The 57,671-nt window shown below is 49.9% G+C and carries 54 protein-coding genes and 2 pseudogenes (2 of these 56 only partly in view); 16 read left to right on the top strand and 40 right to left on the bottom strand.

The window, feature by feature from the left end; all coding sequences use genetic code 11:
* The 3 genes in view from sufB to IPG31_10925 are tightly spaced (at most 20 nt apart) and all read right to left on the bottom strand, a layout consistent with a single transcriptional unit that may run on beyond the window.
* Positions 1 to 865 carry the 5' portion of a Fe-S cluster assembly protein SufB gene (gene sufB, locus IPG31_10935; protein ID MBK6618840.1) on the bottom strand. 572 nt of this gene lie to the left of the window's left edge, so the window shows 865 of its 1,437 coding nt (coding positions 1–865); it begins with the start codon at positions 863 to 865; its stop codon lies beyond the left edge, outside the window.
* Between the two features lie 11 nt (positions 866 to 876).
* Positions 877 to 1,218, bottom strand: coding sequence for an iron-sulfur cluster assembly accessory protein (locus IPG31_10930; GenBank protein MBK6618839.1), 342 nt, complete (start codon positions 1,216 to 1,218; stop codon positions 877 to 879).
* 20 nt (positions 1,219 to 1,238) lie between these two features.
* Positions 1,239 to 1,706, bottom strand: coding sequence for an Rrf2 family transcriptional regulator (locus tag IPG31_10925; protein ID MBK6618838.1), 468 nt, complete (start codon positions 1,704 to 1,706; stop codon positions 1,239 to 1,241).
* 222 nt (positions 1,707 to 1,928) lie between these two features.
* On the opposite strand from IPG31_10925, the gene IPG31_10920 reads away from it, so the two are divergent.
* On the top strand, positions 1,929 to 3,026 hold the full coding sequence (locus tag IPG31_10920) for an efflux RND transporter periplasmic adaptor subunit (protein MBK6618837.1): 1,098 nt from the start codon (positions 1,929 to 1,931) through the stop codon (positions 3,024 to 3,026).
* A gap of 22 nt (positions 3,027 to 3,048) precedes the next feature.
* The gene (locus tag IPG31_10915; protein MBK6618836.1) at positions 3,049 to 6,129 is read left to right on the top strand and encodes a multidrug efflux RND transporter permease subunit; all 3,081 of its coding nucleotides are present in this window, start codon (positions 3,049 to 3,051) and stop codon (positions 6,127 to 6,129) included.
* A 19-nt stretch (positions 6,130 to 6,148) separates the two neighbouring features.
* On the opposite strand, the gene IPG31_10910 is transcribed toward IPG31_10915, so the two are convergent.
* From IPG31_10910 to xth, 6 genes are all read right to left on the bottom strand, one after another.
* Complete coding sequence (locus IPG31_10910) at positions 6,149 to 6,844, bottom strand: hypothetical protein (GenBank protein ID MBK6618835.1); 696 nt, start codon at positions 6,842 to 6,844, stop codon at positions 6,149 to 6,151.
* A 4-nt stretch (positions 6,845 to 6,848) separates the two neighbouring features.
* The gene (locus IPG31_10905; protein ID MBK6618834.1) at positions 6,849 to 7,286 is read right to left on the bottom strand and encodes a copper resistance protein CopC; all 438 of its coding nucleotides are present in this window, start codon (positions 7,284 to 7,286) and stop codon (positions 6,849 to 6,851) included.
* A gap of 72 nt (positions 7,287 to 7,358) precedes the next feature.
* On the bottom strand, positions 7,359 to 8,678 hold the full coding sequence (locus tag IPG31_10900) for an exo-alpha-sialidase (GenBank protein MBK6618833.1): 1,320 nt from the start codon (positions 8,676 to 8,678) through the stop codon (positions 7,359 to 7,361).
* A gap of 25 nt (positions 8,679 to 8,703) precedes the next feature.
* Positions 8,704 to 9,198 carry a hypothetical protein gene (locus IPG31_10895; protein MBK6618832.1) on the bottom strand — a complete coding sequence of 165 codons (495 nt, stop codon included), beginning with the start codon at positions 9,196 to 9,198 and terminating at the stop codon, positions 8,704 to 8,706.
* A 217-nt stretch (positions 9,199 to 9,415) separates the two neighbouring features.
* Positions 9,416 to 10,261 (bottom strand): RNA polymerase sigma factor RpoH, encoded by an 846-nt coding sequence (rpoH, locus tag IPG31_10890; GenBank protein MBK6618831.1) that lies wholly within the window; start codon positions 10,259 to 10,261, stop codon positions 9,416 to 9,418.
* A 131-nt stretch (positions 10,262 to 10,392) separates the two neighbouring features.
* A complete protein-coding gene (xth, locus tag IPG31_10885; GenBank protein ID MBK6618830.1) occupies positions 10,393 to 11,163 on the bottom strand; it encodes an exodeoxyribonuclease III in 771 nt (256 codons plus the stop codon).
* 194 nt (positions 11,164 to 11,357) lie between these two features.
* Between xth and IPG31_10880 the strand changes: the two genes are divergently transcribed.
* Positions 11,358 to 11,681, top strand: coding sequence for a ferredoxin family protein (locus IPG31_10880; protein ID MBK6618829.1), 324 nt, complete (start codon positions 11,358 to 11,360; stop codon positions 11,679 to 11,681).
* A 223-nt stretch (positions 11,682 to 11,904) separates the two neighbouring features.
* Here the strand turns inward: IPG31_10880 and IPG31_10875 are convergent, their stop codons facing one another.
* Positions 11,905 to 12,681 (bottom strand): MEDS domain-containing protein, encoded by a 777-nt coding sequence (locus tag IPG31_10875; protein MBK6618828.1) that lies wholly within the window; start codon positions 12,679 to 12,681, stop codon positions 11,905 to 11,907.
* A 254-nt stretch (positions 12,682 to 12,935) separates the two neighbouring features.
* On the opposite strand from IPG31_10875, the gene IPG31_10870 reads away from it, so the two are divergent.
* The 3 genes from IPG31_10870 (at position 12,936) to IPG31_10860 (ending at position 15,937) form a co-directional block, all read left to right on the top strand.
* Positions 12,936 to 14,201: an alpha/beta hydrolase gene (locus tag IPG31_10870; GenBank protein MBK6618827.1), complete on the top strand. Its 1,266-nt coding sequence runs from the start codon at positions 12,936 to 12,938 to the stop codon at positions 14,199 to 14,201.
* A gap of 290 nt (positions 14,202 to 14,491) precedes the next feature.
* Entirely contained in the window at positions 14,492 to 15,061 is a 570-nt protein-coding gene (locus IPG31_10865; protein ID MBK6618826.1) for a sigma-70 family RNA polymerase sigma factor, read from the top strand.
* Positions 15,062 to 15,415: 354 nt separating this feature from the next.
* The gene (locus IPG31_10860) at positions 15,416 to 15,937 is read left to right on the top strand and encodes a peroxidase-related enzyme (GenBank protein MBK6618825.1); all 522 of its coding nucleotides are present in this window, start codon (positions 15,416 to 15,418) and stop codon (positions 15,935 to 15,937) included.
* A 513-nt stretch (positions 15,938 to 16,450) separates the two neighbouring features.
* Here IPG31_10860 and IPG31_10855 read toward each other — a convergent pair.
* From IPG31_10855 to IPG31_10840, 4 genes are all read right to left on the bottom strand, one after another.
* Positions 16,451 to 17,539, bottom strand: a complete 1,089-nt coding sequence (locus IPG31_10855) for an IS66 family transposase (protein MBK6618824.1) — start codon at positions 17,537 to 17,539, stop codon at positions 16,451 to 16,453.
* A gap of 63 nt (positions 17,540 to 17,602) precedes the next feature.
* Positions 17,603 to 17,953, bottom strand: coding sequence for an IS66 family insertion sequence element accessory protein TnpB (tnpB, locus tag IPG31_10850; protein ID MBK6618823.1), 351 nt, complete (start codon positions 17,951 to 17,953; stop codon positions 17,603 to 17,605).
* The gene (locus IPG31_10845) at positions 17,941 to 18,237 is read right to left on the bottom strand and encodes an IS66 family insertion sequence element accessory protein TnpB (GenBank protein ID MBK6618822.1); all 297 of its coding nucleotides are present in this window, start codon (positions 18,235 to 18,237) and stop codon (positions 17,941 to 17,943) included. Before IPG31_10845 ends, tnpB begins: the two co-directional genes overlap by 13 nt.
* A gap of 224 nt (positions 18,238 to 18,461) precedes the next feature.
* A complete protein-coding gene (locus IPG31_10840; protein MBK6618821.1) occupies positions 18,462 to 18,860 on the bottom strand; it encodes a hypothetical protein in 399 nt (132 codons plus the stop codon).
* Positions 18,861 to 18,888: 28 nt separating this feature from the next.
* Here IPG31_10840 and IPG31_10835 point away from each other — a divergent pair, with 28 nt between their 5' ends.
* Complete coding sequence (locus IPG31_10835; GenBank protein ID MBK6618820.1) at positions 18,889 to 19,125, top strand: hypothetical protein; 237 nt, start codon at positions 18,889 to 18,891, stop codon at positions 19,123 to 19,125.
* A 106-nt stretch (positions 19,126 to 19,231) separates the two neighbouring features.
* Here the strand turns inward: IPG31_10835 and IPG31_10830 are convergent.
* Positions 19,232 to 19,369, bottom strand: a pseudogene (locus tag IPG31_10830) (thioredoxin family protein).
* A gap of 419 nt (positions 19,370 to 19,788) precedes the next feature.
* Between IPG31_10830 and IPG31_10825 the strand changes: the two are divergent.
* Positions 19,789 to 20,205: pseudogene (locus IPG31_10825) on the top strand (transposase).
* 237 nt (positions 20,206 to 20,442) lie between these two features.
* Here IPG31_10825 and IPG31_10820 read toward each other — a convergent pair.
* From IPG31_10820 to IPG31_10775, 10 genes are all read right to left on the bottom strand, one after another.
* Positions 20,443 to 23,601, bottom strand: a complete 3,159-nt coding sequence (locus tag IPG31_10820; GenBank protein MBK6618819.1) for an efflux RND transporter permease subunit — start codon at positions 23,599 to 23,601, stop codon at positions 20,443 to 20,445.
* Position 23,602: 1 nt separating this feature from the next.
* On the bottom strand, positions 23,603 to 25,183 hold the full coding sequence (locus tag IPG31_10815; GenBank protein ID MBK6618818.1) for an efflux RND transporter periplasmic adaptor subunit: 1,581 nt from the start codon (positions 25,181 to 25,183) through the stop codon (positions 23,603 to 23,605).
* Positions 25,184 to 25,196: 13 nt separating this feature from the next.
* Positions 25,197 to 26,519 carry a TolC family protein gene (locus IPG31_10810; GenBank protein ID MBK6618817.1) on the bottom strand — a complete coding sequence of 441 codons (1,323 nt, stop codon included), beginning with the start codon at positions 26,517 to 26,519 and terminating at the stop codon, positions 25,197 to 25,199.
* A gap of 386 nt (positions 26,520 to 26,905) precedes the next feature.
* A complete protein-coding gene (locus tag IPG31_10805; protein ID MBK6618816.1) occupies positions 26,906 to 27,298 on the bottom strand; it encodes a hypothetical protein in 393 nt (130 codons plus the stop codon).
* A gap of 187 nt (positions 27,299 to 27,485) precedes the next feature.
* On the bottom strand, positions 27,486 to 28,406 hold the full coding sequence (locus IPG31_10800) for a fatty acid desaturase (GenBank protein ID MBK6618815.1): 921 nt from the start codon (positions 28,404 to 28,406) through the stop codon (positions 27,486 to 27,488).
* A gap of 162 nt (positions 28,407 to 28,568) precedes the next feature.
* Positions 28,569 to 29,423 carry a lipase family protein gene (locus IPG31_10795; protein ID MBK6618814.1) on the bottom strand — a complete coding sequence of 285 codons (855 nt, stop codon included), beginning with the start codon at positions 29,421 to 29,423 and terminating at the stop codon, positions 28,569 to 28,571.
* Between the two features lie 72 nt (positions 29,424 to 29,495).
* On the bottom strand, positions 29,496 to 31,001 hold the full coding sequence (locus tag IPG31_10790) for a YifB family Mg chelatase-like AAA ATPase (GenBank protein ID MBK6618813.1): 1,506 nt from the start codon (positions 30,999 to 31,001) through the stop codon (positions 29,496 to 29,498).
* Positions 31,002 to 31,068: 67 nt separating this feature from the next.
* Positions 31,069 to 31,353, bottom strand: coding sequence for an accessory factor UbiK family protein (locus tag IPG31_10785; protein ID MBK6618812.1), 285 nt, complete (start codon positions 31,351 to 31,353; stop codon positions 31,069 to 31,071).
* A gap of 110 nt (positions 31,354 to 31,463) precedes the next feature.
* Positions 31,464 to 32,156 (bottom strand): DUF2325 domain-containing protein, encoded by a 693-nt coding sequence (locus IPG31_10780; GenBank protein MBK6618811.1) that lies wholly within the window; start codon positions 32,154 to 32,156, stop codon positions 31,464 to 31,466.
* Positions 32,157 to 32,328: 172 nt separating this feature from the next.
* Positions 32,329 to 32,526, bottom strand: coding sequence for a hemin uptake protein HemP (locus tag IPG31_10775; GenBank protein ID MBK6618810.1), 198 nt, complete (start codon positions 32,524 to 32,526; stop codon positions 32,329 to 32,331).
* 285 nt (positions 32,527 to 32,811) lie between these two features.
* On the opposite strand from IPG31_10775, the gene IPG31_10770 reads away from it, so the two are divergent.
* Genes IPG31_10770 through IPG31_10760 form a run of 3 tightly spaced genes read left to right on the top strand, consistent with a single transcriptional unit; the run spans position 32,812 to position 34,838 of the window.
* Positions 32,812 to 33,810 carry a phosphotransferase gene (locus tag IPG31_10770; protein MBK6618809.1) on the top strand — a complete coding sequence of 333 codons (999 nt, stop codon included), beginning with the start codon at positions 32,812 to 32,814 and terminating at the stop codon, positions 33,808 to 33,810.
* Between the two features lie 24 nt (positions 33,811 to 33,834).
* Positions 33,835 to 34,557, top strand: a complete 723-nt coding sequence (locus IPG31_10765) for a nucleotidyltransferase family protein (GenBank protein MBK6618808.1) — start codon at positions 33,835 to 33,837, stop codon at positions 34,555 to 34,557.
* A gap of 17 nt (positions 34,558 to 34,574) precedes the next feature.
* Positions 34,575 to 34,838 (top strand): Rho-binding antiterminator, encoded by a 264-nt coding sequence (locus IPG31_10760; GenBank protein ID MBK6618807.1) that lies wholly within the window; start codon positions 34,575 to 34,577, stop codon positions 34,836 to 34,838.
* Here the strand turns inward: IPG31_10760 and IPG31_10755 are convergent.
* Positions 34,835 to 36,358, bottom strand: a complete 1,524-nt coding sequence (locus IPG31_10755) for a DEAD/DEAH box helicase (GenBank protein MBK6618806.1) — start codon at positions 36,356 to 36,358, stop codon at positions 34,835 to 34,837. The genes IPG31_10760 and IPG31_10755 overlap by 4 nt on opposite strands.
* Before the next feature lie 366 nt (positions 36,359 to 36,724).
* Entirely contained in the window at positions 36,725 to 37,789 is a 1,065-nt protein-coding gene (locus tag IPG31_10750; protein ID MBK6618805.1) for an AI-2E family transporter, read from the bottom strand.
* Between the two features lie 60 nt (positions 37,790 to 37,849).
* On the opposite strand from IPG31_10750, the gene purM reads away from it, so the two are divergent.
* The 5 genes from purM to IPG31_10725 all read left to right on the top strand — a co-directional run bounded on the left by purM (position 37,850) and on the right by IPG31_10725 (position 41,950).
* Entirely contained in the window at positions 37,850 to 38,908 is a 1,059-nt protein-coding gene (purM, locus tag IPG31_10745; protein MBK6618804.1) for a phosphoribosylformylglycinamidine cyclo-ligase, read from the top strand.
* A gap of 13 nt (positions 38,909 to 38,921) precedes the next feature.
* Positions 38,922 to 39,563 carry a phosphoribosylglycinamide formyltransferase gene (locus IPG31_10740; GenBank protein ID MBK6618803.1) on the top strand — a complete coding sequence of 214 codons (642 nt, stop codon included), beginning with the start codon at positions 38,922 to 38,924 and terminating at the stop codon, positions 39,561 to 39,563.
* A 4-nt stretch (positions 39,564 to 39,567) separates the two neighbouring features.
* Entirely contained in the window at positions 39,568 to 40,311 is a 744-nt protein-coding gene (locus IPG31_10735) for a DUF3108 domain-containing protein (GenBank protein ID MBK6618802.1), read from the top strand.
* Positions 40,295 to 41,584, top strand: a complete 1,290-nt coding sequence (locus tag IPG31_10730; protein ID MBK6618801.1) for an RsmB/NOP family class I SAM-dependent RNA methyltransferase — start codon at positions 40,295 to 40,297, stop codon at positions 41,582 to 41,584. Before IPG31_10735 ends, IPG31_10730 begins: the two co-directional genes overlap by 17 nt.
* 78 nt (positions 41,585 to 41,662) lie before the next feature.
* Positions 41,663 to 41,950: a hypothetical protein gene (locus IPG31_10725; GenBank protein MBK6618800.1), complete on the top strand. Its 288-nt coding sequence runs from the start codon at positions 41,663 to 41,665 to the stop codon at positions 41,948 to 41,950.
* Between the two features lie 121 nt (positions 41,951 to 42,071).
* Here IPG31_10725 and ftsZ read toward each other — a convergent pair whose 3' ends face one another.
* The 13 genes from ftsZ to IPG31_10660 form a co-directional block, all read right to left on the bottom strand.
* The gene (gene ftsZ / locus IPG31_10720) at positions 42,072 to 43,220 is read right to left on the bottom strand and encodes a cell division protein FtsZ (GenBank protein MBK6618799.1); all 1,149 of its coding nucleotides are present in this window, start codon (positions 43,218 to 43,220) and stop codon (positions 42,072 to 42,074) included.
* 67 nt (positions 43,221 to 43,287) lie between these two features.
* On the bottom strand, positions 43,288 to 44,526 hold the full coding sequence (gene ftsA / locus IPG31_10715) for a cell division protein FtsA (protein ID MBK6618798.1): 1,239 nt from the start codon (positions 44,524 to 44,526) through the stop codon (positions 43,288 to 43,290).
* Between the two features lie 2 nt (positions 44,527 to 44,528).
* On the bottom strand, positions 44,529 to 45,332 hold the full coding sequence (locus tag IPG31_10710) for a cell division protein FtsQ/DivIB (GenBank protein MBK6618797.1): 804 nt from the start codon (positions 45,330 to 45,332) through the stop codon (positions 44,529 to 44,531).
* Between the two features lie 7 nt (positions 45,333 to 45,339).
* Positions 45,340 to 46,263 (bottom strand): D-alanine--D-alanine ligase, encoded by a 924-nt coding sequence (locus IPG31_10705; GenBank protein ID MBK6618796.1) that lies wholly within the window; start codon positions 46,261 to 46,263, stop codon positions 45,340 to 45,342.
* Entirely contained in the window at positions 46,260 to 47,204 is a 945-nt protein-coding gene (murB, locus tag IPG31_10700; protein ID MBK6618795.1) for a UDP-N-acetylmuramate dehydrogenase, read from the bottom strand. The genes IPG31_10705 and murB overlap by 4 nt, the downstream gene beginning before the upstream one ends.
* A 50-nt stretch (positions 47,205 to 47,254) precedes the next feature.
* A complete protein-coding gene (locus tag IPG31_10695) occupies positions 47,255 to 48,673 on the bottom strand; it encodes a UDP-N-acetylmuramate--L-alanine ligase (GenBank protein ID MBK6618794.1) in 1,419 nt (472 codons plus the stop codon).
* The gene (murG, locus tag IPG31_10690) at positions 48,670 to 49,752 is read right to left on the bottom strand and encodes an undecaprenyldiphospho-muramoylpentapeptide beta-N-acetylglucosaminyltransferase (GenBank protein MBK6618793.1); all 1,083 of its coding nucleotides are present in this window, start codon (positions 49,750 to 49,752) and stop codon (positions 48,670 to 48,672) included. Before murG ends, IPG31_10695 begins: the two co-directional genes overlap by 4 nt.
* Positions 49,753 to 49,772: 20 nt before the next feature.
* Positions 49,773 to 50,942: a putative lipid II flippase FtsW gene (gene ftsW, locus IPG31_10685; protein MBK6618792.1), complete on the bottom strand. Its 1,170-nt coding sequence runs from the start codon at positions 50,940 to 50,942 to the stop codon at positions 49,773 to 49,775.
* Positions 50,943 to 50,945: 3 nt separating this feature from the next.
* Positions 50,946 to 52,358, bottom strand: coding sequence for a UDP-N-acetylmuramoyl-L-alanine--D-glutamate ligase (gene murD, locus IPG31_10680; GenBank protein MBK6618791.1), 1,413 nt, complete (start codon positions 52,356 to 52,358; stop codon positions 50,946 to 50,948).
* Complete coding sequence (locus IPG31_10675; protein MBK6618790.1) at positions 52,355 to 53,440, bottom strand: phospho-N-acetylmuramoyl-pentapeptide-transferase; 1,086 nt, start codon at positions 53,438 to 53,440, stop codon at positions 52,355 to 52,357. Before IPG31_10675 ends, murD begins: the two co-directional genes overlap by 4 nt.
* A gap of 18 nt (positions 53,441 to 53,458) precedes the next feature.
* On the bottom strand, positions 53,459 to 54,880 hold the full coding sequence (locus tag IPG31_10670) for a UDP-N-acetylmuramoyl-tripeptide--D-alanyl-D-alanine ligase (protein MBK6618789.1): 1,422 nt from the start codon (positions 54,878 to 54,880) through the stop codon (positions 53,459 to 53,461).
* Positions 54,881 to 54,903: 23 nt separating this feature from the next.
* Positions 54,904 to 56,472, bottom strand: coding sequence for a UDP-N-acetylmuramoyl-L-alanyl-D-glutamate--2,6-diaminopimelate ligase (locus tag IPG31_10665; GenBank protein MBK6618788.1), 1,569 nt, complete (start codon positions 56,470 to 56,472; stop codon positions 54,904 to 54,906).
* Positions 56,472 to 57,671, bottom strand: partial view of a penicillin-binding protein 2 gene (locus tag IPG31_10660; GenBank protein MBK6618787.1) — the 3' portion only. 546 nt of this gene lie beyond the right edge of the window; 1,200 of the gene's 1,746 nt are visible here — the last part of the coding sequence; the start codon falls outside the window, past its right edge; its stop codon occupies positions 56,472 to 56,474. Before IPG31_10660 ends, IPG31_10665 begins: the two co-directional genes overlap by 1 nt.

Genomic DNA, 57,671 nt, shown 5'->3' with positions numbered 1-57,671 from the left:
GACCACGTTTGGTCACAAAGTTGTAGATACCTCCTATTCCATTTTCGTCGCCAGCGTACCAATTTTGTACGGTTGAGTATTTGATATCAGCGTCATCCAGGGCGACCAGTTCGACTACAGCGGCATGCAGCTGATTGGTGTCAAAGCGTGGCGCGGTGCAGCCTTCCAGATAGGAAACAGACGCACCTTCTTCCGCAATGATCAGGGTGCGTTCGAACTGTCCGGATTCTTCGGTATTGATACGAAAATAGGTGGATAAATCCATCGGACACTTCACGCCCCTGGGAATGAAACAGAACGAGCCATCCGTAAAGACCGCCGAATTAAGAGCCGCATAAAAGTTATCGCCTGGTGGAACAACAGTGCCTAGATACTGTTTGATTAACTCCGGATGATTGTGTACCGCTTCCGAAATTGAGCAAAAAATGATACCTACTTCTGCCAGTTTTTCCTTGTAGGTGGTGGCGACCGATACGCTATCAAAAATGACATCCACAGCTACGCCAGCCAGTGCGGCACGCTCATGCATCGGCACCCCCAATTTCTCAAAGGTGCGGAGTAATTCTGGATCAACCTCATCCATGCTGGCCAGTTTCTGCTTTGGTTTGGGTGCAGAATAATAGCTGATTGCCTGAAAATCGATTTCCGGGTGATTGACATTCTGCCAGGTGGGGGCTGTCATGTTCAGCCATTTGCGGTAAGCCTCCAACCGGAAATCAAGCAGCCACTCAGGTTCATTTTTTTTGGAAGAGATTAATCGAATAGTGTCTTCGCTTAATCCTTTAGGTGCGACATCGGATTCGATTTTTGTGACGAAGCCGTGTTTGTATGGTTGATTAACCAAATGTTGTAGCGCAACACTCATTTTTATATTTCCTAAATTTTTTCCTGCTTTTTAAGACTGAAACTTTCTCCGCAGCCGCATGTGCTATCAATATTCGGGTTGCGAAACTTAAATGTGCTGTTCAAACCCTCCTGAACAAAATCAATTTCGGCGCCTTCAAAAATAGATAAATCAGCCCGATTGACGACGATTTTGGCATCGTTCGATTCGAACAATTCATCTGTTTCCAGAATTTCATCTGCGAAGTCAAATAGATAAGAAAATCCAGAGCATCCTGATTTTTTAACCCCGAGCCGTAAAGCAAGCCCTTTATCACGCTTGATCAGCTGTCGCCGGATTTGATCAGCTGCGCGTTCAGTTAGTGTAATGGTCATAAGCCCTCGTTACTCTATTTTTAGAAGGCGGCTTCCCGCATATCGTAAAGTTTGACAACAGCCTGTTCACGCTGTAATTCACGCTGACTTTGCTCATCTACCAGTCGTTTCAATGTGACGTGGCTAAGATAGTCGAATATGATTTCATTAAGTTTTACCCATAAATCGTGCGTCATACATTTACTGTCGCCAAGGCAATTTTCCTTGCCGCCGCATTGGGTGCTATCGATGGGCTCGTCGACCGCCAGAATGATGTCGGCCACGGATACCTCATCCAGTCCTTTTGCCAGGCAATAACCGCCACCCGGCCCGCGCACGCTGTCTACCAATCTCCGCTGGCGCAATTTAGAAAATAACTGCTCCAGATAAGATAATGAGATTTTTTGCCGCTCACTGATGTCTGCCAGGGAGACGGGGCCACTGCCGTGTCGTATCGCAATATCCAGAAGCGCGGTTACCGCAAATCTTCCTTTTGTTGTCAGTCGCATTGTAATTCCTTAGTACAATAGAACAGTTGAAAATATACCCGATGATTTTTGTCAACTATATAATACCAGACAAATTTAGTCAACTATATTTGCTGTAAATGTTGGCTATAAATCATGACACTCACTTACCGGATAATTATGAAATTAATCATAAGATTCATAAATATAAAACAGCGATGTATCACATGCACTTATAGTTTTTTGTTGGTTGATTTTCTGCTTATGTCGATCTTGTTGTTGGGCGGCTGCTCTGGTACGTATTCTGATGAGAATCAAACTGCCGCAGAACAGGATCTCCTTGTGGTAACGGTCATGAAAGTCTTGTCAGTTAATGCCCCCAGAATCTTTGAGACTATCGGTCAGATAGAAGGTGCAAAAGAAGTGGAGGTGCGACCACGGGTAGGGGGGATTCTGCTTAAGCATCTGTATGAAGAAGGCGTGGATGTTGAAATCAATCAGCCACTTTTTCTAATTGATCCGGTTCCATATGAGATCGCACTGCAGCGTGCCCGGGCGCAGTTCGCCGAACAGCAGGCTATGGTGACTGACGCCGAGCGTGAAGTTCAGCGGATGAAGCGTCTGCTTGCTGAGAAATTTGTCAGTCAGCGTATGTTCGACTCAGCTGCAACTACGCTTGCCATTAATACAGCCACATTAAAAAATGCACTGGAAGTCGTCAAACAGGCGCAGCTTAATCTGTCTTATACCCGGGTGACTGCTCCAGTCTCAGGTGTATCTGGTCGTGCTCGACTTTCCGAAGGCTCGCTGGTGGAGGCGCAAAATAGTCTTTTGACAAGCATTCAGCAGATTGCACCAATCTGGGCGCGCTTTAGCCTGTCCGATCATGAGCTGCTCAGGCTTGGTGGTCAGTTGACTGAGCAAACAGTCACTTCCGTCAGATTGATTTTGCCAGATGGCAGCACTTATCCGCTTCCCGGTAAAATCAATTTTGCCGCGAGCAGCATTGACCCCACGCTGGGAACACAACAATTACGCGCGGAGTTTGCCAATCCAGATAGAAGACTTCTGCCTGGCCAGTTTGTACGTGTGCATATCCAGAGCGGAGAATACCAAGATGTTTTTCTCGTCCCACAGCCTGCCGTACTGGCCGGAGATACCGGTAAACACGTTTATTTGGTTAACGAACGCAATGAAGTCATTATGCAACCGGTACAGGCGGGTGATTGGGCAGACAAGGACTGGATTATCCTTGATGGTCTCAAGAATGGTGATCGTGTGATTATCGATAATCTGATTAAATTACGCTCTGGAATGACGGTGGTGCCACAATTGGCCGACCATGCAGCAACAGCTGGCTAGCCAAATTAATCGACAATCAATCATGACCCGTTTCTTCATTACCCGCCCAATTTTTGCTTCCGTGCTGTCAATCTTGATTGTGCTCGCGGGCTTGGCTGCTGCCTTGCAGTTACCGATTGCGCAATATCCGCAGATTACTCCACCAACCGTAATTATTACCACCACTTTTCCGGGGGCCAATGCCGAAACTCTGGCGAAGACTGTTGCTGCACCCATTGAACAGGAATTGAGCGGAATTGAAGGCTTGCTTTACTTTGAATCAAGTGCGGACTCGAGTGGTTCCCTGACTATAACGGTTACCTTTGAAATTGGCACAGATCTTGATCAAGCAACATTTAATGTAAGTAACCGCATGAACATCGCTCTGGCGCGACTGCCTGAGCAGGTGCGACGGACCGGTGTGGTGGTCAGTAAACGTTCCAACGACATCTTGCTGGTTCTCATGCTGACATCCACTAATGCAAGCCATACGCCACTTTTTTTAAGCAACTACGCCACTATTTATTTGCTGGATGAATTGCGGCGAACGCCAGGTGTGGGTGAAGCAAGGATTTTTGGTGCACAGGACTATTCCATGCGTATCTGGAGTAAACCGGACCGTATGGCGCAACTGGGAGTGACCACGAGCGATATTGTTGCCGCTATCCAGGCGCAGAATTCACAGTACGCAGTTGGCAAAATCGGTCAGGAACCTGCCTTGCCAGGTCAGCAACTGGTTTACACCGTTACTGCCAAGGGGAGACTGCTGGAACCGGAAGAATTTGGCAACATTATCATCCGTGCAGAGGGACCAGCGGGGACGCTTAGGCTTAAGGATGTTGCCCGTATTGAGCTGGGACCGCAAGACTACAATATTCAGACCTTTCTGAATGGTGTACCCGGTGTCGGAATTCCTATCTTTCTGCGCCCCGGCGCGAATGCGCTGGAAACTGCGAAAGCGATCAAAGCTAAGATCGAGCAGCTGAAGAAACGCTTTCCACCCGGCATTAGCTACAGCATTCCTTATGATACCAGCGACTTCGTTAAGCAATCGATCTGGGAGGTATTCAAAACCCTGGGTGAAGCGATGTTCCTGGTTATTGCCGTGGTTTATCTCTTTCTGCAAAGCTGGCGTGCGGCACTGATACCCATCATCGCCGTACCCATTTCACTGATCGGCACATTCGCCGGCTTGTGGTTACTGGGATTTTCCATCAATACCATGACCTTGTTCGCGATGGTGCTTTCCATCGGCATTGTTGTTGATGATGCCATTGTGGTACTGGAAAACGTTGAACGGCTGATCTCTCAGGAAAGAATGTCGCCACCTGAAGCGGCAATCAAAGCGATGCAACAGGTTTCCGGTGCGGTGGTTGCTATGACGCTGGTACTGGTTGCGGTTTTCCTGCCCGTTGCTTTCATTGGCGGAATTGCCGGCGAGCTATATCGGCAGTTTGCGGTTACTGTTGCTGTAGCCGGGGTGTTATCCGGCGTGGTCGCGCTGACCTTATCTCCGGCGCTGTGTGCAATCCTGCTGAAAAATACGCACAATCAGAGCCGTTTTTTTCAGCGATTCAATCGTGGTTTTGATTCAATCCGGAATGTTTATGTCAGTCTGGTCAACGGTAGTTTGCATCACGCTTTCCAAAGCACGCTGATTTTTGCCCTGTTTGTTGGCATCGTATTTTATCTGATCCAGATCATTCCCAAAAGCTTCGTGCCACCGGAAGACCAGGGCTACGTCATTACCGAAATCATCTTGCCGGATAGCGCGACACTGTCACGCACCATCGATACGACCGAAGCGGTGCGCGCGCAAATGGCACAGGATCCGGTGGTTGCTCATCAGTTTGCCGTCAATGGTTTTGATCTGATTGGTGGCGGGAATAAAGCCAATGTTGCTACCATGTTTGTCAGATTGACGGAATGGTCAGAGCGCAGTAAGGCTGCCGATGCTGTTGTTCAGCAGTTGTTCGAAATCGGCGGGCAGCGTAGCGACAGTATCGTCATCGCTTTTAACCCCCCTGCAATTCGCGGCCTTGGCAGTACCGGTGGGTTTGAGGCCTATGTGCAAACGCTGACCGAATCCAGCCCGCTGGTTATGTCTGAAGTTCTCAATGGGTTCATGGACAGACTGGTGAGCGATCCACTGTTGGCCTCAGCCAACACCTTTTTTCGTCCCAATGTCACTCAGCTCTTTGTGGAAGTTGATGAGGCCAAAGCTATTTCACAAGGAATCGCCATCGAAGACGTTTATGCCACGCTGCAAAGTACGATGGGATCGTTCTACATCAATGATTTCAACCGGTCGGGTAGAACCTACCGCGTGCAGCTGCAGGCAGACATGCCTTACCGGATGAAGCCTGAAGATCTCGGCAAGGCCTATGTGCGCAATGCCAGCGGCAACATGGTGCCTCTCTCTACAATTAGTCAGGTGCACCATATCGTTGGTGCGGAGCAGCTGGAGCGGTTTAACGGATTACTGTCAGTTAAAATACTGGGGGAGGGTGTGGCAGGATCCAGTTCAGGGAAGATCATCGAACGCGTCGAGCAACTCGCAGCCGAATATCTGCCAGATGGATACCAGCTCGCGTGGACCGGCAAGGCGTTTCAGGAAAAGCAAACGGGTGCGGCGGCCATGGTTGCCTTCAGTCTTGCTATCATCATGGTTTTTCTGATCCTTGCTGCCCAGTATGAAACCTGGGCACTTCCGCTTGCGGTCATTATGGCGGTACCGTTCGCTGTTGCTGGCGCCTTGTTCGCGGTATTGCTTCGCGACATGCCCAATGATATCTACTTTCAGATCGGCCTGGTAACCCTCATCGGTCTTGCTGCTAAGAATGCCATTTTGCTGGTGGAGTTTGCCAAACAGAGAATGCTGGCGGGCGAATCTGCATTTGATGCTGCGATCCAGTCTGCCCAACTGCGTTTCCGCCCCATCGTGATGACTTCGATGGCCTTTATTCTCGGTGTCGTGCCACTTGTCATCGCCACGGGTGCCGGCTCCGCTGCACGGCAATCCATGGGGACAGGCGTATTCGGCGGCATGATCATGGCCGCCTTTGTTGCCCCCATCTTTGTGCCATTATTTTTTTCGTGGCTGGTTAATCTGCATCGCCGATAACTTCTGGATTTTATGAAATTTACTCTGTATCAATATCAGTTTGCTTATTTTCTCGACGCTTTGATCGTGCCAGCGGTGCGGCAATCATGTAAAAGAATCCAAAAGGCAAAATAATCATGACGGCATAGGTAATACCTTTGAAAATTTTGACCTCCATGGAAGTAGATGTGGCAGGCGTGCCACCTACAACAAGCGGGATTCTTAATTTATCTTCGTCCATGATGGCGTCTTCCCCACCGATGAGCAAATACATGGCGTAATAGCCATTTTTCTCTAGCGTGGTGTTCATAGCAACTACGCCCCGATCGAAAATTTGTGCGGGTGTCTGGTCGATAGTGCGGATATCTCTGAAATTTTCTGGTAACAGGGGGTCATCCCCGATGAGTTCCTGTTCAACAATTTTGACAGAAATGGGTATTTGTCTAAGATCCTCATCAATTAAATCTGCTGTTAGATAGGCTTCTCCAGTTCGGGGGATGTCGGTGCAATAGGGAGTGAATAACTCCGCTTGTGTAAGGTCTTCGCTGGGATCTGTTGGTTTTATGTAGATGCTGAAATACACTGCATAAAAGTCATTGACGGCGAGACAGCCAACGCTGGCTTTATAGGGGAATTGCTGGGGCGCGGCTTTATCGTCAACCCAGCAGCTGGTTAACAACAAGGTACATACTGCCAATAATAGTGTGGTAAAAATATTGAGTTGAGGTTTTTTCATGGTATCAGGGTTTCTGTTTTTGAGTATGTTGTGAAGTATCGATATTTCCTTCCGCTGGCTGGATAGTAAAGTTGAATCGACCGGTGATAATGTGAGTATCGGCTGACATAACTCGATAGCGCACGGTATAGGTATCAGGTGATAATGGCGTGGTGGTGACGTAAATGTGTGAAGGATCAAGCTTGGCCTGCCTGAAATCCTTGTTGTCTACTCGCTCTCCCTTGCTGTTGATGACTGCCAGCGACAGATATGCACTCCCAATCTTTTCATTGAACCAGATATCAACCTGTGTTGGATTGTCAGAGAGATGGCTGTCTACCTCCGGTGAGGACTTTACCATGATGGCATGGGCAAAAACAGCGGTTGGCCAAGAAAACAGGATAAAAAGTAGTGTGAGAAAATAAAATATTTTATTCAGCGGCCTGCTATTAGTAAGGGGCATTTTGAGTTCCTTGGGTGTAAAGAGGATAGTCAAGAAAGTAACTGAAAATATAGCGTCACAGCTTGTTTGTACCTATTCAATGATATGCCACCCGATCTGACTGGTTTTTCCAGTAGGATTTTCCGTCCACAAAACAATAAAGCCTGTTTGGGTGGCAATAATTTTGGGGTGAACGGTTGCGCGAGTCGCTTCTGCTATAAGCTCTGGCTGTGACCAGGTTAAACCTCCATCACCAGATTTGGCAACATAAACACTTAAGCCTTCTGCTTCCATCTGGTTCCAGACTGCAGCAACATTGTTCTCACGTCCGGCAATATCGCCATTAAGTGTGGTTTCCCCAAAGGTTCTGATTTTTGTCCAGCTGTGTCCATTATCAGTTGAACCAAGATAGCGCAGTCCGGATGAGCTTTCCTGGCCGGTCCAGACAATAGCGTGTAGTCCAGGTGAATTTTTCTGGCCATTATGACTCAATCCGCCACCGATATGCGGACAGCCGCTAAACTCCCACTGAAATTTTCCAACATGACCTCTGTGCTGCCAGCTATTGCCGTAGTCATGCGATTGAATTAATGCCATGTCGCGTGGTTGAGAGTCACGGTAGAGTACAAACAGCTGGTCGTCAGGGGTGCGAATTAATCTGTTCCAGCAGCATGCACAGGTCGAATTATCTAGCAGGACAGGCTCAATCCAGGATTTGCCATAATCACGCGAGTGACTGTAATAGAGGCTCTGATAGCCGTTTTCCAGCGGGTCGGACAACCATGCGACATGAAAATGGCCTTTTGTGTCAGCTGCCAAGTCAATATAAGCTTCATTAATATCTTCCGCATGCTTCCCGGGATTTCCACCTCGCTGCCAGGTTTTGCCTGCATCAGTGGAATAAGCGCTTATCATTGATCCGACGCCGGGCAGCTCCCCTTTTGTTTGCCACAGTGCCACGAGTCGATCATCATGCGCGGCAATCTGAACGTCGTTACCTCGGCTGGCAATGGTTTCAGGAAGTTTCTCATTAAGCGTTGCGACGAGATGCCATTGCTTGTCATCATGGTTGTATTGTAGGTAGCGCAGGGTAAGCCGCTTGCTGTCAACGGATTTCTTTCCACCAACCAATAGATGAAGCTTGCCAGCTTGTTCGGTAATATCAAATGTCAAGATATCGTGCAATCCAAACGTCGATGTGAGATTTCCTTTCTTGTTGCTATTTGCCGATGCAGATGTATTTGATAAAAACTTGCCGCTATCTGGTGTGGCAGAAACGATTGCAAATCCACTTGCTCCTGCCAGGTATGGTGCCAATATCAGCAGCAACAGAATCACTTTTCTGCGGATGTTCAGTTGTCTTTCATACGACCGAAAAATTGGGTCGAGTGGAGAAGTATTTGCAGAGCACATCGGTTACTTTGTGAGTTTGATTGCTTTAATTAAGCAACTCTATGAAAACAGACTCATATTGTTCGCGAGTCAATCCTCCGCTGATGCCTTTGCGTTGGCGGGTTTTGTCAATAAAATAGGTACGCGGGAGCTCGCCAAACCACTTTGGATCAATTGTATAACGAAGTTTCTGTGCATTACTATCTGCAAAAATCCAGTTTTCAGCTGTATCGAGGTTGAATTCCGTAAGAATCTCCCTGATCTGGTTGCCATCAGCAATATCGTCGGTAGAAAGCGTGATCATATAAATATCTGGCCAGGCTTTTTTTAGCTCGCTGAGTAGCGGCATTTTTTGCATGCAGATCGTGCAGGTTTTTGACCAGATGGTTAGCATTAGCGGTTGACCAGACCGACTATCGAGGATTTGCTGGAAACTCGTTGGAAGGAACTGCTTAAGCTCATTCTGGTTATCCTGGGTTGCCTGCGCTTGTTGTGCAATCAGCAGCAAGCTGCATGCCAGCAGTAAGGTTTTTCCAATCATGTTAGCTAATACGGCTTAATGCCTTTCTCCGTTTGTGAAATAGTGTACCGGTGCTATATACAGTGACAGGTATCAGAACTAAAGGTTTAATAGGGGCGCGACAGGGGTGTGGCATGTAGTTGTGGTTTGTTGAACTAATTACGGAGGGGCAAGAATGCGGTCTGGTAACCCGCATTCTTGCCGCTACCCCGATTTTGCCCGAGTGTGTAAATGTACTTTATATCGCTGGAGTGATTATATTCCGCATTTTGGCCATTGCCTTACTCTCAAGCTGGCGAACACGCTCGGCAGATATTCCCAGTTCACTTGCCAGTTCATGCAGTGTTTTTGTGTCATCCTGCAGCCAGCGCGCCTCTAAAATGCGACGACTACGCGCATCCAGGCTCTCAAGTGATTGTTGCAGTAGTTTGTGATTAACTCCTTCGAACTCGGAGTTTTCCAGCGTTTGAGAGGGATCATCGCCATCAGTCAGGTAATGAATAGGGCTGGTGAACTCATCTTCATCTTCCGACAAGGGTTCCAGGGAGATATCGCGGCCACTGAAACGGGTTTCCATCTCAACTACTTCTTTGATTGTGACGCCCAGTTCTTTTGCCATGGCAGAGATCTCCGTATGATTCATGGCGTCTAGTCCTTTTTTCATGCTGCGCAGATTGAAGAAAAGCTTGCGTTGATGCTTGGTCGTGGCAATTTTGACCAAGCGCCAGTTACGTATGATGAATTCATGGATTTCGGCCTTAATCCAATGTGTGGCAAACGTGATCAATCGAACGCCGCGTTCAGGATCGAAACGCCGAACAGCTTTCATCAGACCAATCGTGCCTTCCTGGATAAGATCGGCCTGTGGTAGTCCATAACCCAGATAGCCGCGCGCAACAGCGATTACTGCGCGCAAGTGTGATAGTACCAACTGATGGGCGGCGGTTACATCCCCTTCATCACGCAGGCGTTTTGCTAGTGAACACTCGTCCTCTCGAGACAAAATTGGATAAGCATTCGCTGCCTGAATGTAATTTTCCAGGCTTCCATTAACCGCAATCGGCATTGCATAAGCTTCATTCATGGTTTATCTCCCATCTCTGAATTAAAGTCCCAGTGCAAATTTTAGCACTCCTTGCACTGGAGTGCTAATAAAGATGTTCTTACAAAAAACTAACAGAGTTAATGCGTTAACGTCTTTCGGATAGCTTGAATCTAGAATGAAAGTTCCACTGTAATCGGTGCGTGATCAGATGGTCTTTCTAGCTTTCTAGGTGCGATATCTACCCAACAACCTGTGCAGGCTGGCACCATTGCGGTGCTGATTAGTATGTGATCGATGCGTAACCCATGGTTGCGACGAAAACCCATCATGCGGTAATCCCACCAGGTATAGGTTCCGGGAGGCTGCGTGAAAAGGCGGAAACTGTCGCTCAGCCCCGTTGCCAATAATTGTTGGAAGGCTTCCCGTTCGGGCATGCTGCACAACACTTTTTCCTCCCATGCCGGTGGATCATAAACATCGCTGTCTGCCGGTGCGATATTGAAATCTCCCAACAAGACGATATTTGAGTGATGTTTTCGCTCCTCTTGCAAAAAACTGGTGAGTGCCTTCAACCATTTCATTTTGTAGAGGTATTTATCAGAGTCCACACGCTCGCCATTGGGTACGTAAACACAAATTACACGAATATCATTGTAAGTTGCTGCAATTATTCGTTTCTGTGGATCATCCAGTCCGGGTAATACGGTACAAAAATCAGTGCAAGTATTGTCCTTGCTCAATAACGCGACACCATTGTAGGTTTTTTGTCCGCTGAAGATTGCGTGATAGCCAGCCTCTGCAATTTCATCTGCTGGAAAATACTCATCCTGCAATTTGGTTTCCTGCAGACACAGTACATCTGGTTGATTTAGTCTGAGCCAATCGATCACTTGCGGTAAACGAACCTTGAGTGAGTTGACATTCCATGAGGAGAGTTTCATTGTCTGTATCCTGTTCGCCCAAAAAAGATAAATTCCAGGCATCTAATTAAAAAATCTGAATCACCAATACCTTTATCCCTTTGTAAGTTGATTGGTTTTGTGCGCGACCGGTGATCTAGGCAGTGACAGGCATTGCCGGGTTCTGATAGAATCGGTGATTCTTTTAAGAATGACGCCAGACGAGGAATATCATCATGACTTATGTAGTGACTGAAAGTTGTATCAAATGCAAATACACTGATTGCGTCGATGTTTGCCCAGTCGATTGCTTCCATGAAGGCCCTAATTTCCTGGCGATTGATCCTGATGAATGCATTGATTGTACCTTATGCGTAGCAGAGTGTCCGGTTGAGGCGATCTACGCCGAAGATGACGTTCCAGATAATCAACGCCATTTTGTCGCACTTAATGCGGAATTATCTAAAATCTGGAATACGCTTACCGAAAAAATTGACGCTTTGCCAGATGCCGATGAGTGGGCAAAGGTTACTGATAAGTTTAGCAAGTTGGAAAGATGACCGCAGCTCAGTTGTGATTCTTTTCCGCGCGCAGAGGTTGCCAGGGTCGGCGCGGTAACCTCAAGCCGATATTAATTGTTTTCTCGCCATCTGAGTCTGTTTATGTTTTGTCAGTCTCAACTGACTGTAATAATACAGATAATTAATAAAAACTACAGCACATGCTGATCTGAATTTCTACAGGGGTGCGGCAATTAAGAGGATAGTTGACAGTCATTCAGACTCAATTACCCAGAAAATGAGTCAAAGGATAACGGAAGGTATCGTCATGACACTTGAGAGCCCCCAATATTGCAGTACCAGAAAATAATCTGGCATCATACTGACATAAACTGACAACAGGAAATCGGTGTCCAAGTCCCTGATTGTATCGATTTTCAAAATTGTTTAACTCTATAATCCCCATGCCTTTCTGTAAAGTCCACGCCATATCACCAAGTACTCGCAAGCCTTGAATACCCTGTTTGTTTGCATCTAGAAAAGCATTCTCAAGAAAAGTATATAGCTCCGTACCATTCGACATGCCATCCGTTATAACAAGATGGGCATCTTGAATATCTTGATCAATGCAGGGCCTGACATCACGCAGTTCATTAATGATAATGGCCTGAATTTCCTTGGTGGCAACCAGAAAACAACGATTGCCGGATTGAACACCACCGAGCAAAAATGGCAACGCTAATTTAAGCCTCCCCAAGTCTGTATCATAAAACGCGCATAAATGACTGCCATAATTAATTGCGATACCTTCAAGATCAATGTGAGCGATTCGATTGACAGCGCGCCCAAATGCAGCAATATTTACCGATGCTTGATCCTGCTCAAGATAAGCCAGGAGATCAGTTAAGCGATATCTCCTCTCACGCTTGACTCCTAAGCGCAAGCAAGGCAGCTTGCCCGCATCACTCCAGCGTCTTAACGATATTTCACTGGCGTTTAAAATTTTAGCTGCCTGCTTAATGTTTAGAAACGACTCAGCTGCACTTTCATTGTTGCTCACGTACATGCCCTCCCCAAACGATTTCTATTTATCTCAATAGAATCTTCAGGTCTGCGACCTTTTTTATGATTCTCAATTCCATCCTCCATAGTTATTTCAAGCAGTTTGCTTGTATTGATAAGACTATTGACTTTTATTGTAGCATGAGTCAAATTGTAGGCAAGGGTATCAATGATCATTATTGATAATCAATGATGATATGCATCATCAGACACCCTCAGTGCCAATCGAATCAATTAATAGAGGATAACAAGATGAATTCAGTTTCCGGAAGTTCAGAAGATTACAGTTTTTATAGTGCACTAAGCCGACCACCTTTGCGGGCAGCAGGTACTACCCCCGATTTGTCTATCTACCGTCCTAAAGCAATTCCTAAGTATGGTGTATTCCGTTTCAAGGCGCCGATTGAGGGTTTGCTACAAATGGGTGACGCACATAGTGCTGAAACTGATTGGTCGGATGATTTCGAAATTGCATGGACTAAAATGGGCAGTAAAGGCCCGTTGGTTCTATTTTTGCATGGTGTTCCAACCAATCGCTCCCAATGGGAGGAAGTACAGGGACAGGTGTCGCGTTTTTGCGAAACGATTTCTATCGACATGCTGGGAATGGGTGAAAGTTCCAAACCACGCCTATATGGCCGCAAAGATAATTCATCCCCTAATACGATGTGGCATTGGATTAATGATGTCGATTACATTGAGAAATTGATGCAGCAAGAATATCCGGGGCGACAATTTATTTTCATTGCCGATGACTGGGGAAGTGGTATTGCTTCGCACTATGCCGCCAAGCATAACGATCGTTTGAATGCGCTGGTACAGATGGATCCTATCGCCTTCGATGGTTACCCGGTGAATGAAATACAGGCTATCGGCAGAGCCTCAGAAATTCCCAATACACCCGAAGGTGATGCGCAATTTGCAATGCTATTCGCAGCATTTGATCAGACATTAGTACAGATTCTAAAGTCGATGGTGTACGATCCTTCCAAATACAATCAATATAATCTGCGTTACCTGACTTTTCCTTATGTTGATGTGGACTACGAACGCAATGGAAAGAATGATGGTGTTACCGATGTCGCCAGATCAACAACCATGCGACTAAAAATCCATAATTTGCGCGTGCTGTCAGATCGCGCAGCTATTCTAAGTCCATCTCTGCTACTGCCATATCATTCGCAATCCAATCCCCATGGTGTGCAATACCAGAACATTACCGTTCCGACACTGATCATGTGGGGTGAGTATGACAACATGATGCCAGCAGCACAAACGCAGCGGTTTGCTCATGTATTAGGGACAGATGATGTACAAATTACTTACATTCCAAGAGCGGGGCATTTTCCAGCTACGGATAATCCAGACTGCGTCACAGACACTATCCTTAATTTTATTCGCCGCGTTATGGGGCGCAGTGTATTAGCAGATATCTATATTGGAAATCATGGCATCTGGAAAGGCGATGAACGCCAGATGATTCAAGAATTACGTGTGCTGCATGGTATTGCCGATTGATTAAAGTGGCAAATATCTATGGCGGTGATTGTTGAGCATCCCATATTTTATGAGCAATTTATGAAAACAATCATACTTGAATCAGATTTGGCTTGCCCGTATTGCGGTTTCATTAAACAAGAAACTATGCCCACTGATGCCTGTTTATATTTTTATGAATGCACAAGCTGCAACACACTATTAAAACCGAAGCTGGGTGACTGCTGCGTCTTCTGTTCCTATGGAACCGTGGTATGTCCACCCAGGCAAGCTGAAGCTAGCTGCTGCAACTTTTCTTGATAAGTTTCTTTATGATTGAAGGGAATAATGACTTAAATATTCAAACATGGCTAGAGGAGCATGGTGATTATCTATTCAGCTATGCACTTTTAAGAGTAAAGGATACACATCTTGCAGAAGACCTGGTTCAAGAGACGCTGCTTGCAGCGATAACTGCCAAAAATACTTTTTCCAATCAATCAACGATTCGGACCTGGCTGATCGGCATACTTAAACACAAACTGGTTGATCAATTTCGAAGACAGGGGCGTGAAGTCGGCATTGGCGATCTGATCGATCAGGATGAGGGAGACAATCTGGATAATTTTTTTAGAGTCAATGGCCGATGGATTGAAAAACCAGATGCTTTTCCTAACCCGGAGTCAGCTTTTCAACAAAAAGAATTCTGGAAAATTTTTCAGCAATGTTTATCCGGATTAAAACCCAGGCAAGCGGAAGTATTTCTTGCTAAAGAAATTCATGGAATGAGTAATGAGGATATCTGTAAGGATTTTGCACTCAGCCCGACCAATGTTTGGGTAATTATGCATCGTGCCCGGTTGTCCTTGATTAAGTGTTTAAAGATTAACTGGATAGACTAATAGTGGATAAATTAAATGTTGAATTGTAAACAAGCCAGCCAGTTGGCCTCTCGATCAATGGATGAGAAATTACCCGTGTGGAAAAACATGGTGCTAAAGATGCACCTGATTTTATGCCGGAGCTGCACTAATTTTGCGCGGCAACTTCACTTTTTACGTAAAGCCTCAAATCGATCTAAACCTAATCTTGACTTTCAGTTAGCGGATGAAGCAAGGCAACGAATCGCCAGCGCTCTGAAGAATAAGCAAAATGGTTAGTGATTTCATTAAGAAAATATCGGACTGAAGTGAAGGTTGGATCAGTGCATACAAAGATAGTGGCCAGAAATGATAATGAATGGGGAGAATTAATAAATGCTACAGACTGCCACAGAAAAAACACTCAATTCTTCAGCTATATTGATTGAAATTGGAAAAACTTTTGGAGGTCATGTTCCCAACGTTTTCAAAGCCTACGCCGAACACCCTTCATTACTTGCAGCCAATTGGGAGAAATTCAAAGCAATAATGCTTCAAGGCAAATTGCGACGCAAAGTAAAGGAGGCTATTGCATCAGTAATTTCCTATGATAATAAGTGCAATTACTGTGTCGCAGCGCATAGTGCAGCACTACGCGGCATGAAAACAAGTGAACCGGAAATTACCGCGATGTTTCAAGGTGTATTCTCTGATGATTTTACCGATAAGGAAGCCGCGCTGGTGAAGTTTGCCCGTAAAGCCAATCTTGATTGGCACAGTATGGGCAATGCTGATCACAAAGAATTAGTTGATCTCGGGATCGAAGAATCTGAAATACTGGAGGCATTAGGAACGATGGAGCTATTCATCGCATTTAACCGATTCGCTGATGTAATGGGGGTTGAAATAGATTTCTAATTATTACTGTTTCTATCTGGAAATTATGAAAATTACAAATTACCAAATTCAAATTACAAATTAAAATTAGAAATTATGGTGGCAGTTTACTAAACATACTTAACCCCCTCTGCTTTTCTGGGGACCGTATTTCTTCACCTTAAGTTCACGACCAGTTATTGCCGTTAACTTTTCGATTCAATCCTCTGAACCCAAAAGTTGTCCGGTTGTTTTCGACTGGTGAAGTCTTTTGAATGCCTCGGTATCCTCTTCCTGCGCAAAAAAGGTTACAAAGTCACGATAACCGGGTTCAACCAAACCGCCCTTGCCATAAATGCCCTGTCACTCACAGGTGGGCATTTGTATTTGGGTCCTTCGGACTGCTTCTCCCAGCACTACCTCATAAAGCTCGTAGTCACCATCCTCAGAGAATGTTCAAGCGTAACAACTGCCACGTTGTGTCACATGATGCGGATAGCCGGGAATTACAATACGAGATAAACGTGCCATGCTGTAACCGTCCAGCGCTCCCATCTATCTTTCCTGCTGTTTAAGTGATTGAATGAACGCTGGTGTAAGTGGCAGCAATTCATCGATGCGGTTATTGGGCCAGGTGGGTAGTCTGGCGAGGGTGTCTGCAAGCCATGCGGCGGGATCGAGTTTGTTGAGTTGCGCGGTACCGAACAAGGTTTGAATGGCAGCGGCGCGTTGACCGGCACGTTCCGATCCGGTGAATAGCCAATTCTTTTTACCGATTGCGATCGGGCGGATGGTGTTCTCCACCGGGTTGTTGTCGATCGGAAGAAAGCCGGTTTGTGCGTAGCGGATGAGGCTTGGCCAGCGTCTGAGGGTATAGTCGAGTGCTTTGGCGGAGCCGCCGCCATTTGCGGTCTGGCTACGGGTTTGCATCAGCCAGTCATGCAATGCATGCAGTGCGGGCAGGCTTCTGTCTGCCCGCAGTTGCAGGCGATCTTCGATGCTCAGGTCTTTGCCTTCTGCTTCGATTGCGTATAAGACGCTGATGCGCTGTATCGCTGCCAATGCCATCGTGCTGGCATTGGCCTGGTGCAGGTCAAAGAATTTGCGTCGCGCATGCGCCCAGCACGCCAATTCGACGCAAGGCGATGTGGCTGTGGAAAAAAGTGCTTTATACCCAGCATAGTCATCGACCATCAGGTGTCCTTGCCAATTTTGCAGAAAGTGCCGCGCATGCTGACCGCTACGGCCGGCTTGATAGTCGAAGACGATGATGCGCGGCAGGTGATCTGGCAGCGGCTGACGACCGGCGCGGGTACGCGGCACTTTGGTGGTATTGGGGGGTGGTGTGCTGTTGATCTGTTCGATTTCAGCCTCAATGGCCGTGATATCGGTCAGCGCCGATTCTTCAAACAAAGAAAGCTGCCTGGGTGACAAGGCAGACAACGCTTCATTTTTCCTGCCAAATCGGATACGGCGCAGATGCGCCAATTCCAGGGTGAGCGCCTGAATCTTGAGTTCCAGCGCATAAACCATCTGCTGTGTTTGCTGGGTCAGATCAAACTGAAATGCCTGAACCAGGTTGACCACCTGTTGTTTGGTGGCCGTATCGAGGTTAAGTTGATCTAGTTGCGCCAGTGAATTCATGAGGTGAATTATACCATGAATTCGCAATCAACCGACTGTTAATAAACAACTATTACATATTTTCTACACCTGAAAATGCCATTGTGGCAGCGCCGATAAACGCTGCCAGTCTACGCCGGCAATCAGCCATTCCCACTGCGATAGCGCTAACTCGACACACGCCGCATCCTGCCTCGGCCAGACAAACCGCCCCTGATGCAGGCGGCGCTGACATAACCACACCCCCGTGCCATCCCACAGCAAGACCTTGATGCGATTGCCCGCGCGATTGCAGAATATGAACGCCGAACCCGCGCAGGGCGGGTGACCCAATACCTGCCGCACAATCATCGATAAGCCATCCATGCCGCGACGCATATCCACCGGATCGACCGCCAGCCAGATCTTACCCGCGTGCGCAATCAACCCAGACATGACAGCAACTCTCCCAACCATCGCGGGGAAACGCTCAGTGGTAATTCCAGAACATGCGTACCGCGACAGCGAAGCTGCAATACTTCCACTGACGCCGCTGTCGGCTTGATCGTAACCGGAATCAAGGCTGGCAGCTTGATATCATCGCGCCCACGCCGGTGAGCGCGCAACCAATTCCCAAACGTCTTCGCATTCAACCCCCGCGCCCGACAATAGGCTGCCTGCGACAAACCGCTCGCCTGCCAGTTGCTGATATGCTTTTGCTTATCATCCTGTAATGCCATGGCTTATCCTCCTGTAAGGTAATGCAGAGGAGAATAATCCAGAAAATTGTGATTGCGTAGATGGGAGCGTTGGACGGTTACACATGATGCGGATAGCCGGGAATTACAATACGAGATAAACGTGCCATGCTGGCGATATGGCATCGTTAGTATGTTTAGTAAACTGTCGCCGTAATGCCTGTCGCCGTAATGCACCGTAATGTAACCCCCCCCTGGCATGTTAGCTAATAGGATCTGACAGCACACGGATTTCTCATGCTGCATGGGTTTTTTGGCGCACAAGGATTCCTGGCGGCGCATGGGTTAACTGCGTTACCTACCGGTTTGAATTCTTTCTGCAACATTGCTGTATATGCCGTTAATGCGGCAAGTTGCCGTGAATCCCAGGCAAATGGCTTACTCTGCATGGGTTTGATCATACAAAACTGAACCATTTCTTCCAGCGTAATTGATTTCATACCGTTGTTGTCTGCAACCATTTGCACAAAGTGTGGGTAAGGTTTGGCAAAATCGGGTTGCAGCATTGTTGTGCCATTTTGGTGGCAACTTGAACAGGACACGGAATTATTGCGGCTGATTGCTTTACTGTTCCACAGCGCTTTGCCTTCACTTAATAAAGCCACCTGTTCTCCTTGATAGGGCTTTGTTCCCTTGGGTCGGGTTACCGTATTAGGATCTACTCTGTCACCCGCAGCACAGGGATTACTGGCTGCGCATGGATTCATGGCTGCACAGGGATTTCTTGCCGCGCAAGGGTTGCATGGATTACGTTTGCCAGCGCGTGGCGCACACGGTTTGCAGGTTGCCATGACACAGCCACTTAATGTTAAAGGTAACCCGATTACGGTGCCAAACAAAGCAGAAATAACGGTTGCTCTTAAGGGTTGAATTTTAGTTTTCATCATTTTCCTTGCGTTATAGTGAAGTTCTTATATTGCGACCCATGTATTAAATGCAACACCCCGCTACAAGCGCGGGGAATTGTTTGCAAAAATTAATATTTTTTTGCTGCACATGGATTTTTAGCGGCGCAGGGATTCTTGGCTGCACAAGGATTCTTGGCGCTACACGGGTTCATGGCCGCACATGGATTTTTACCAGCACAAGGATTTTTGCCGGCGCAGGGATTTTTCATATCACGCTGATGCTGTGCTTTCGCTTTTGGCGCGCACGGATTACTCTCGGCAAATGTTGGTGTACTCATGGAAATTGCCATCAAACTGGCTAGTACGGAAGAGGTCAAAAGTTTTTGACGTTTTTTCATTATCAGTTTTCCTAAAGTTAAGTTACGGGATGAAACAAACAGCCAGCAATACCGACTCAAACAAACAAGAATTCGGCTCAAAAATATCCTCATTCCTGCAAGTTGGTCGAAGGTAAATGGGTTTCCTTACAACGCAACGTAACTTTTTAAAATAAGGCTGATCTTTCTTTAGGACCCTCTGAAAAACAAACGTTCCTTAAGCGTTAAGGATTAACTCCTGCTACAGCAATAAGTATCGCAGCCGTTTGCGGCCCGACTCCAAATTGATTCCGAAGACGTTTGGCTACCTGCGGGCAGACAAAAGCCTGCCCGCACTGCATGCCTGGCTGATGCAAACCCGTAGCCAGACCGCAAATGGCGGCGGCTCCGCCAAAGCACTCGACTATACCCTCAGACGCTGGCCAAGCCTCATCCGCTACGCACAAACCGGCTTTCTTCCGATCGACAACAACCCGGTGGAGAACACCATCCGCCCGATCGCAATCGGCAAAAAGAATTGGCTATTCACCGGATCGGAACGTGCCGGTCAATGCGCCGCTGCCATTCAAACCTTGTTCGGTACCGCGCAACTCAACAAACTCGATCCCGCCGCATGGCTTGCAGACACCCTCGCCAAACTACCCACCTGGCCCAATAACCGCATCGATGAATTGCTGCCGCTTACACCAGCGTTCATTCAATCACTTAAACAGCAGGAAAGATAGATGGGAGCGCTGGACGGTTACCAATGAATAGAGAATGATTAGTTTTCATGGTGTTTCTCCTTTTTCAAGTTAGACGACAGAAAAAAGTTTCTGTCTTGGCAACCAATATAGCGAAAGCAAACTGAATAGAAGCTGAACGAATAGAAAAAGTAACTACGTATCTTTTCTGTCCGGCAATCGGAATTAAATTTTGCGTGTTATTGGGGTAAAGCGGAATGGCATCCAGCACCAGCCTTATCACCACCAACGGGTAGTTGCTGCGTTTTTCTTTTGAGTGGTGTCAATCGAAATCTCTTTCACCAGCACATAAATAGCCGGAAAAATAATCAACGTCAGTATCGTGGTCGAGACCATGCCACCGACCATCGGAGCCGCAATACGTCGCGTGATCTCTGAACCCGTACCCGTACTCAGCATAACCGGCAGCAAGCCCAGGATGCTGCCCGCAATAGTCATCATCACTGCGCGTATCCGCGTTACTGCGCCTTGTGCCACTGCGGCATACAGATCGTCTACCGTGACTTTCTCGCCAGCGGCATGACGTTTACTGGTAACGGATTTGAACGCTTGATCGAGAAAGGCCAGCATCACCATGCCGGTTTCCGCTGCGATTCCGGTTAAACCGATGAAACCCACGGCTGCCGCGATACTCATGTTGTAACCGAGCCAATACATCAGCCAGATACCGCCGACTACAGAGAAAGGCACCGACAGCATCACGATCAAAGTTTCGGTCAGACGGTTGAAGTTTAAATAGATCAGCACAAATACAATCAGCAGCGTAAGCGGCACCACCACTTTCAATTTTTCGGTTGCGCGCTGCATATACTCAAACTGGCCACTCCAGGCGACATAGTAGCCGGGTGGAAACTGCACCTGCTCAAGAACGGCCTGCTGTGCGTCCGCGATATAGCCGCCAATATCACGCTCACGGATATCAACGAAAATATAGGCGGACAACAGCGCATTTTCGGTACGAATGGCTGGTGCGCCCTGCACCAGTTTGATTTGCGCAAGCTGGCCGAGGGGAATCATCGCCCCGCCCATGGTAGAGACCAGTACCTGCGTGGCAATGGCTTGCGGGTCGCTGCGCAGTTCGCGCGGATAGCGCACAGTCACCCCATAGCGCTCGCGGCCTTCCACTGTGGTGGTAATCGTCTCCGCACCCAGCGCGGCCGAAATGACTTCCAGCAAATCACCAACTGCCAGCCCATAACGGGCCAGCGCCATGCGATCGGGCTCAATATCGAGGTAATAGCCGCCAGTGGTTCGTTCCGCGTAAATGCTGCTGGTACCTGGCACGGTTTTGACAGCCATCTCGATCTGTTTACCTAATTTTTCTATTTCATTCAGATCGTTGCCGAATACCTTGATACCGACTGGTGTCCGAATGCCGGTTGCCAGCATGTCAGTCCTGTTCTTGATCGGCATAGTCCAGGCGTTACTGAAACCGGGTATTTGCAGCGCCTGATCCAGTTCAGCGATCAGTTTGTCGAGGGTCATCCCCGGGCGCCATTCGCTTTCCGGTTTCAGGTTGATGATGGTTTCGGTCATTTCCAGCGGCGCCGGGTCGGTAGCGGTATTGGCGCGCCCAGCCTTGCCGAATACCGAGGCTACCTCCGGAAAGCTCTTGATGATTTTGTTCTGCGTCTGCAGGGTTTCTGCGGCTTTGGTGACCGAAATACCCGGCAAGGTGACGGGCATATAAAGCAACGTGCCTTCATTGAGTGGTGGCATGAATTCGGTGCCGAGTCTGAGAGCCGGATAAACGGTCAATCCCAACACCGCGATAGCAACCACCAGAATGCTTTTTTTCCATTTGATCACCCACGGGATAATGGGCTGGTAGATTCTGATCAAGAGTCGGCCTAGCGGATTATCTTGCTCACGCGGAATACGTCCGCGGATCAGCAGCAACATCAGCGCCGGCACCAAGGTAATGGAAAGCAACGCAGCGCCGGCCATGGCAAAGGTCTTGGTTAAGGCGAGCGGCTGAAACAGACGCCCTTCCTGGTCCTCCAGCGTGAAAATCGGCAAAAATGATGCCGTGATGATCAGCAGGCTGAAGAACAGCGTTGGGCCGACTTCCTGGCAGGCAGTAATAATGGCGTTCATACGCGCTGCGGCAGGTGCCTGCGGATCAAGCCGCGCAAGATGTTTATGCGCATTTTCCATCATGACGACAGTGGCATCGGTCATTTCGGCAATGGCGAGCGCAATGCCCGCCAGGCTCATGATATTGGAATTGATACCCAGATGAAACATGACGATGAAAGCGATGAGCACACCGATCGGCAGCATAATGATCGCCACCAGGGCGCTGCGCACATGCATGAGGAAAATAGCACTCACCAGCGCCACGATGATCACTTGCTCGATCAACACTTCGCTCAGCGTTGCGATGGCGCGCTCGATCAGTTCGGAACGGTCATAGATCGGCTCAATCGTGATGCCTTCTGGCAGACCTGGTTTAAGTTCATCGATTTTTGTCTCGATGTTACGAATAACGTCGAGCGCATTCTCGCCATAACGCGCAATGGCAATTCCCGACACAGCCTCACCTTCACCATTGAGTTCAGTGATGCCCCGGCGCTCAGCAGGTGCCAGCTCAACGCGGGCGACATCGCGCAGCAACACCGGTTTGCCTTCATGCGCCTTGACGACCAGGTGCTGCAGGTCGCTGATACTGCGCAGATAGCCTCTACCGCGCACCATGTACTCAGTTTCGGTCAGCTCGATTACCCGTCCGCCTACATCGCGATTACTCTGAGCGACCACATCGATCACCGTTTTGAGAGGGATGCCATAGGCTTGTAACCGGCGGGGATCAACTGTGATCTGGTAGGTTTTCTCGAACCCACCCACACTGGCCACTTCCGAGACACCCTCCGCCGCAACCAATTGATAGCGTAAGAACCAGTCCTGAAGGCTGCGTAACTCATCCAGCGTATGCTCTTTGGCGGTAACGGCATATTGATAAACCCAGCCAACTCCGGTCGCGTCGGGACCGAGCGCAGGTCTCACATCCTTGGGCAACTGGTTGGCGGCAAAGCTCAGGTATTCCAGCACCCTGGAACGCGCCCAATAGATGTCGGTGCCCTCTTCAAAAATAACATAGATAAACGACACCCCAAAAACCGATAAACCGCGCACGACTTTCGATTTTGGCACACTCAGCATGGCCGTGGTCAGTGGATAGGTAATCTGATCCTCCACTACCTGCGGCGCTTGTCCGGGATATTCGGTATAGACGATAACCTGCACATCAGATAAATCAGGAATGGCATCGACCGGTGTTTTCCACACTGCATAAGCACCCCAGGCAGCAATAGTGAACGTCGCCAGTAATATCAGAAAAACGTGACGCACCGACCACTCGATGATATTGCCAACCATCTCAGTGTGCTCCGTGTTGGCTGGTGACAGCATTGGCATCCACAGGCTGAATGGCGACAATGACATATTCCCCGACTGTTTGCTCGATGACTTCAAAAGCCACCTGCTGGCCAGGCTTCAATGAACGAAGCAATGCGGGATCATTTACCCGAAAATCCATCAACATCGCAGGCCAATTGAGACTGGCGATCGGACCATGCGCCAGCGTGAGCATTGCATGGGTAAAATCAATCGCCTCAATATTGCCCTCGCCTTGATGCCTTTGGAATTGCGCTTCCTCGTTCTCCGTAACGGCTTCAGTGCGTGGTTTCTCACCTGAAGGGTAATGACCAAAACCACTCAGCGCGGCCTTGAGGTTGCTTTCCGCATCGATCAGGAAATTTGCTTTGACTACTACTGCCTCCCCTGCTTCCAGCCCTCCCAGCACCTCGACATAGCCATCAGCATGCATGCCGAGTTTGACCGTACGCGGCTCATATCGGCCTTCGCCAAGATCAACCAACACTAATTGCCGCACGCCTGAATCAAGCACTGCCGAATCGGAAATGGTCAGCACCTTATCATTAGTATGAAAAGAGGCAAGCTCAACGCGCGCGTACATGGCGGGCTTGAGTAACCCCTGCTCGTTGGATAGTTTGATGCGCACGATGGCGGTACGGGTTTCGGGCGTAATCATAGGGTAAATGAAATCAACCTCACCGTTGAATACGGTGTCAGGATAGGCATCAATCCGGATAGTTGCTTTCTGACCAGAATGAATCATACCCAGATCCTGTTCGAATACATCCGCCAACACCCATACGCTGGATAAATCGGCAATCTGATAGAGCACATCTCCCGGCGCGAAACGTTTTCCTTCCAAGGATGGTTTCTCCAGCACGACACCATTTGCCTTGGAGCGCAGCGTTATATAGTCTCTGGCAGCACCTTCACGTTGCAACTGCTGCAATTCTATTTTCGAAATATCCCAGTTGCGCAATCGCTGCAAAGTACTTTCAACCAGTCTTTGCATTTCCAGCTGAACATTCCAGTCACTGTCGAAAACCATACGCAGGCCTTTCATGGCAATAAGATATTCATGCTGTGCCGCGATCAGCTCCGGGCTGTAAACATCCATCAGTGCCTGTCCCTTTTCAACTGTCTGGCCAGTGGCATTCACATGGAGTTTTTGAATCCACCCTTCGAATCTGGTCGCCAGGGTATGCAACCTGCGCTCATCTGGCTGGATAGTTGCTACTGCCCTGACAGTACGAACAAGCTGGCGCAATGCGGCTGTTTCGGTGCGTACTCCCAGCTTCTGGATTTTTTCGGTACTGATCGTTATCGTGGAATCATCGGACGACAGTTCCTCACCCTCATAGACAGGGATATAGTCCATCCCCATCGGATCTTTCCTGGGCACGGATGAGGTATCCGGCATTCCCATCGGGTTGCGGTAATAAAGTATCTTCCTTTCTTTTGCCGCTGTTACGCCGAGCGCATTATGCACTGCCGGGCCAGATTGCTTACTGCCCCACCAATAGCCTGCTGCGAGTGACAATATGATCAGCGCAATCATGGCGATCATGTTAACGGGCTTCATAGCAGACTCCTGGTCAGGGTTGATAGGAAGATTCATGAGCAGATTTACCGGTAAGCAGATCGATTTCCGCGAGTGCCTTGTTGTAATTGGCGATTGCCGTCATTCGCTTGATTTCGAAATTGAATACTGCCATCTGGCTATCAAGCAGTGTCAGAAAATCAACCCGATTCACCTTGTAGGCAGCCAGTGCCGATTCAACCGTCAGCCTGGCCTGGGGCAGAATAGTTGTCCGATACAACCGAACCGATTTGAGATTTTGCTCAGCCGTAGCCACCTGTTGACGCAATTGCGCGGCAATCTCGTTACTTTGCGCCTGATATAAATCCAATGCCTGGTAGTGCCGCGCCTGTGATTCCGCAATATGGGGTTCTATTTTATTGCTGCGCCATACGGGTAAATTAATCGCCACAGTCATCGTGACCATGTCGGGGCGGCGACTACCGTCCAGCATGTTGTCACGTTGCCCATACGACAAACGCACGTCGAAATCGGGGTAGTATTCTTTATGCGCCAATTCCAGCACTTTTTTGTTGCGCGCCACCAGGCTTTGCAATGCCAGTAATTGCGGACGCTGCATCAGCGCCTTCTCCCGCAATGACTCCAGGTTCAGGGAAGCTTCGCGCATGTACAACGGTTCCAGGATCAGCACCCCAGTGTTATTGTAAGTGCTGCGGCCAAGCGTGCGAATGATCCCGGCTTCGAGCACAGGCCGTTCGCGTGCCAGCCGGAAAAGGTCATCCTGAATTCTGGATACTTCAGTCTGCGCCCTGAAGGCATCAACCTGATTACCCATTCCCGCTGCGTAGTGATCCACCGCCAGGTGGGTAAAATCTTCCAGAATCAATTTGTTCTTCTCGACCAGTCTGGTTATTTCGAGTGTCAGCCCCAGGTCGAAATAAGCTACCTTGAGATCGCGCACTACGCGATTTATTGTTTCCTGATAACCGTAATCGATCGCTTCCGCATCCTTGCTGGCAACCCCCTTGCGCAGCCCCAATTTTCCCGGAAAAGGAAAACGCTGCGACAGGCCAATCATTTTCATGGTCATATCCTCGCGATTGAATGGTGAGGATGCCAAGGGGGCGTTGATCACCCCTGCCTCCAGTATGGGATCGTCGAGTGCCGCCGCAGGCGCGATGCGTTGGCGGGCGGCGGCATATTCCCGCTGTGCGGCAAGAATTTCGGGATTGTTTTCAAGTGCCTCGGTGATCAATGCCGCCAGGCCACGGTAACCATAACTACCTTCATCAGCCAGGGAAATAGTCATTTCTGATTCAGACGCTGCCCATGCCGAAGTTATGGCATCTCGCCTATCGCTTTCACCATACGCGCACATCGGAACAAGTATCGCGGTTAATGCCGCCAGAGCAGTAGCGCGAGCAATCATGGCAGCTCCTGTTTGACATGGCCAGGATTGATCTTATCTGCGATAACAATGCACTCAATGAAACCGAGTGCGTTATTTTGTATTTTCCTGCGACAGACCAGAAAGTGAAATTGCAGATAGATTCCAGAAAAAATAAAATTATTTATGATGCTGCAGGAGAATACGAACACAGCGACCTCCGAAGAAAATATACGGAATGATATTTTGCGTATTATCGGGATAAAACGAAGCGCGATCCAAAGGTTAAACGCCAGGAAACTGGGCATCCGGTTTAACAGCAGGCATTCATCTCATCCGGCAAACCGGGGCTGAATTGAATATCCGGCCAAAAATTGTCAGACTATTGGCGGGCGGTATGACTGCTTAGGAACGTGTGAGGTAAATTCTGTAGCCGGGAATACAATATTGGCCTGATCGTTTTGCGATACGGAAACAACACTGCTGAATACCAGTGCCACGTAGCTGATTTTGCAAAGCAGGTCATTGCATTGAAAATTTGACGATTCGTCATTGATTGCAGTGTGCTGCGGTGGATTGTGGCTATCCTGAACGTGCAGCATTACATCGACATCTGTAGTCAGATCAGCTCTCCCGGAGGAAGATCCATCCTGGCCACATTTTAATAAAGAGTACTGGTTATTGACCGAAACCGTTATACCCTGCTTGAGCAATCGTTCTGCTGATTCCAGCGCCCTCAGATTTGCGCATAATGAAATAACCGCAGCCATGGTTCCCTCCACCGGGAGCCAGAGCATTATCAACAGTAACAGTATCTGCTTGCGATTGAACATTATCGGGGCAGTATTAATCAGAACACCCGGCCAGTCAAGCCATAGCCTTTTCCACTTTAGCGACAGCGGCAAATCCACCAATGCCGGAGATGTGCTTGACCCACAGCCAGATAGGTAATGCTGCTTAAGCTTCCTGGATCTCAGGGCCGCGCCTGAGTGCATTAAAAAAAATCGCAAAATAGCTATGACCAATCAGCGCACCACTGCGCTCAATTTCCGGCAGCATCAACACATGCAGTTTTTTGAGGTTGTACCATGGCACGCCGGGGTAGGCATGGTGGCCGATATGATAATTGATGTTATTCCAGAAGAATGCATTTGCCTGGTTGCTGATAATTGTCCTGGTTCCAACCAGTGGCCCAGCATCCCATGGGCAGCCATAATGTTCCGCAATAAAACGAATGCTGTTAAAAAAACCGAAAAAGATGAGTGGCCAGAACCATAGGGCAAGTACCTGATCTGCCATACCCTGCGAGGCTGCCCAATGAAACAGGCCCCACATCACTGCGACGTGCAGTGTTATTTCAAGCCAGTGAAATAATGCTTTTCTGCCACGCAGGGCCTGCAACGGAAAAATTAAAGTAAATTGAATTGCAGTTAAAAACACACCAAAAAATGCGTAGGCATAAAAAAGAATGAAATCTCCAATCCCGCGTTTTCCCATCGTGAATGCATCCGGGTCTTTAGGAGTGCGGTTATGACGGTGATGCTGCAGATGATCTTCCTTAAAAGCGGTAAATGAAATGATGAGTGGAATCATTGCGAAAACACCAAATACCTGGTTTTTCCAGCGTGATTTGAATAAGGTGTTGTGCGTGCAGTCATGCATGAAAGTAACAATCCCCATCTGCATATAACCCATTGCCAGATAGCACAGCCAGGTCAACACCCAGTAATCCGAGTGCCAGGCAATGGCACCGAGCGCGCCCCAGATACCGTAAAAAAGGGGGATTTTTAAATTGGGCATCCAGCGATGCTGATACAACTGCCTTAATTCCGGAGAGCGGATGGTTAACGTCATATCGAGAAGAATAAATTTCCCCATCCGAAATTGAAACAGGGATACTACCGCATAATGTGGGATGAAAAATGTAATATCTTCGTTGGGTCAGCCCAATATGTTCAAACTTTGGCATATGCTTTGCTCAGGTGCTACAGATATATTTTCAATTTCTGGAAGAGTTGAAGGTGTATGCCAATGAAACAGCTAGCGCTCGCCCTCCTCCCTTGCAACGACGCTCACAATATTTTTGACATACTCGTGAATGCTGTGATCCGAAAAATGATCTATTTGTAATTGTCGCAATCCACGCAGGAACCCATGCCAGCGATCCAGTCGTTTGGCTGCATAGTTGAGTGTGCGCAGCATACCATTGCGATTCAGGTACATTTCGATGCCGCCGTGACGATAGCCCATCCACACTGGCGGTACCCGGGTAACGATGTCATTATTGTTGACCCAGCGGTAGTGGTTGAGGGGTACAAAATTGATGTAATGCCTGTCACCCACCCGGGGGCAGCCGTAGGTGAATAATTCGCGGGGTTTGGCGCATTCACTGGAGACATGGCAACGATAGGCGCAGATGGTGGCCATTGCCGCTCCCAACGAGTGGCCAGTAAACCAGAGTGTCTTGTTCAGCCCGTGCAGATGCTTTTCCATGGACGGCCACAGATCATCGACTTCCTGGCGGAAACCGCGATGTACGCGTCCCGCCGTCTCGGCCAATACTGTGGCCACATTGACATCGGCATGGATATCGTTCCATTCGTTGGGTTCCGTGCCACGGCAGACGACAACCGCATCCCGATCATTCTCAAAATAAAATCCCTGGGCGCCGTCATAATCAAAGTGGATGCTGATCGGAAAACCAATTGTGTTTACCGCGCGTTGCGCTTCATTCTCATCGTTGTAGGCGATCATGGAGAGTTCAGCAAATAGCAACGATCGCTTCAGCAGGGACATTTCAGCAATCTCTTCGGTTACGCGCGAATGAATGCGTAACGGGACTTCTCCCGGATCACTGATGAGCTCAGGAGTGAGAGGTGTTTTCTGTTCTGTCATCTGGATAAAAGAGCAACAAAAGAAGGTGGATAAAGAAGCTTTGGAACGGAATGTTATCGCATCCGTGAGTATTCATCGATTCAGGCGCCGATATTGAATGGCTTCTGCTATGTGGTTGGTGAGAATGACCTGGTTTTCGGCCAGGTCAGCAATGGTTCGGGCCAGTTTGAGAATGCGATGATATGCCCGGGCTGAAATATCAAGCTGCGCCATGGCGCGTTCCAGCAGCGCGTTACTTGTTTTGTCCAGCGGGCAGCATTCTTCGATCTGTTGTACCGTCAGTTCCGCATTGTGGGTACCCTGCCGGGCGAGCTGGCGCTGCCGGGCGGCTTCTACTCGACTGCGAACGGCTGTACTCGATTCGCTTTGCCCTGGACGCAGCATTTCCTGATGCGGCAAAGCGGGCACTTCGATCTGGATGTCGATACGATCCAGCAGGGGCCCGGAAATTTTGCCACGATAGCGGGCGACCTGGTCAGGTGTACAGCGGCATTTGCCGTCATGGTGTCCGGAATATCCGCAAGGACACGGGTTCATCGCGGCCACGAGCTGGAACCGTGCTGGAAAATTGGCGCGCTGCGCCGCGCGTGAGATGGTGATCATGCCGGTCTCCAGTGGCTCGCGTAGCACTTCCAGCACGCGCCGGTCGAATTCGGGTAATTCATCCAGAAACAGGACGCCATGCAGCGCCAGTGAAATTTCTCCGGGGCGCGGAATGCTGCTGCCACCGACCAGCGCCACCGCTGAAGCTGTATGATGCGGCGCGCGAAAGGGGCGACGCTTCCAGTTAACGAGATCAAAGCTGCCGTTGGCAAGCGATTGCATCGCGGCGGATTCAAGCGCTTCCTGTTCGGTCATAGAGGGCAGAATGCCAGGCATACAGCGTGCCAGCATTGACTTTCCAGTACCGGGTGGCCCCATCATCAGCACACTGTGGCCACCCGCAGCGGCAATTTCCAGTGCACGTTTCGCTTGGGACTGTCCCTTGACATCACCTATATTCTGATAAGTGTTACCTGCTGATGAAGTGGGTTCATCAATCGTGGCTTGATAAGGATGCAGCGGCTCCCTGCCCTGCAGATGCGCGCACAGTTGGAGCAATGAAGTGGCGGAATAAATGGTTGCTTCCTTGACCAGCGCAGCCTCGGCAGCATTCTGCGTGGGCAGCACAAAGCTGCGCCCTGAACGTGCCGCACCGTAAGTCATGGCAAGCGCACCGCGCACCGGACGCAATTCGCCATTCAGGGATAATTCTCCCGCCCATTCATAACGATGCAGTTCATCAGCCGGAATCTGCCCGGTTGCGGCCAGAATGCCGAGCGCAATCGGCAAATCGAATCGCCCGCTTTCCTTGGGTAAATCAGCCGGAGCGAGATTGACAGTGATGCGTTGTGCCGGAAATTTGAAACGGCTGTTTTGCAGTGCAGCGCGTACCCGGTCTTTGCTTTCCCGGACTTCTGCTTCTGCCAGCCCGACGATCGTAAAGGCTGGCAACCCATTGGCCAGATGAACCTCCACGGTTACCAGCGAAGCTTCCATGCCGGAGAGCGCGCGGCTATACAGAACAGCGAGTGACATCGAGCAACGGGTTTACCGGCAACGCCTGAACGGACTGTTATGAAGGATGGGTGCGTACCAGAGGAAGCTATTCAGGTAATTGACTTGCAGTTTCTTTTTCTGCTGGTGTGGATTGTTGACGTAACAGGCTTTCCAGATGGTTGACACGGTCTTCGAGTTCACCGATCTTGATGCGTGCGCGTTTGGTTACTTCCTGTTGCACTTCAAATTCTTCGCGCGTCACCAGATCCAGCCGGGCAAATATGCCGGACAACATAGTACGCATATTTCTTTCCACGTCCTTGGCGGGACTATTCGTCAGTATCTCGTTTATTTTATCGCCAATTTCATTCAATACATTTTTGTTCAACATCGGATCTCTCCATCAATTATCGAAGTTACGCCCCAAGGCAAGATAAAATCTCACATTTTCTGCCGATAGGCAATCATTAATCCCGCTGCGCCCTCTCGTTCCCCGGTATATCAGGCAGCAATCTGGTCTTTATCGGTATTATCGGTTGTGAGTGATCTGTCCGTGCACAAGAAACCGACCGCCCGGGTGAACGTTTTCATATCAGAGCGCTGCAGCATGATGCAGGGTTTGCCGGTACGCTGGCAATAAGTTCTCGCGATGAGAAAATCTTCATGGCGAACGCAGTCCGCCGGACAAATGACCTGATTGACGCAGTTTAACCAGGCCATCAGGTTATTCACGGTGTCCGGCTCACTTTTACGGAAAAGGATGAGATGACCGCCTGCCGCTTCAATCAACGATCGATACTGTGGGTACAGCGCAGCGCGCCCACCTATAAAAAGAATGGATTGCCCTGCCAGCTTCCGTTGCCCAGTTCTGGATGAAAGTGCTGATCCCCTTTGGTTTTGTTGGGGGCGCGTGTTGTTTTTGATCCAGGATATTTTCTGGCCGCACCAGACAAAATTGGTTTTTCTGGGTCTGGTTATCAGTAATCTGCCCGCAATTCCGGAGAGAATGCGTAGACAGCTCTTGCCAATCTCCTCCATGAGATGAAAAAAAAGCCCAATTTTTTCAAATCCCTGACTGGAGCGTAATTCTGTCCGGCTAAGCGTTGCTGTTGTTCGGTAAGCATTGACAGCATTCATGCATTGCAAGAGTCTGTTTGCAACCACTGACTCCAGGTTTACGTTGATCGATTTCATGGGCATACCACCTTAATCTAAAAAAAGGCTGGCTTGTCCCCGGGGGGAGGGGGCTGGCTTGCCACAAAGGCATTACCGGAAGAGGAGAGAGTAAAACTACCGGTAATGGTTGAAAACGTGATACGTCTGCTAACGATTGCAATCTGTAAATCAGATCAGAATTCATTTCGGATTACTTTGTCAGTATTAATTTGTTGTTGCGCGTCAACTTGAGATGATAACGTTCACCCTGATGGTGGATGAATACTTCATTGCCATTTGCCAATAGACTTTCGCTACTGATTGATCTGACGGAAGAAATCGGCTGCTCCAGTAGAGGGGACTCGCTGTGTTCTGGATTTCTGCTGTAATTCAAAGTGTGTTCAATCATATTGTCTTCCTTAATTTTTTACAAATGATAACGATTCTCATTATATTTAAGAAAAGATTTTTGTGCAAGCATGATTATTTCCGGATGTCGCTATGACTATCCAGTCTCCGTCTTTGCAACTTTCGTGTGCGGCGTGAGAACCACTACACGAAGATCAAATATTGACGAGTAAAATGTTACATTAGCCATTTAGCGGATCCTCAGTATGCCGGGTTAATGGTCAAATCATTAGCCGGACACATATGCACAGCTAGCCCCATTTTGAGTTCTTGACAGCCTTCTATTATGAATCGTTTACAACACTTGCGAGCATGGCTGCAAACGCGATACCCGGATCAAGCGTTGACGCTGACCCCCGCTTCGTCCGATGCCAGCTTCCGGCGTTATTTCCGCGTCACGGTGAATAGTGAAACCTTCATTGCCATGGACGCTCCGCCGCCACAGGAAAATTGCGCGCCTTTTCTCCATGCTGCAGAAGTATTTTCCCGAGCGGTCGTGCCTGTTCCTGGTGTATTTGCCTATGATCTACAACAGGGATTTATTTTGCTTGCCGATCTGGGTGATACCACTTACCTGCAGGCGCTGACCGCCACACCGGAAAAGGCCAATGTGCTTTATCAGAATGCCATCGATGTATTGATCAGACTGCAGCAAGCCAGCGCGCCGGCGATATTTCCAGCCTATGACCGTGCATTGCTGATGCAGGAACTGCAGCTTTTTCCGGACTGGTATCTGGCAAGACATCTGGGTGTCAGTCTGAACCCGGAACAGAAAAATATGCTCAATGCTACGTTTGATCGGATTCTCGACAATAATCTTGCCCAGCCACAGGTTTATGTTCATCGCGATTACCATAGTCGTAATCTGATGGTATCCACGCCCAATCCCGGCGTGCTCGACTTCCAGGATGCCGTCTACGGCCCGATTACCTATGATCTGGTGTCCCTTCTCAAGGATGCCTACATCTGGTGGGAGGAAGAACAGATCCTCGACTGGACAATCCTGTACTGGGAAAAGGCACGTAAGGCCGGTTTGCCGGTGGCAGAGGATTTTTCCACTTTTTATCTGGATTTTGAGTGGATGGGTATACAACGACATCTCAAAGTATTGGGAATTTTTGCACGCCTGTGTCATCGAGATCATAAAAAAGTCTACCTGCAGGACATGCCAAACGTCATGCGCCATTTACGTAAAGCCTGCGAGCGTTACCGGGAGCTGCATCTCTTATTCAATCTGCTCAATGAGTTCGAGCAGGCCACGCCACAGGTTGGCTATACATTTTGACAGTCTGAACGCATGTTTACCGCCATGTTGCTTGCTGCGGGAAAAGGCACACGCATGCGGCCACTCACGGATAATCTTCCTAAACCGCTGCTGCGCGCAGGCGGAAAAATGCTGATCGAATATCATCTGGAAAAGCTTGCCATTGCGGGTTTTGACGATGTGGTCATTAACCATGCCTATCTTGGCAGCAAGATCGAATCCAGATTGGGCAGTGGCAGCCGTTACGGAGTTGCCATTCGTTATTCCGCTGAACGGGAAGGGCTGGAAACAGCGGGCGGCATTGCCAATGCGCTGCCGTTGCTGACGGATGACAAACGTCAGCGTCCTTTTGCCGTTGTCAATGCCGATATTTTCTGCCAGTTTGATTTCAAAAGCCTGCATTCGGTACTCGAGCAGATGAATTCAACCGTCAACTCCCTGCTTGCTCATCTGATACTGGTTGACAATCCCGTGCATCACGGCGAAGGAGATTTCTGGCTGCATCCGCAATCTGGGCAATTGTCACAATCAGGCAAGACGGGCTGGCCAAAATTGACCTTCAGCGGCATCGGCGTTTATCATCCCCTGCTGTTTAAGGATATTGCACCCTGCCAGTCGCAAAAGCTTGCTCCGCTGTTGCGCGAAGCCATGGATGGCGGCAAAGTCAGTGGCGCGTATTTTTCTGGAACCTGGATGGATATTGGCACACCGGAGCGCCTGCACGCACTGGACGCGAGCCTCAATTGTCATCCGGCTCACCGAATTTGAAAAAGGAGAGAATTGACATGACGAATGAACTGATTTCCTGCGAGCTGCACGACTATATCGAGGTTGTCTGCATGTACCGCTACCAGATCAGATTAGTGCTGAAAGACGACTCAACCATCGAAGGCAAAGCCAGGGATATCCTCACCACCCCGGACAAAAAGGAGTTTCTGTTGCTGGAGGCAGATGGCGGTTCGCAGCAAATTGAACTGACAAAGTTACGTAAACTGGAAGTGTTGTCGCCCAATCCACAATTTCGCGAAGTAGTTTTTCCTGATTCTTAACCTTCTCTCCGCCCGCGCCCCTGACCGCCACCGTAAGTTCGTGGCGCTCCGGAATGAGATTGAGAAATCGATGGTTTGCTGGCAGTGCGGGATCGATCACTATTTTGCCTGCGACCAGGAGAAACGGCTGGGCGAGGCGTTGTGGTTTCCCAGGTATTGCCATTGATTTCACCGCGTGGTGCGTGATTTTCCGACAGAGACTGATTGGCGTGGTGCGCAATGCGTCCCTGTCTGGAAGCGGGCGCACGATCTGGGCGGGTAACAGCAGCCGTGCTGCGACCACGAACCGCCGCGCCATCACCTTGTCCCTGGTTTTGCCGTTGCCCACCGCGCACGCCGGGGCTGCGAAGCTGTATTGGTTGTGGCTTGGCGTTGCGGTCAGGTTCAAACCCGGCAAGGGTATGCTGTTCGATCTCATTTTTGATGAGGCGCTCAATGTCCCGCAGCAGTTTGAATTCATCCACACATACCAGCGAAATGGCGCTACCGGCTGCGCCGGCGCGACCGGTGCGACCAATGCGATGAACATAAGACTCGGCGACATCGGGCAGTTCATAGTTCACGACATGCGGCAATTGGTCAATATCCAACCCTCGCGCGGCAATGTCGGTAGCCACCAGCACCCGTAACTGCCCCGTCTTGAATTCTGCCAATGCGCGAGTGCGCGCGGTCTGGCTTTTGTTGCCATGAATCGCCATAGTGGAGATATCCGCCTTGACCAGCTTTTCGGCCAGGGCATTCGCACCGTGCTTGGTACGGGTGAACACCAGCACCTGCGACCAGTCCTGCTCCTTGATGAGATGCACCAGCACATCGCGTTTTTTGTCGCGATCAACGATGTACACGCGCTGGGAAATGGCCTCAACAGTCGCATTGCGACGGGAAACTTCCACATAAGCGGGGTTGCTCAAAATACCATCGGCCAGAGTTTTGATTTCGTCCGAACAGGTTGCCGAAAAGAGAAGATTCTGACGTTTCTTGGGCAACAGTGCGATGACGCGGCGAATATCACGGATAAATCCCATATCAAGCATGCGATCAGCCTCATCCAGCACCAGAATCTCAATTTGAGATAAATCGATCGTGCCCTGACTGACGTGATCGAGTAAACGGCCCGGCGTTGCTACCAGAATATCAATACGGCCCCTCAGCCCTTTTATCTGCGGATTGATGCTGACTCCACCAAACATCGCCATGGTAGTCAACTTCAGATATTTGCCATAAGTACGCACACTTTCCTCCACCTGCGCGGCCAGTTCGCGCGTTGGTGTCAGGATCAACGCCCGAATGGGCGGACGGCCTGCCGAAGGTCCCGGCGTGGTGCGATTCGATAATCGATGTAAAAGTGGCAACGTAAAGCCGGCTGTTTTACCGGTACCGGTCTGTGCGCCGGCGAGCATATCGCGACCTTCCAGCACGACCGGAATGGCTTGTATCTGTATCGGGGTGGGGGTGGAATAACCCGCGTCTTCGATAGCACGCAGAATTTCGGCAGACAGGCCAAGTTCTGAAAATAACATGAATAGCTCCTGATCTCTCGCCTTATCAGCAACTTTTGGGTAAAAGCGCAGGAACCAGTCAAGGCTGACATCTTGTCGTTACGGGAATATCAAACAGGCAGTACTAGAAAAGCGACAGATCCGATTGACGGCGCGCTGACTGATCGAGGCGCGCCTATTGAGCGGTGGAGTATAGCACCTGTTATTTGGAGCAAGGGGGTTATTTGATGCGCTCTGTTTTGTAAAACAATGCCGGAAAATTTTACGCTATCCCGAAAAATATACCGGTGTGGAAATGGATTGGCCGTGGCTGGATAACGTCGCTCTACGTATTATGGAGACCTTGCGCCTGCGGGGCATAGAAAGGCATCTTCCAGGTTGTTTGCCTTAATTATCTGACTCCATAGCCTCTAAATACTGGCTGTGCAGATGCCTTAGCCAGACCAGCAGAACGGCGCTTATTGGGAGTGCTAGCAGGATGCCAATAAAACCAAATAGCTGACCAAAAGCCAATAATGCAAAAATGACGGCTACCGGGTGCAGGCCAATACGTTCACCGACAAGCCGCGGGGTGATCAGCATACTTTCCAGCAATTGTCCGGAACCCAGAACCAGCCAGACAACCAGCACGCCGCCCCATTCCTGGAACTGGGTAATAGCAGCCAGCGTTGCCAGCGCCAGACCAACAATCGTACCGAGATACGGTACGAATACCAGCACACCGGCGATCAGCCCGATCGGCAAAGCAAATTCCAGACCAGCCAGCCATAGCCCGGTAATGAAGTACCCGCTCATGATAATGATGACGGCAACCTGGCCACGCATAAATTCAGCGAGGACACGGTCTGTTTCCTGAGCCAGAATCCAAACTTGTTCCTGCCAGCGCGGTGGCACCAGTTCCTTAAGCTTTTCGATCAAAATATTCCAGTCACGCAGCAAATAGAATAAAACGACTGGTAGCAACAGGGCGTTCATGGCGAATTCCAGAACCACCAGCCCTCCAGTTTTCAGGCCGGGCAGCATCTTGGCAGCTATCCCGCTCGCACTTTGCCAGTGCTCAAAAATAATTTGCTTGAGTGAAGCAAGGTCGATTTGAAGTTCAAGATTAAAATTGATTGCTAACCAGGGAATTACGCGATTTTTAAGCAGATCGAGCAGGAAAGGGAGTCGTTCGACCAGTCTGGATATTTCCTTCTCAAACAGCGGCAACATGATCAGCACCATAGTTGACAGCATACCAATTGCAAACAGCATGACGAGTATCGTACTCAGGGTTCTTGGGATTTTGTGGGATGCAAGCCAGGTTACCAGCGGATTACAGATATAGGCTATAACCGCAGCGAGCAAAAAGGGCGTCAGGATCGGACTGAGCAAATAAATTAACCCACCACTGAAACCAATAAACGTGACCCACCACAAAAAACGGGATTCCCCAGTATATCTACTATTCATTTACGGTAAAATTCACCCTGAAAATCTGCCACTCTAACCCCAACCCTGCGAGAACTCAACTTGACTGCATCCAGAACCAACTCCTCGGACGCAAGCGGCGTTACTTACCGGTCATCCGGTGTAGATATCGATGCCGGCAACCTTCTGGTGGAGAAAATCAAACCTTTTGCGCAACGTACGCTGCGCCCGGAAGCACTCGGCGGTATCGGCGGATTTGGTGCGCTGTTCGAATTGTCTACCAGGTACCGGCAGCCGGTGCTGGTATCGGGTACGGATGGCGTCGGCACCAAGCTGAAACTCGCCTTCCAGTCCGCGCGTCACTCAACTATCGGCATCGATCTGGTTGCGATGAGTGTCAACGATATTTTGGTGCAGGGAGCAGAGCCATTATTTTTTCTGGATTATTATGCCTGTGGCAAGCTGGATGTGGCTATTGCTGCTGAAGTTATCCAGGGAATTGCCAAGGGTTGCGAAGAAGCTGGTTGTGCGCTGATTGGTGGCGAAACAGCAGAAATGCCCGGCATGTACGCATCGGGCGAGTATGATCTGGCTGGTTTCGCGGTGGGCGTGGTGGAAAAAGATCGCATCATAAATGGCAGCCATATCGAGAAAGGTGATGTTTTGCTGGGCATTGCCTCCAGCGGACCGCATGCCAACGGATTTTCGCTGATCAGAAAAATTATCTCGCAAAATGAAACCATGCTGGACAGCATGGTGGCTGGTAGCAGGCTGATCGATGCCTTGCTCGCTCCGACGCGTATTTATGTCAAATCAGTCATGGCGCTGATTCAAGCATTGCCGGTCAAAGGACTGTCGCACATTACCGGCGGTGGTTTGTTGGAAAATATCCCGCGCGTTCTGCCAGCTGACGTGCTCGCGCAGATTGATCTTGCAAGCTGGGTACGCCCGCCGTTATTTGCATGGCTGCAGCAACAGGGTAATGTCAGTGAACAGGAAATGCTACGGGTATTCAACTGTGGCATTGGCATGGTGGTCATGCTCTCTGCCGAGCATGTTCAGGATGCTCTCGGTATTTTGAACGCAGCGGGTGAAACTGCCTGGCAGATTGGCACCATCCGTAGCCGTGAGGCAGGCGCGTCTCCGATTGAATTTATTTAATAGCAGCGGAACCGTGAAATCTCTGGTCATCCTGATTTCAGGCAGGGGCAGCAACATGCAAGCCTTGCTGGAAGCCTCATTACCTGCCTATACCGCTGTCGTAATCAGCAATAATCCGGCGGCGGCAGGATTGGTATATGCCCGGTCGCGCGGCATTTCTACGTATACAATTGATCATCGGGATTTTTCAAACCGAGAGGCGTTTGATCTTGCGCTGGCGGATCAAATTGATCGTTGCCAGCCCGATTTGGTTGCTTTAGCGGGCTTCATGCGCATTTTGTCTGATCAGTTCGTGCATCGTTATCACGGCCGGTTAATCAATATTCATCCTTCCCTGCTGCCTGCTTTTCCCGGACTGGATACCCATGAGCGCGCATTGCGCGAGGGAACCCGAATTCACGGTTGTACGGTTCATTTTGTTACGCCACAGCTCGATCATGGTCCGATTATTGTTCAGGCAGCCGTACCCGTACTCCAGAATGATACTGCGCAAATGCTGGCGGACAGGGTGTTGCGTCAGGAACATCTGATTTATCCTCAAGCGGTGTGCTGGTTTCTGCAGGATCGTTTGCGAATCATCGATAGCCATGTCGTGGTCAGCGGGACCGGGTGCGAACCTCATGAAGTACTATTGTCACCTTGCGTAGAGTCATAACCATATGAAATCATTGCTACTTATTTTATTGTTCTGGCTGGCTGGCGCAGCCTATGGCGTGGATCTACCAACTCAATTTGAACTGGAATATACCCTGAGGGGAAATATCGGGAGTGGCAAAGCCAGCCATAAATTTGCCATCGGGCAACAACAGGATATCCGTCACTATCAGATAAAAAGTGAAGTCAGGGCAAGCGGATTACTCAGCCTGCTCAAGACCGGCAGCATTGTATTGCATAGCACCGGCATCATTCATCAGGAAAAGCTGCAACCTGGACTTTTTACTGACCAGCGCGGAGACAAACCGGTGCGCGAGGTCACGTTCGACTGGCAACAGCAGCGCATCATCTATCGGCGCAAAGGCAGGGAAATGGCAGAACATCTGCCGAATGATACTCAGGATAAGCTGAGTTTCATGTATCACTTCATGTTTGCCGGTATTCCGCAGACAACACTCTTCATTCATGAAACAGATCATCGTCGCTTGCAATCTGCCCGTTATACTGTCAGCGAGGAAGCCCTCATCACTCCCATAGGTAAATTCGCAACGATCGTGCTGACTAGACAATCCACACCAGAAGACCCTCATCCTAAAAAACTTTGGCTTGCCAAGGACTATTTTCTATTACCGCTACGGATCATTTCTATGGAAAGTGGTGGTATTGAAGTTGACCAATTGATTTCTGCCATCCGATACAATCCAGATGGTCGCATGCAACAACTGGTGACCCATGCCGCTGACCACTGAGCAACTTAGTCTGCTGATCGCAGGCACGCGCAAGGTATTGCCGCTTCAGGCGCCCGCTGATGTTCTGCTTAGTCAGTACTTTCGTGACCATCCACAACTGGGGCAAAATGACCGTGCCGCTATAGCGGAAACGGTATTTGGGGTGCTGCGTCACCGTTTTTTCCTGGAAAGTCAGTTCGAGAAAGCGACTGCACGCGAAATGGTCATTGCTTATCTGGCAAGATTTCAGGGCGTCAATTTGCGTGAGATACAACCACTTATTCGTGAAGTGGAGGCGAAATGGATCCCTCGCATCAAAGCCGTATCACTAGATACGTTATCCTTACCCATACAGGCGGAATTGCCATCATGGCTGGTCGAGAAGCTGCAAGTCTTCATGACAGATGATGAAATTCTGAATCTGGGAAAAACGTTACAACAATCCGCCCCCCTGGATATTCGAGTAAACACGATGCTGGCAAAACGCGAAACTGTGTTGACCGAATTGGCGCAAGCAGGAATGGATGCTCACCCGACTCCCTATTCTCCCGTTGGCATTCGTTTGCCTGGTAAGCCCACAATCAACCGCCATCCTTTATTCCTGGAAGGCAAGATTGAGGTACAGGATGAGGGTAGCCAGTTGTTGGGTTATCTGCTCGCACCCAAACGGGGTGAAATGGTGGTAGATTTCTGTGCAGGTGCGGGTGGAAAAACCCTGTTGCTCGGTGCATTAATGCACTCCCATGGACGCCTTTACGCTTTCGATATTTCCGAAAAACGTCTTGGGAATTTCAAGCCGCGCCTGAAACGTTCTGGTTTATCCAATGTTTACCCACAGCGGATTGACAGTGAGCGTGATATGAAACTCAAACGACTGGCCGGGAAAATTGACCGGGTACTGGTTGATGTCCCCTGTAGCGGGCTGGGAACCTTGCGTCGTAATCCGGATTTGAAGTGGCGGCAAACACCTGACAGTATTAGCGAACTCAAAATCAAGCAAGAATCTATTCTCAATGCTGCAGCCAAACTGCTTAAATCCGGTGGACGACTGGTTTACGCGACCTGTAGTTTGCTACCGGAGGAAAATCAACAGATTATCGAGCAGTTTCTCGCAGCACATCCCGACTTTGCACTACTGGATTGTGGTCACCTGCTCGCTCAGCAGCAAATCCCGCTAATTAATGTGGGAACATTCCTGCAACTATCCCCCCTTCATCACCATACCGATGGCTTCTTTGCCGCAGTAATCGAGCGCACATCCGATCAAAATAAGGCACCTGAAAAAGCAGTCTGATCCATAAATTGCTAAACTCGGGTGAATACTTGCCGTTAATGAGAATTCATTATCTCTCGTTGTCTGTGAGTCAACAACATGGCATTGAAAAACAGCATAAAAGAATTTGCAGATTTTCTGGGTGATCAGGAATCTATTCTTGATCATTCCTATCCAAGGATAGCGGAAAAAATAGAACTGCTATGGCGTCACAATGAAGTTTATCTGTATCTTGATCAGATGATGGTCGTTGAGAAAGGGCGCGAGCGTAACGGTTTCCCGCTTGAAGTCATGAAGGAATTTCAGGTATTACGCGAAATTCATGCCCGTTTATATGGTGAAGCTACCGTGAACAACATGGGTAGCAAACCGATCTGGCGTGGCTAGGCGCCTGTGGCCGGTTTGCTACCCAATAGCCGAGAAACAAGGAGACAGCACCTCTATAGCAACTGTCACCGACGGCTATCTTATTGATTCAGCGTGGCTGGTTTTTTTCTTTACCTCTTTTTTAATCGGCCTGTCTGCGCAGAAAAGCGGGAATATCCATCGGGTCCATACCTGATTGCTGCATGGCAGCCACAACGGCGTTACCTCTTCTGCCCGTGCGCATCACGGCGGGTTCATCTATATTGTGTGACATATCCCGATCATCAGTACCAGTACGGGCATTAATCACTTTCAACGGTCTTTGTGCTTGTTGCGATACGCTACCCAGACCGGTTGCAACCAGTGTCACCCGCAAGCTTTCTCCCATATCTTCATCAATAACTGTACCAACAATGACGGTTGCATCTTCAGCGGTCAGTTTTTTGATGGTATCCATCACTTCCTGTACCTCGCGCATTTTCATCGTTGAGCTGGCAGTAATATTGACCAACACACCCCGTGCACCCGTCAGCGCAATATCCTCAAGCAACGGGCTGGCAACCGCCTGTTCTGCTGCCATGCGTGCACGATCAACCCCACTGGAAACTGCGGAACCCATCATGGCCATACCCATTTCCGACATGACCGTTTTAACGTCAGCAAAATCCACGTTAACATGCCCTGGGCAGTTGATCACTTCGGCAATGCCGGCGACGGCGCCATAAAGTACGTCATTTGCCGCCCTGAAAGCATCCAGCATGCTGATATCATTGCCAAGCACATTCATCAGCTTGTCATTGGGGATAACGATCAGAGAGTCGACATACTGGGCAAGTGCTTCCATTCCAAGCTGCGCAGCTTTCAGACGTTTGCCCTCAAACGAAAAAGGCTTGCTGACAACGGCAACGGTCAGAATGCCCATATCCTTGGCAATTTGTGCCACGATTGGTGCGGCTCCTGTGCCAGTGCCGCCGCCCATGCCCGCAGTAATGAACAACATATCTGCACCCTGAATCATTTCGGCGATGCGATCCCGGTCTTCCAGCGCAGCCTCCTTACCGACTTCTGGATTGGCACCCGCACCCAATCCGCGAGTGACATTGGCGCCAAGCTGGAGCAGGGTTGGCGCCTGATTGCCTTTCAGTGCCTGCGCATCAGTATTCAGGCAAATAAATTCAACTCCTTTCGTTTCATTACGAATCATGTGATCGACTGCATTGCCACCACATCCCCCTACACCAATGACTTTAATAATGGCTTCCTGAGACTCGGTATTGGTAATTTCAAACATGGCATTACTCCTTTTTGATCAAAATTTAAGACAGACAACTAACTGGTGACACACAACATTAACTTCGTTAAAAATTTTCCTGAAACCATCCTTTCATTCTTGCCAGCACCTGTTTGGCTGAATTATCTTTCAATCTGGTTTTATGGTGACGCAGATGCTCCTCGGCGCCCACCATTACCAAGCCAATTGCAGTTGAATACCGGGGTGTTTGGATAACTTCTTCAAGATTTCCTTTGTACATGGGCAGCCCCAGGCGTACCGGCATATGAAAAATCTCCTCGCCCAATTCGACCATGCCTTGCATTGAGCTGCTACCTCCGGTAATCACAATCCCGGAGGAGAGCAATTGCTCAAATCCGCTTCTGCGCAGCTCAGCCTGGATCAGGAGATAAAGCTCTTCCACCCTTGGCTCGATGACTTCGGCCAGAGTTTGTCTGGAGAGTGCGCGGGTACCACGATTGCCTACATCAGGCACCTCCAGCATTTCATGGATATCCGCCAGTGCACGCAGCGCACTGCCATAACGGCACTTGATATCTTCTGCATTTTTGGTGGGCGTGCGCAATGCCATCGCAATATCGTTGGTAATCTGGTCGCCAGCAACCGGGATGACAGCGGTGTGCCGGATTGCGCCGTCGGTAAATACCGCAATATCTGTCGTGCCGCCTCCAATGTCGACCAGACACACACCCAGATCTTTTTCATCATCGGACAAAACCGCTCTTGCGGAGGCCAGCGGTTGTAACACCAGATCTCGAACACCGATATCGCAACGATGGATACATTTAGCGATATTCTGTGCGGCAGAAACTGCACCAGTAACAATATGTACTTTGACTTCCAGACGGATGCCGCTCATGCCTACCGGCTCACGAACATCTTCCTGACCATCAACGATATATTCCTGATTGAGAATGTGTAAGATCTGCTGATCGGCGGGAATATTGACTGCTTTTGCGGTTTCCATGACTTTTTCGACATCGGCCTGCGTCACTTCTCTGTCTTTGATCGCCACCATGCCGTGCGAGTTGAAACTTCTGATATGGTTACCTGCAATGCCAGCGTACACCTCACTAACGTGGCACCCGGCCATGAGCTCGACTTCTTCAAGTGCTCGCCGGATGGCATCGACCGTGGTTTCGATATTAACAACCACCCCCTTTTTGAGGCCGCGCGATGGGTGGCTGCCCAATCCAATGACTTCGAATCCTCCCTCAGGCATCAACTCAGCAACGATCGCCACAATTTTGGACGTTCCGATATCGAGACCGACGAACATTTGTCTGGTTTCCCCGGCTTTACTCATTTTTAAAATCCTCCCTGACTAGTCACTTCCCTGCCTGGCCAAATAAACGTCGCCGGGTTAGGACTGGCTGAACCAGACAGCTTGCCGATGGCAAATCCGTCGGGATAGCGCAAATCCACATAGAACGGCAAACCATCCTGATCAAACCCATGCTTATGCTGATGCATAACGGAAATATAGCGCTGCAGGCGTGACTTGATCTCTTTACGTCCCAGTTTCAGCCAGGCACCGCTGTCCAGACGGATATGCCAGGAATGCCTGGGTGTCAGCACCACTTCCACTACATTTTGTTCAATTGTTTGCAATATTTTCCTGAAAACCCTGTAGTTGCGGGAGATTAACGAACTACTCTCGAAATCAGCGGCAATAAACACAGGCATGGAACTCTCCTGGACGCTCGCATGAAATACTTCCCCATGTGTATTGACCAACGCGGTATTTCCCCAGTACGCCAGCGGAACATGTTCTTCGAGCAAAATATGCAGAGCCGGCGGCCACTGGCGCGAAATGGTGGCTGATCGTATCCATGGGAGATCAATTAACGCTGTCTGCAAGGCATGCAGATCAATAGTCATGAAATTTCCGCTTGTAGAATTTTTAATAACCAGCTCCAGCTGATTACGTGAAACATTAAGTGGTGTTCCCTGCTTGACCCGCAAATGATCCACACTTTCGATCCGAATTTCCCGGAGAGAAAAAAACGGTAATGCTAACACTCTAACGCCAATTGCATAAATCGTAATTAACAGCACACCTGTCAATAGTGTATTAGCCAATAAATTCAGAGTCTGATGATCATTCCACATGATGTTTTTATTTCCCAGGCTGTCCAGCCAATTTGAGTATTTTAATGACGAGTTCATCAAATGAAATATTAGCTGCCTTTGCTGCCATGGGAACCAGGCTGTGATCGGTCATGCCCGGTGACGTATTGGCTTCCAGCAAAAAAGGGCGCTCATCCTTATCCAGCATCACATCGATCCTGCTCCAGCCCGAGCACCCCAGTATCCGGTGAGCATGAAGGGCAATCGACTGAATCTGGCTCGTTAATTCATCTGATAGCCCGCTTGGGCAGGTGTAGCGGGTTTTTTCCGAACAGTACTTGGCGTGATAATCATAGAGCGTATCTGCAACATCAATGCGCACGAGAGGTAAAGGCGCATCGCCCAGAATGGCAGCAGTCAATTCGATGCCATCGATAAACTGTTCAGCCATCACCAATTCATCGCAGCTGGCAGCTAAGGCATAACCTACCTGAAATTCCTGCGAACTGGTCACTTTGCTCAGACCAATGGTGGAGCCTTCACGCACCGGCTTGATGATCATCGGCAAACTCAACATTTCAGCTGCTTCATCAAAGCGACTGTCGGCGTCGAGCATGAGATGCTGCGGCGTATCTATTCCGGCTGCCTGCCAGATCATTTTGGTACGCCATTTATCCATCGCTAACGCGCTGGCAAGTATACCGCTACCTGTATAGGGTATTCCCATCAATTCCAGCGCACCCTGCACCGAGCCATCCTCGCCATAACGCCCATGCAACGCAACGAAGGCACGATCAAAACCATCTCGAAGCAGGTTATCCAGCGACTGTCCGGCAGGATCAAAGCCATGTGCATCTACCCCGCACCGGTGTAAGGCAGCGAGCACAGCCGCGCCACTTTTCAGTGAAATTTCCCGTTCCGCAGATCGCCCCCCCAGCAACACGGCAACCTTGCCAAACTCGCTGGTAGTCATGCTTTCTGCTCCTCCCCGATAATGCGAACTTCCGGAATGAGTGTGACCCTCATTCTGGATAGAACCGTCTCTTTTACCACATTAATCACATCTTCTATATTGCTGGCCGATGCCCGGCCACAGTTAATAATGAAATTTGCATGCCTGGGAGATACCATGGCATCACCGATACGCAATCCTTTCAATCCACATTCCTCGATCAGGCGAGCGGCGTGATCTCCGGGTGGATTGCGAAATATCGAACCCGCATTGGGGAAACTCAGGGGCTGGCTTTTGATGCGCGTCGCCAGCAATGACCTGATTTTCTGGCGAGAAGTCTCCTGATTGCCAGAATCGAGACAAAACCACCCACCCGCGAACCACGATTCGGTATCGCTGGCATGGATATTCTGACGTAACGCAACCTGCCGGTAGCCAATTGCATATTCATCCGGTTGCCGTTCTCGCAAAGCACCGATTCGATCGATGGTGTTGACGCGCGCAACCCGTTCCCACGTCTGGCTGCCGTAGCAACCGGCATTCATTGCCAGCGCACCACCAATCGTGCCGGGAATACCCGCCAGAAATTCCGCACCAGTCAGGTTCTGCGCAGCAGCAAATCTTGCCAGTTTGGCGCAAGCTACGCCTGCTCCGGCATAAATTATGCCGCCCTGTGCGTTGTGTTCGATCAACACCAGATCATTGAGCCGCGCGTGCAGCGCAATGATTACCCCGGTTACGCCGCCATCCCTGACCAACAGATTACTGCCGAGCCCGATCATGTAAACCGGCTCATTTTCCGGCCAGGCCGCCAGAAAAACAGCAAGATCACTAAGATCCGCCGGTACATAAAAATTGGCCGCATGACCGCCCGCCCGCCAGGAGACATGCCTGCTCATTGGCTCATCGCTCAATAATTTTCCACGCAGACAGGCTTGCACAATTTCTCCCACTTTCATCATTTCCACTTTGGGTAATTGCCGGTGATTGTCATAATTGGGTGTCAACATGATCAGCAATCTGTTACTGCCATTTCTTTCTCTGGCTGTGCAATTTCTGCAGCCAGCCTGCCAATCGTACCTGCTCCCATGATCACCACCACATCCCCGTCCCGGGCAATTGTTTTGATGGTATCCGGTAACGCATCCACCTGTTCGACATAAACCGGCTCAAGCTTGCCATGCACTCGAATAGCGCGTGACAGCGATTTGCTATCCGCCGCAATGATCGGGTCCTCACCGGCGGCATAAACTTCAGTGAGCAGCAATCCATCCGCCTGCGACAGTGCCTTGACGAAATCCTCGAACAGATCGCGGGTACGGCTGAATCGATGTGGCTGAAATACCAGCAGCAGGCGGCGTTCAGGAAAAGCGCCCCTGGTTGCAGCCAGTGTGGCCATAATTTCCGCAGGGTGATGGCCGTAGTCGTCGATCAGGGAAAAAACACCGCCACCCGGCAGATCAATTTCCCCATAATATTGAAAGCGTCGCTCGACACCGCCAAATTTGGCTAATGCAGCAATAATGGCAGCATCGTTTATATTCAGTTCGTTGGCGATTGCAATTGCCGCCAGCGCATTCTGCACGTTGTGCAAACCAGGCAGATTGAGAATTATGGGCAGACGACGTGCAGAACCATTTGTGCCGACATGTGCAACAAAACGCATTGTGCTGTGATCGGGTTGTATCTCCGTAGCATATACCTGTGCCTCATCTGTCAATCCGTAGGTTGTCACCGGTTTGGTGATCATCGGGATAATTTCGCGTACATGCGGATTATCAATACACAGCATGGCCATGCCATAAAAAGGCAGATGTTCAATGAATTCGACAAAAGTCTGCTTGAGCCGGTTGAAATCGTGTCCATAGGTGCTCATATGATCGGCATCGATATTGGTCACGACGGTCAGAATCGGCTGCAAATACAGGAAGGAAGCATCAGATTCATCTGCTTCGACTACAATGAATTCTCCCGCTCCCATTTTGGCATGGCTGCCCAACGTCTTGAGTCTGCCACCAATGACGAATGTCGGATCCATATTGGCTTCGGCGAGAATGCTCGCAATCAGACTGGTGGTGGTCGTTTTTCCATGGGTACCCGCAACGGCAATACCGCGACGCAGACGCAGCAGTTCGGCGAGCATCATGGCACGTGGAACAACCGAAATATGCCGCTCGCGCGCGGCTATGATTTCTGGATTATCGGTTTTGATGGCGGAGGAATAAACGACTACGTCCGCCGTTCCCACGTTTTCCGCAACGTGCTGATGTTGAATGACCGCACCCAGATGACGTAATCGTCTGGTAACCGAATTATCTGACAAATCCGATCCGCTGATCTGATAATCCTGATTGATGAGCACTTCGGCAATACCGCCCATACCGGACCCGCCGATGCCGACAAAATGGATATGATTGATTTTATGTTTCATCTGGCAGGCTCCAGTATTTCTTCGCACGAACTGGCCACCTGGGCGGTTGCATCCGGCCGGGCAAGCTGGCGCGCTTTTACAGCCATGGCCTGCAGGGATTCACGCGAACATTGGCGCAGCCAGTGCGCGAGAGATGCTGGCGTCAATTCACTCTGTGGCCAGAGCACAGCAGCTTTCGCGTCGCTCAGAAAACGGGCATTGCTAGTCTGGTGATCATCCACCGCATGAGGGTAGGGAACCAAAATGCTGGCGACTCCGGCAGCAGCAAGCTCCGAAATCGTCAGCGCTCCCGCCCGGCAAATAACCAGATCGTTCTCGGCATATTGCGTAGCCATGTCCTCGATGAAGGCAACCAATTGCGCGCTCACACCAAATTCTGCATAGGTTTTTTCGAGCCCGGCAAAATGCGCCCCACCTGCCTGATGCGTAACTTGCGGACGTTGCGCTTTGTCGATCATGGCCAGTGCCTGTGGCATGACCGTATTCAGTTTCTGCGCGCCCAGACTGCCTCCAACCACCAGCAATTTCAGTTTTCCGGTGCGTTTGGCATAGCGATCTTCCGGTGACGGCAACCCGGTAATTTCGGCGCGTATCGGATTGCCGGTAACTTGCACTTTTTTTTCATTTCCCTGAAGTGCACCCGGAAAAGCCAGCAAAATACGATCTGCAATTTTGGCCAGCACCTTGTTGGTCAGACCCGCTACCGTATTCTGCTCATGGATGATGAGCGGAATACCCAGCAGTACCGTCATCATGCCGCCCGGCAACGCCGGATAACCCCCGAGCCCCAATACCACATCGGGGCGCAAGCGTCGCAGAATACGCAGGCTTTGCCAGCAGGCACGCTGCAATCGCCAGGGCAGGAGGACGAAATCCATTGGTTTTTTTCCTCTCACAGCAGAAAACTGAATGGTTTCAAGTAGAAAACCATGCTGTGGCACCAGGATAGTTTCCATGCCGTGTTGCGTGCCCAGCCAGACGACCCGCCAGCCTCTATCCTGCAGCCATGCCGCTACCGCAAGGCCGGGAAAGACATGCCCACCGGTACCACCCGCCATGATCAGGATGGTGTGTGCCATATCGTCCCCGCCAGACAGTTTCATATGCCTCTCCCTGACGGTTTCTGCCGGTTTTCCCAGTCGAGGCGCAGTAACAATGCTGTCGTGATGCAGCAGATAAGCATACTGCTTCCACCATAGCTCATAAAGGGCAAGGTTAGTCCTTTCGTGGGCAATATTCCCATGTTGACCCCCATGTTGATCACTGCCTGCAGGCCAAACCAGGTACCAATTCCATAGGCAATCAGTGCGCCAAAATGATCTCCCAGCTCCTTGGCGTGACGTCCAATACGAAAAGCACGTAGTAACAGGATGGCGAACAGAATCATAACGGTGACCACTCCCGCAAACCCCAGCTCCTCGGCCAGCACGGCGAGCATAAAATCTGTATGTGCTTCCGGCAGGTAATGCAGTTTTTCAACACTGCCACCCAACCCGACCCCAAACCATTCCCCAAGCCCAAATGCAATCAGGGCATGGCTGAGCTGATAGCCTTTATTAAATGGATCGTCCCATGGGTCCATGAAAGTAGTAATTCTGAGCATGCGATACGGCTCTATCATCACCGCCAGTACAGAAAGTGCAGCGCCCATGCCGACGAGCAGCAAAAAGGATTTACCGTTCATTCCACCCATGAATAGAATGCTGACCATAACAAAGGTGATGACAAATAATGAGCCATAATCCTTTTGCATCAACAGCAAACCGGCAAGGATTCCCAGAATGATCAGTGCCGGCAGGATTCCCCGGATCAGATGACCCAGATGCGCGCGTCTACGGACAGCATAGTCTGCGGTAAAAAGGACGATGATCAGCTTCATCAGTTCGGAGGGCTGGAAATTTGCCACACCCAATGGAATCCAGCGATAACTGCCATTAATTTCTCTACCTATCCCTGGCACCAGGACGAGCAGTAACAGCGCGAATCCACCCAGCAGGAGGAATGGGCAGAGCGCCCTTAAATGTTGAATCGAAAGCAGATGAAATACTATCAGACCGATGAATACGCCGCATAAAACAGCAACGCCCTGTTTCTCAAGGTAGTAAGTGCTGCGTGCTCCCTGCTCCGCTCCGGCGATTGCAATGGAAGCAGAATACATCATGACTAACCCCAATCCCAATAAAAACAATACTGTCCACACCAATACCAGATCAATACCGGGTTTACTCGTCTTGTTTGAAATAGCAGAGGGGGCTGGCGAAGTTATCATGGTTTAATGCTGCGCATGGGTTGATAACACCAAATTATTCTCAATAGCTTTGACTGCATTGACAAATACCTCGGCGCGATGCACATAGTTGCTAAACATATCGAGGCTTGCACAGGCAGGTGAGAGCAGCACGCAATCTCCCGGCTCCGCCAGTAGAAAACTAAGCTGCACTGCCTGTTGCATAGTTGCAACTCGGTGTACCGGGATACCACAGCCCTGAATGGAACCAGCTATGCCGTCAGCATCACGCCCCAGCAAAATCACGCTGCGCGCATGCTCGCGAATGGGCCGCTTTAATGGCAAAAAATCCTGCCCTTTACCGTCTCCCCCTGCAATCAGTACCGCTTTGGCTGGCAGGCCATTCAGCGCGGCAATCGCCGAGCCCACATTGGTACTTTTGGAATCATTAAAAAAAGTGATGTCATTGATATTCGCCACTTTCTGCATGCGGTGCGGTAATCCCGTGAAAGCACGCAACGCATTGAGCAAGGGTTCAAACGGGAGAGCAATTGCACGGCATAGCGCCAAGGCTGCCAGTGCATTTGCGGCATTATGTAGTCCAGCCACCGCCAGTTCACTGGTTTTCATCAAACAGGTATTTCCTTGAGATAACCACAAATCTGCGCCATCTGCCAGTAGACCAAACTCTTCGTCTGTCGCTGGTTCACCCAGACCAAAACTAAATAGCTTGTGGCTTGCCTGCGCCATAGTCCAAACGAGAGGATCATCGCGGTTCAACACCTGCATGCCCTTGCAATTGCCACTGGAAAATATGACTGACTTGGCAGCAATGTAAGCTGACATATCCGGGTATCGATCCAAATGATCTTCACTCAGATTCAGCACAACAGCCGCGTCCGTCTGCAAATTCCGTGTGGTTTCCAGTTGAAAACTGGATAACTCAAGCACCCAAAGTTGCGGCCAGTGATGACTATCCATTCTCTGCATCAGCGCATCCAGCACGGTGCGTCCAATATTTCCGGCCACTTCCACATCCCAGCCGGCACTTTTAGCCATCATGCCAACCATAGTGGTTACAGTGGATTTTCCGTTGGAACCCGTAATGGCAACGATTTTTGTATGATTCTGATCATATTCCCTCAGTGCAACAGCGAATAACTCAATATCGCCCACCACAGAAATACCACGTTGCGCGGCAGCGGCTATCAGTGGCTCGCCAAGCGGTATACCCGGGCTGATGACTATCAGGTCGGTCTGCGAAAACAGGCCGGCCTGAAATGGTCCACAAAAAATATTTTCTGCAGGCAAAATCTGGTGAAACAGCGCCAGATTTGGGGGTGATGGTCGGGTATCGGCAGCTGACAATGTTGCGCCGTGACGGGACAGCCATTTTGCGACCGACAAACCGGTATTACCCATGCCCAGAATCAATATTTTTTTGCCGTGATAATTCATCGCAGTTTTAGTGTGGATAGTCCAATCAGAACCAGAATGATGGTAATGATCCAGAATCTCACCACCACCTGATTTTCTTTCCAGCCTTTCAGCTCATAATGATGATGCAGCGGTGCCATGCGAAAAACACGTTTGCCCAAAAGTTTGTACGATGCCACCTGGAGCATGACTGACAACGCCTCCATCACGAAGACGCCCCCCATGATGGCCAGTACGATTTCCTGGCGCACGATAACAGCCACCACTCCCAGGGCAGCACCCAGCGCCAGCGCGCCGACATCCCCCATAAATACTTCCGCCGGATAGGTGTTAAACCAGAGAAACGCGAGACCCGCGCCAGCCAGTGCGCCACAAAATACAGACAGCTCGCCCGCGTTCGGGATATGCGGAATACCCAGGTATTTGGCAAAAACAGCATGACCTGCCAGATAGGCAAAAATAGCCAGCGCCCCGCTCACCATGACAGTTGGCATGATGGCCAGTCCATCGAGGCCATCGGTTAAGTTGACCGCATTACTGCTGCCGACAATTACCAGATAAGTCAGCAGAATAAAAGAGAATATGCCCAGCGGGATAGCAACTTCCTTGAAAAAGGGTACGATCAGCTCGGTATGTTGCGGCAGTTCGGCTATCGAGAGCAGATAGCCCGCAACGATCAGCGCGATAATGGATTGCCAGATAAGCTTGGTTGCGGCGGACAGTCCCTTGGAATTACGCAAAATCACCTTGCGATAGTCGTCTACCCAGCCAATCACGCCAAAACCCAGCGTTGTTAATAGCACCACCCAGACATAGCGGTTACTCAGATCTGCCCACAAAAGGGTCGTTACCAATACCGCAATCAAAACGAGTGCGCCACCCATGGTGGGAGTACCCGCTTTAATCAGGTGTGATTCCGGTCCATCATCGCGTACCGACTGACCAATTTTTCGCATGGTCAGACTGCGTATCATATAAGGACCAATCAGAAATGAAATGATCAGCGCAGTCAGCGCCGCCAGCATGGCGCGCAGCGTAATATATCCGAACACATTGAAAGCCCGGATATCTTCTGCCATCCATTGCGATAGCGCTAATAACATACAAAACCCCAAGGTAGGTTAATGTTCATTCTGGCCTTGCAGGGCAATATTCCTGTCCATAATTTTTTCTGTGGCGGCTATTTTTTCTACGACGCGCTCCATACGCATGATTCGTGAACCTTTAACCAGGACGGTTACATCGGCATCAAGCTGGTCAGTCAAACAAGCCATCAATTCATTCAGATTCGTAAAATACTGCCCACCACGATCAAGCCCAAACGCTTCGGCAGCATGCCTGCTTAGCTCTCCATGTGCCAGCAGGGTATCCACCTTGGCTGCACGCGCCAGTTGGCCGATTTCCCGGTGGTATGCTGCTGCTGCTACGCCCAGCTCACCCATATCACCCATCACCAGAATCTTTTTTCCTTTGGTATCACCCAGCACAGCCAGTGCGGCCTGCATGGATTCAGGATTGGCGTTATAGGTATCATCTATGAGAACTGAATGATGCAGCCCGGCCATAGTTTGCAGCCGTCCATGTGTCCCCCTATACGAACCGAGTCCGACGGCAATTGCGGGCAAACCCACACCTGCGGCATAGGCCGCTGCTGCCGCTGCCAGCGCGTTGTAGACGCTGTGCCGCCCAGGCACTTGCAGCGTCAGCTCGGCTTGTCCCTCCGGCAAAGTCAGCAACCAGCCATTTTCTGTCACTCCCTGCAGACGTCGCGCGCTCACGCTGGCGGTATGCGTCATCCCAAAATCTACAATTTGCCGCTTACCTGCCAGCTGTCGCCATAGCGGTGCAAAATGGTCATCCGCATTGATCACCGCAACACCGGATTCATCCAGTCCCTCGAAAATTTCACCTTTGGCGGCGGCGATGGCGTCTGTCTTGCCAAAATGGGCAATATGCGCTGATCCTGCATTCGTAATGACGGCAACGGTGGGTGAGGCCAGGCCAGATAGATAGGCAATTTCACCGCTGTGATTCATTCCCATTTCGATAACAGCGTAATTGTGACTGGCATTGATCTGCAACAGCGTGAGCGGAACCCCAATATCGTTATTGAGATTGCCGGAAGTTGCCAGCACCCGATCACAGCCGGCATGCTGGCGTAAGATGGAAGCCAGCATTTCCTTGACGGTAGTCTTGCCGTTACTTCCGGTCACCGCCACCAATGGCAGGTCAAAGCGCTTGCGCCATGCCGCTGCAAGTTTCCCCAGCGCCAGCCGTGGATCCCTGACCCGCAGCCAGGAAAAATCAGACATGGTGGAAGTTTCTGGTATGTCGATCGCTTCATCTGAAATCATCGCGGCCACTGCACCTTTGTCGATGGCATCCGGGATAAATCGATGACCGTCAAAGCGTTCGCCCGACAACGCCACGAAAAGGCTGCCTGCGCGTATTGTGCGGCTATCAGTACTTACTGCATTAAAAAATGGATTGCTGCCAGACCATTCTGCCTCCAAGACTTTGGCAGCCTGTTGCACGTTCATCATTACCGGTGCGAACGTATCGCCGTTCATTGCCCTGCTTCCCGTATTGCTTGTCGGGCAAGGTCGTGCAGTACCTGCCTGACAATCTTGCGGTCATCGTGAGGGTATTTCCTGCCTTCTCTTTCCTGATGAGTTTCGGCGCCCTTACCGGCAATCAGTACAACATCCCCGCGACGTGCCTGGTGAATCGCGCGATAAATCGCTGCACATCGATCAATTTCCACTTGACATCGATTTTTGTGCGCTTTCCCGATTCCGCTGAGCATTTCATTGATTATTTTTCCAGGATCTTCACTCCGGGAGTTATCGCTGGTAAAAATGACTTGATCTGCCAATCTGGCGGCAATTTCGCCAATCAACGGACGTTTGCTGCGATCACGGTCCCCCCCGCATCCGACGACACAAATCAATTTTCCCTTATCGTTCTCCGCGAGTTTCTGGCTGCTGCCTGCCATCGTTTCACGTAATCCAGCCAGCACTTCACTGAGCGCATCCGGGGTATGTGCATAATCAACGATAACGACTGGCTGCTCTCCCCCGCCGAGCAGTTCCATACGTCCTGGAATGGGGTGAACCTGCTGCAAAGCCAGCACCGCATCATCAAATTCGACTCCGCTGGCAATCAGGGCGGCGAGCACCGCAAGCAGGTTGTACGCATTGAAGCGCCCGATGATGTTGAATTTCAGAGTCATTCGCTGTCCACGGAAATCCACATCAAAGATGAGACGATCCATTTCCAGCCGAATGTTGCTGCCAAACAATATCTGCTGATTTCTGGTCACCCAGTTACCTTCGCGTGGCAGTCTGAAGCCGTAGCCTATGACCTGTATCGCTTTATTTTCGAGCTGGCGCGACAACTCCACACCTAACACTTCATCCAGATTCAACACCACCGATTTCAGTCCTGGCCAGAAAAACAGCTTCGCCTTGGTTGCGGCATACGAATCCATAGTGCCATGGTAATCCAGGTGATCGTGAGATAAGTTGGTCAGCACCGCAACCGAGAATTCCGCACCGATTAACCTGCCTTGATCGAGTCCGTGTGACGAAACCTCCATCACAACCGATTGCGCCTGCTGCTGAAGGAATTCAGCCAGCAGTTGCTGTAGTTGCGCGGCATCCGGCGTGGTATGTGCTGTGCTTGAAAGTGTATTGGCAAACCCATGACCAAGCGTACCAATTACAGCAGTTTTTTTTCCCAGCACCGTCATGGCCTGAGCAAACCAGTGACTGCACGAGGTTTTGCCATTGGTGCCGGTAATGCCCACCAACCATAACTGACGAGAGGGGTAGTCATGCAGATGACTTGCGATCAACCCCGTTTTCTGTCGTAAGTGGCTGACGGCGAGATTGGGCAGCTTCCACAGCGGATTCCAGGTGAATCCTTTTTTTTCCCAGATGATGGCGTTAACGCCTTTGGCGATGGCCTCGGGAATATGCTGGCGGGCATCAAAATTCTCGCCCGCGTATGCTATAAATGTATCTCCAGGTTGCAATTCCCGGCTATCTGTGACCAGGCGATGTATTTTCAGATCCAGCTCATCCAGGGAATGAATCACAAAATCTTTCGGGTTTTTATGGCTTAGGGTAGTCATTACCCCTCTTGCTTTCCGGTTGCAACAGGAGGAGCGGTAACCAGATTTGGCCAGGGCTGGTCAAAAGGCACACCCAGTATTCTGAGCGTTTCTTCCATTACCCGACTGAATACCGGTGCGGCGACGCTGCCGCCAAAATGCTCTCCGGCACTCGGTTCGTCAATCATGATGGCAATGACAACGCGTGGATCAGAAGCGGGGGCGTATCCAACAAATGATGAGAGATAGCGGTTTGTGGCGTAGCCTTTCTGATTTTCCAGGCGCTTGTGAGCGGTACCGGTTTTACCGGCTACACGATAACCATTGACGCGTGCACGCGACCCGGTTCCATCCGGCTGTACTGCCAGTTCCAGCATGGCGCTGATTGACTTTGCGGTTTCGCGTGAGATGACCCTCTGACCCACTACCGGCTGCTCGCGTTTTAGTAATGTAACCGGCTTCAGCTCCCCATCGGCTGCAAATAAGGTGTAAGCGCGCGCCAGTTGCATGAGACTGGTTGATATGCCATGGCCGTATGACATGGTTGCTTGTTCAATGGGTCGCCAGCTACGATAATCGCGCAATTTGCCATTGACCTCTCCGGGAAACCCCAAACCGGTTTCGCTACCGAAACCGGCGCGATTGAACATTTCCCATAATGTCTGCGGAGGCAAAAGCATCGAAATCCTGGCAACACCCACATTACTCGAGGTCTGGATGACCTGTGAAACCGTCAAATTTCCCTTGCTGCGCACATCACGGATTAACGCTTTGCCAATTTTCATCATCCCTGTAGAGGTTTGCATGAGTGTGTCAGGCTTGATGCGACCAGTTTCCAGTGCGACAGCTACTGTGAATGGCTTTAAGGTCGATCCTGGTTCAAATTCGTCGACCAGCACCCGGTTACGTATGGCATCCTTATTGATGTTGGCTCGTTGATTGGGGTTGAATGCCGGATAATTGGCCATGGCCAGCACCTCGCCTGTCCGGGTATCAAGTGCAACGATGCTACCGGAGAGTGCGCGGTGCGCATTGACTGCGCGCGCCAACTCCCGGTAGGCGAGATGCTGTATCTTGCTGTCAATTGATAATGTCAGTTCCTGACCTGGCTTGGGTGAATTTATCCGCTCGACATCATCGACGATACGACCAAGTCGATCTTTGATCACACGCCGCTTACCATGTTCGCTGGTCAGGCTATCCTGCCAGGCGAGTTCCAT

Source organism: Nitrosomonas sp. (genome assembly GCA_016703745.1).
In the GTDB taxonomy this organism is placed as follows: Bacteria; Pseudomonadota; Gammaproteobacteria; order Burkholderiales; family Nitrosomonadaceae; genus Nitrosomonas.
This window is presented reverse-complemented; position numbering and strand designations above follow the sequence as displayed.

Bases quoted from the DNA above. Each gene is read 5' to 3' on its own strand.
- IPG31_10675 (MBK6618790.1), bottom strand. From the start codon at position 53,440: ATGTTATTAGCGCTATCGCAATGGATGGCAGAAGATATCCGGGCTTTC.
- IPG31_10810 (MBK6618817.1), bottom strand. From the start codon at position 26,519: ATGTGCGCGTATGGTGAAAGCGATAGGCGAGATGCCATAACTTCGGCA.
- murD (MBK6618791.1), bottom strand. From the start codon at position 52,358: ATGAATTATCACGGCAAAAAAATATTGATTCTGGGCATGGGTAATACC.
- xth (MBK6618830.1), bottom strand. From the start codon at position 11,163: ATGAAACTCTCCTCATGGAATGTCAACTCACTCAAGGTTCGTTTACCG.
- IPG31_10695 (MBK6618794.1), bottom strand. From the start codon at position 48,673: ATGAAACATAAAATCAATCATATCCATTTTGTCGGCATCGGCGGGTCC.
- IPG31_10780 (MBK6618811.1), bottom strand. From the start codon at position 32,156: ATGAAATCGATCAACGTAAACCTGGAGTCAGTGGTTGCAAACAGACTC.
- IPG31_10865 (MBK6618826.1), top strand. From the start codon at position 14,492: ATGATTGAAGGGAATAATGACTTAAATATTCAAACATGGCTAGAGGAG.
- IPG31_10710 (MBK6618797.1), bottom strand. From the start codon at position 45,332: ATGTGGAATGATCATCAGACTCTGAATTTATTGGCTAATACACTATTG.
- IPG31_10870 (MBK6618827.1), top strand. From the start codon at position 12,936: ATGAATTCAGTTTCCGGAAGTTCAGAAGATTACAGTTTTTATAGTGCA.
- IPG31_10785 (MBK6618812.1), bottom strand. From the start codon at position 31,353: ATGTTGAACAAAAATGTATTGAATGAAATTGGCGATAAAATAAACGAG.
- ftsZ (MBK6618799.1), bottom strand. From the start codon at position 43,220: ATGTTTGAAATTACCAATACCGAGTCTCAGGAAGCCATTATTAAAGTC.
- IPG31_10790 (MBK6618813.1), bottom strand. From the start codon at position 31,001: ATGTCACTCGCTGTTCTGTATAGCCGCGCGCTCTCCGGCATGGAAGCT.
- IPG31_10750 (MBK6618805.1), bottom strand. From the start codon at position 37,789: ATGAATAGTAGATATACTGGGGAATCCCGTTTTTTGTGGTGGGTCACG.
- IPG31_10920 (MBK6618837.1), top strand. From the start codon at position 1,929: ATGTCGATCTTGTTGTTGGGCGGCTGCTCTGGTACGTATTCTGATGAG.
- IPG31_10755 (MBK6618806.1), bottom strand. From the start codon at position 36,358: ATGTTATTTTCAGAACTTGGCCTGTCTGCCGAAATTCTGCGTGCTATC.
- IPG31_10930 (MBK6618839.1), bottom strand. From the start codon at position 1,218: ATGACCATTACACTAACTGAACGCGCAGCTGATCAAATCCGGCGACAG.
- IPG31_10900 (MBK6618833.1), bottom strand. From the start codon at position 8,678: ATGTGCTCTGCAAATACTTCTCCACTCGACCCAATTTTTCGGTCGTAT.
- IPG31_10910 (MBK6618835.1), bottom strand. From the start codon at position 6,844: ATGAAAAAACCTCAACTCAATATTTTTACCACACTATTATTGGCAGTA.
- IPG31_10670 (MBK6618789.1), bottom strand. From the start codon at position 54,880: ATGATGAACGTGCAACAGGCTGCCAAAGTCTTGGAGGCAGAATGGTCT.
- murB (MBK6618795.1), bottom strand. From the start codon at position 47,204: ATGATGAAAGTGGGAGAAATTGTGCAAGCCTGTCTGCGTGGAAAATTA.
- IPG31_10855 (MBK6618824.1), bottom strand. From the start codon at position 17,539: ATGAATTCACTGGCGCAACTAGATCAACTTAACCTCGATACGGCCACC.
- IPG31_10845 (MBK6618822.1), bottom strand. From the start codon at position 18,237: ATGGCATTACAGGATGATAAGCAAAAGCATATCAGCAACTGGCAGGCG.
- IPG31_10765 (MBK6618808.1), top strand. From the start codon at position 33,835: ATGTTGCTTGCTGCGGGAAAAGGCACACGCATGCGGCCACTCACGGAT.
- IPG31_10915 (MBK6618836.1), top strand. From the start codon at position 3,049: ATGACCCGTTTCTTCATTACCCGCCCAATTTTTGCTTCCGTGCTGTCA.
- IPG31_10725 (MBK6618800.1), top strand. From the start codon at position 41,663: ATGGCATTGAAAAACAGCATAAAAGAATTTGCAGATTTTCTGGGTGAT.
- IPG31_10735 (MBK6618802.1), top strand. From the start codon at position 39,568: ATGAAATCATTGCTACTTATTTTATTGTTCTGGCTGGCTGGCGCAGCC.
- murG (MBK6618793.1), bottom strand. From the start codon at position 49,752: ATGGCACACACCATCCTGATCATGGCGGGTGGTACCGGTGGGCATGTC.
- rpoH (MBK6618831.1), bottom strand. From the start codon at position 10,261: ATGAATGAAGCTTATGCAATGCCGATTGCGGTTAATGGAAGCCTGGAA.
- tnpB (MBK6618823.1), bottom strand. From the start codon at position 17,953: ATGTCTGGGTTGATTGCGCACGCGGGTAAGATCTGGCTGGCGGTCGAT.
- IPG31_10815 (MBK6618818.1), bottom strand. From the start codon at position 25,183: ATGAAGCCCGTTAACATGATCGCCATGATTGCGCTGATCATATTGTCA.
- IPG31_10860 (MBK6618825.1), top strand. From the start codon at position 15,416: ATGCTACAGACTGCCACAGAAAAAACACTCAATTCTTCAGCTATATTG.
- ftsA (MBK6618798.1), bottom strand. From the start codon at position 44,526: ATGAGTAAAGCCGGGGAAACCAGACAAATGTTCGTCGGTCTCGATATC.
- IPG31_10905 (MBK6618834.1), bottom strand. From the start codon at position 7,286: ATGCCCCTTACTAATAGCAGGCCGCTGAATAAAATATTTTATTTTCTC.
- IPG31_10665 (MBK6618788.1), bottom strand. From the start codon at position 56,472: ATGACTACCCTAAGCCATAAAAACCCGAAAGATTTTGTGATTCATTCC.
- IPG31_10775 (MBK6618810.1), bottom strand. From the start codon at position 32,526: ATGATTGAACACACTTTGAATTACAGCAGAAATCCAGAACACAGCGAG.
- IPG31_10800 (MBK6618815.1), bottom strand. From the start codon at position 28,406: ATGGGGAAATTTATTCTTCTCGATATGACGTTAACCATCCGCTCTCCG.
- IPG31_10795 (MBK6618814.1), bottom strand. From the start codon at position 29,423: ATGACAGAACAGAAAACACCTCTCACTCCTGAGCTCATCAGTGATCCG.
- IPG31_10880 (MBK6618829.1), top strand. From the start codon at position 11,358: ATGACTTATGTAGTGACTGAAAGTTGTATCAAATGCAAATACACTGAT.
- IPG31_10805 (MBK6618816.1), bottom strand. From the start codon at position 27,298: ATGGCTGCGGTTATTTCATTATGCGCAAATCTGAGGGCGCTGGAATCA.
- IPG31_10705 (MBK6618796.1), bottom strand. From the start codon at position 46,263: ATGACTACCAGCGAGTTTGGCAAGGTTGCCGTGTTGCTGGGGGGGCGA.
- ftsW (MBK6618792.1), bottom strand. From the start codon at position 50,942: ATGATAACTTCGCCAGCCCCCTCTGCTATTTCAAACAAGACGAGTAAA.
- IPG31_10770 (MBK6618809.1), top strand. From the start codon at position 32,812: ATGAATCGTTTACAACACTTGCGAGCATGGCTGCAAACGCGATACCCG.
- IPG31_10730 (MBK6618801.1), top strand. From the start codon at position 40,295: ATGCCGCTGACCACTGAGCAACTTAGTCTGCTGATCGCAGGCACGCGC.
- IPG31_10760 (MBK6618807.1), top strand. From the start codon at position 34,575: ATGACGAATGAACTGATTTCCTGCGAGCTGCACGACTATATCGAGGTT.
- IPG31_10925 (MBK6618838.1), bottom strand. From the start codon at position 1,706: ATGCGACTGACAACAAAAGGAAGATTTGCGGTAACCGCGCTTCTGGAT.
- IPG31_10895 (MBK6618832.1), bottom strand. From the start codon at position 9,198: ATGATTGGAAAAACCTTACTGCTGGCATGCAGCTTGCTGCTGATTGCA.
- IPG31_10820 (MBK6618819.1), bottom strand. From the start codon at position 23,601: ATGGTTGGCAATATCATCGAGTGGTCGGTGCGTCACGTTTTTCTGATA.